The sequence below is a fragment of the Pedobacter westerhofensis genome (assembly GCF_900182595.1).
GTDB lineage: Bacteria > Bacteroidota > Bacteroidia > Sphingobacteriales > Sphingobacteriaceae > Pedobacter > Pedobacter westerhofensis.
This window is the reverse complement of record NZ_FXTN01000003.1, coordinates 1-57671: the sequence shown is the minus strand read 5'-3', so window position 1 is coordinate 57671 and position 57671 is coordinate 1. Positions and strand designations below refer to the sequence as shown.

Here is a 57671-nt window from a genome sequence, read left to right as displayed (position 1 = left end):
AAATAAGCCAGTATACGGTTTTCATCTACGATGGGGACGATGTCTGCGGCAATAGAGACCATCACCATATCAAGGTACTGCTCGTACATATTTGCGGGCAGCTGATGTTTAGAACAATACGCCTGCGCCAGCTTAAAGCCAATCCCGCATCCGGCAAGCTCTTTAAAAGGGTAGGGGCAATCTGAACGTTTCGGATCGAGTATAGCAACTGCAGCAGGTAATTCGTCACCCGGTAAGTGGTGATCGCAGATAATGAAATCTATACCGAGACTGTTTGCATAAGCTACTTTATCATTTGATTTGATCCCGCAGTCGAGTGCAATAATCAAAGTGATTCCTTTTGAATTTGCATAGTCAATGCCGGCTGTAGAGACGCCATAACCTTCTTTATGCCTGTCCGGTATATAATATTCAAGATATGGGCTGAACTGCCTGAAAAAGCTGAATGCCAGGGCAACAGAAGTTGTTCCGTCTACATCATAGTCGCCATAAATCATGATTTTTTCAGCTGTAGTAATGGCGCTGTCTATCCTGATAATGGCTTTGTCCATGTCCTTCATTAAGAAAGGATCATAGAGCTGTGACAGTTGCGGCCGGAAAAAATCCTTTGCTTCTGTAAAAGTAGTTATGCCTCTCTGCACCAGGATTTCGGCCAGCGTTTTATCTATATTTAATTGTTGTGCAAGCAAATCTGTGACGTCTTTATCGCCCTTTACCGCCTGCACCCATCTTTTCTCCATTTGGTTTTTGTGTATCTTTGCTACAGATTGTAAATATATCATTAATTATTCTTTTGACTAATACCTACGCCATTGCAAGTTTTCACATTACATGAAGGTTCCTATTCTGTAGCTGCCGATAAAAAATTCATTCCTTTTGACCCTCAAACAGATAATCCCAAAGATAGGCCAGGATCGCTGTTTATTAACGTACAGCCTTTTCTTGTGAAATTCAATGATCTGCTTCTGCTGCTTGATACCGGTTTAGGCTATAGTAATAAGAAGGGGGAAATGCTATTGCATGAGAACATCAGAAAAGCTGGATTTGATCCTGCGGACGTAGATTATGTGCTGATGTCTCATCTGCATTTTGATCATTCGGGCGGGATGGTACACAAGGAGAATAACGGGATGGAGCTGAGTTTCCCTCATGCCACCTATGTGATCCAGCGTGGGGAATGGGAAAGTGCATTTACCAATACTTCTTCTTCATACAGAACCGAGATCTTTGATTTTCTTCAGCGGAATGCCCAGATTACTTTTGTAGAAGAGTCTGATGAGTTTATTCCAGGTATATCACACGAGTTAACAGGTGCACATACCCCTAATCATCAGGTGTGGTTGCTAAACGATGGTGTGGATAAAGTATTTTTTGGCGGGGATGTTTTGCCTGAACCAGAAGAGTTACTGAGAAAATTCATAGCCAAATATGACTTCGACGGGCGTAAGGCGATGGAATTACGTGAAGAATTTGGTAAAAGAGCTGCCGCCGAGCAATGGAATTGCCTTTTCTATCATGGCAAGTCCAGAGCTACAGGATTTATCGGCTTAACTGACGAAGGCCAGTTTAAGATTGTATAGGTTCAATATTTTTGCCTTCAAAAAGTTCAATAAGGCGTTCGATAGACAGGGGTTTAGAAATAAACCCCTTTACAGTTTTATAAGTTTTTGCTTTCTCGATATCATTTTCATAAACTGAGGAAGAAAGCATATACATATCAATATCATTCTGTATGCCCAGCTTTTCATAAGCTTCCAGGAATTCCCATCCATTAAGTACAGGCATATTAATGTCGATCAGGATCAGTTGTGGAAAGGGGAGCTGTGCATCCTTTAATTCTTTCAGGTAGTCTATTGCAAGCTGTCCGTTCGTTTTAGCAACCATTTGAGCTTCATATCCTGTTTTTTCTACAATTTTTTTGATGATAAAAATATTGATGTCATCATCGTCAATTACCAGTAGATTAATTTTATCACTCATCAGATTAGAAGTTTATAAACGGTTTGGATTTTAAATAAAGATATAAAATAGAACTGTAAAGTATATCCGCAATTTAGTTATTTAACAAAAAGAGGACCATTATTTGATAATGTCCCCCTTTTTGTTTGTAATAGCAAATTATTATTTGCTTATCGCTTGATATTATGCTTCAGCCTCCATATAACTTTCTATAGGAGGGCAGGCACAAACTAAAGATCTGTCACCGAATGAGTCATTTACCCTGCCAACAGAAGGCCAGAATTTATGGTCAGCAACATAGGCCAGCGGGAAGGCTGCAACTTTTCTGCTGTAAGTATGAGACCATTCATCCCCGGTAACTGCTGCCACAGTGTGTGGAGCATTCTTCAGAGGATTATCTGTTTTGTCCATAATACCATTCTGAACACTGCTGATCTCATTTCTGATCGCAATCATCGCATCGCAGAAGCGGTCGAGTTCATGTTTGGGCTCACTTTCTGTAGGTTCTACCATCAGAGTTCCTGCTACAGGAAAAGATACTGTAGGTGCGTGGAAACCATAATCCATTAACCTTTTCGCGATATCAACTACTTCGATACCAAAGTTTTTGAACTCGCGGCAGTCCAGGATCATCTCGTGTGCACAGCGGCCCTGACTACCTGAATATAAAACAGGATAATGCTCTTCCAGACGGGCTTTCATGTAGTTTGCGTTTAAGATCGCATACTCAGTGGCCTGTTTTAAGCCTTCTCCGCCCATCATTGCAATGTAGGCATGAGAGATGATCAGGATAGAAGCAGAGCCCCATGGTGCCGAAGAAACCGCGTGGATAGATTTTTCGTTGTTGATATCTACAACTGCGTGTCCCGGTAAGTATTTAACCAGGTGGGCAGCTACTCCAATCGGGCCCATACCCGGGCCACCACCACCGTGAGGGATACAGAAAGTCTTGTGTAAATTAAGGTGACAAACGTCTGCGCCGATATTGGCAGGACTTGTTAATCCTACCTGGGCGTTCATATTTGCACCATCCATATAAACCTGTCCGCCATGTGCATGGATCACTTCGCAGATCTCTATGATACTTTCCTCAAATACACCATGTGTAGATGGGTAGGTTACCATAAAGCAGGAAAGGTTAGCGGAATGTTGTTCAGCTTTAGCTTTTAAGTCGGTTACATCTATGTTTCCATTGTCGTCGCATTTCACGATCACGATCTTCATCCCTGCCATTGCAGCAGAGGCCGGATTGGTACCGTGCGCAGATGAAGGGATTAAAGCGATGTTACGGTGATGGTCGCCACGGTCCTGGTGGTAAGCTCTGATCACCATTAGTCCTGCATATTCTCCCTGGGCACCAGCATTTGGCTGTAAGCTCATCGCTGCAAAACCAGTGATTTCACTTAACCACTTATCCAGTTCATTAAAAACGGTATAATAACCAGCAACCTGGTCTGCCGGAGCGAAGGGGTGTACTTTACCAAATTCTGCCCAGGTAACCGGAACCATCTCGGTTGTTGCATTTAACTTCATTGTACATGAACCCAGTGCGATCATCGAGTGGCAAAGAGAAAGGTCTTTCGCTTCAAGAGATTTGATATAACGCAGCATTTCATGTTCTGAGTGATGCGCGTTGAATACCGGGTGGGTCAGGTAAGCTGAAGTACGCTGCAGTTCAGCAGGGATCACAGTTTGTATGTTTTTTTCTGAAGCAAGTTCAACGCTGTCGGCTGCGATGGCTTTTACTTTAGAAAATATCTTGTTCAGTAATTTGATGTCTTCAACTGATGCAGTTTCATCCAGTGCGATGGTAGCTACTGAGCCTTTATAGTGCAGGTTGATTTCATTGTCAACGCATTCTCTGTGGATGGAATCTTTCAATGCGCCCAGTTCAACCTGGATTGTATCAAAGTAGGCATCAGCCAGAATCTGATAACCAATGGCTGAAAGAGATTGTGCAAGTGTAACAGCTAAACCATGTGTTCTTTCTGCGATCAACTTTAATCCTTTAGGGCCATGGTATACGGCATAAAAGCCAGCCATGATTGCCAGTAATGCCTGTGCAGTACAGATATTGGAAGTGGCTTTATCTCTTCTGATATGCTGCTCCCTGGTCTGCAATGCCATTCTTAAAGCATAGTTATTATGACTGTCTATGGTTACCCCGATAATTCTGCCCGGGATAGAACGTTTGTATTCATCTTTAGTTGCAAAAAATGCAGCGTGCGGACCTCCAAAGCCCATTGGAACACCAAAGCGCTGAGTAGTACCTACAACAATATCCGCACCCCATTCTCCGGGAGGCGTTAATAAAGTAAGGCTTAATAAATCTGCTACTACTGTCAGCTTCACATTCTTTGCATGAGTTTGTTCTGCAAAAGCTGTGTAGTTAAACACCTCGCCATTTCCTGCGGGATACTGAACAATCGCACCGAAAAATTCTTCGGTTACGTCAAATGTTTTGTGATCTCCGATGACCAGCTCAATGCCGAAAGGATTGGCGCGGGTTTTTAAAATATCTATAGTTTGCGGGAACAGCAATTCTGAAACAAAGAATTTGGTTGCCTGCTGATTTTTACGCAGGCTATACTGCATAAACATCGCTTCAGCGGCGGCAGTACCTTCATCCAGGAGCGATGCATTTGCAATCTCCATACCGGTGAGGTCAATCACCATTGTCTGGAAATTCAACAGTGCCTGTAAACGGCCCTGTGCAATTTCTGCCTGATAAGGGGTGTATTGTGTGTACCATCCCGGGTTTTCCATTACATTCCTCAGGATCACTCCCGGGGTAGTCGTATCATAATATCCCTGTCCGATATAAGATTTAAAAACCTTATTCAGGGAAGCCGTTTGTTTAAGGCTTTCCAGGTATTCTTTTTCAGACTTTGCTACCGGCAGATCCAGCGGACGTTTCAGCCTGATTTTTTGCGGCACCGTCTGGTCGATCAGTTCATTTACAGAATCTAAGCCAAGTGTGTTCAGCATCGCGTCTGTATCCTCCTGGTTTGGAGCGATATGACGGTCTTTAAAGTCTTCTTTGTAATGGATATTTAAACTCATGAAGTATAACAATAAAAGTTGCGCGAAGGTACTAATTTTTCCGTTTTTATTCTAATGCATAATCAGATGAATAACTTAGTCATTCAGTTGTCTCAGATACATTTGAACCGTATTTTCCAAACCAAGGTAGAGGGCATCACTGATCAGGGCATGGCCGATGGAAACCTCAAGCAGGTTTGGAATATTTTCTGCAAAATACTTAAGGTTTTGCAGGTCAAGGTCGTGACCGGCGTTGATGCCTAAACCCAGTTTGTTTGCTGTATGTGCAGCTTGAATATAAGGTGCAATTGCTGTCACCGGGTCTTTAGGATAGTTTGCAGCATACGCTTCTGTGTACAGCTCAATGCGCTCGGTTCCTGTGGTTTTTGCAGCCTCAATCATTTCTCTTACAGGGTCAATAAAGATAGAAACCCTGATACCTGCCAGCTGGAAAATACTTACCATTTCCTTCAGGTAATCCTGGTGTTTGATGGTATCCCATCCGTGATTGGAAGTGATTTGTCCTTCAGCATCCGGAACGAGGGTAACCTGGGCGGGCTTGTTTGCAAGTACGAGGTCTACAAACTTTTGTTCCCTGCAGTTTCCTTCGATATTAAATTCTGTTGAGATTGCTGCTTTCAGGTCGAACGTGTCCTGGTAGCGGATATGACGTTCGTCTGGCCTTGGGTGAACGGTGATACCTTCAGCACCAAAGCGCTCACAATCCATGGCAACCTTCACCAAATCGGGATTGTTTCCACCGCGACTGTTTCGTAAAGTGGCGATTTTATTGATGTTTACTGATAGTTTTGTCATCTACAAAGATAATTCAATAATGACAAACAGGTATAATATTATTGTAAAGTATGAAGCCTCCTGCTGGTCGGCACCTTGTCTGTAAGTGCGACATACCTGCAACGATATTGCGGTATATGAGCGCTATTTTCGTCTTTAGCTAGTGCAGTTTGATGGCAGTTTGATCGCAGGAATGTCGCACTTATATTAAGGGCAGGCTCAACTATAGCCTTTGCTGCATACTCCCAGGGCTTTAGAAACAGATTGATCAGCATATTCAACAAAAAAAGGGATACACTTTTCAGCGTATCCCTTTTCCTGATATATTTAAACAGATTAGTATCTGTATGCTTCACCTTTAAAAGGACCTTCAACCGGAACACCGATATATTCAGCCTGGTGAGTATCCAGTACGTCTAATTCAACGCCGATTTTAGCTAAGTGCAGACGGGCAACTTTTTCATCCAGGTATTTAGGAAGAACGTAAACTTTGTTCTCATATTTACCCGGGTTTGTCCATAATTCCAGTTGAGCTAAAGTCTGATTAGTGAAAGAAGCAGACATTACGAAACTTGGGTGGCCTGTAGCACAACCTAAGTTAACCAAACGTCCTTCAGCCAGTAAGATCACATCTTTACCGTCGATTGTGTATTTATCAACCTGTGGTTTGATCTCAACTTTAGTATCACCATAGTTGGTATTTAACCAGGCAACGTCGATCTCATTGTCAAAGTGGCCAATGTTACAAACGATCACTTTATCTTTCATTGATTTGAAATGCTCTGCACGAACGATGTCACAGTTACCTGTTGTAGTAACTACGATATCAGCTTCTTTAACGGCATTAGCAAATTTCTTCACTTCATAACCTTCCATTGCAGCCTGCAATGCACAGATCGGATCAATTTCTGAAACGATTACACGTACACCCTGTGAGCTCAGTGATTCTGCAGAACCTTTACCTACATCACCATAACCTGCTACAACAGCAACTTTACCAGCCATCATTACATCAGTAGCACGACGGATCGCATCTACCAATGACTCACGGCAGCCATATTTGTTGTCAAATTTAGATTTTGTTACAGAGTCGTTTACGTTGATAGCCGGTAAGTGTAAAGTTCCGTTTTTCATACGCTCATACAGACGGTGAACACCTGTAGTAGTTTCTTCAGAAAGACCTTTAATCGCAGCGATCAGCTCAGGGAACCTGTCGAACACCATGTTGGTTAAATCACCACCATCGTCTAGGATCATGTTTAAAGGCTGTTGCTCAGGACCGAAATGTAAAGTTTGCTCAATACACCAGTCAAATTCTTCTTCGTTAAGACCTTTCCATGCGTAAACCTGGATACCTGCAGCAGCGATAGCAGCAGCAGCGTGATCTTGTGTAGAGAAAATATTGCATGATGACCAGGTTACTTCTGCACCCAGTTCAACTAAAGTTTCAATTAAAACTGCAGTTTGGATGGTCATGTGCAGACAACCTGCAATGCGCGCACCTTTTAGTGGTTTCGACGGACCAAATTCTTCGCGTAATGACATTAAGCCGGGCATCTCTGCTTCTGCTAATCCAATCTCTTTACGGCCCCATTCTGCCAGTGAAATATCCTTTACTTTGTAAGGGATGTAAGTAGTCTCTACTGATGACATATTTTTTTTGTTTTGTGAGCTGCAAATTTACAGCATTTCATAGTCAATAACAAAAAGGAATTGGGATATGACGAAATAATGGTCTTGGTAATCAAAAGGTAAAAAACATGTGCAAACCCTGAATTCCTTTGATACTACTAAATCCCGGTGTACCTTTGTTGCAAGAAAAAATTAATAATAATATTTAAAGCATCTTACATATGTATCCAGAATATTTAGTAGAACCTATGCGTGCGGAATTAACCAAAGTAGGTTTTGAAGAAATGAAAACAGCAGAAGAGGTAGATAATGCCCTTACCGGCGAAGGAACTGTTTTTGTTGTTGTAAACTCAGTATGCGGTTGTGCAGCAGCAAATGCGCGCCCGGCAGCAAGATTAGCAGCTTCGAATGAAAAACATCCTGATAAAATGATCACTGTTTTTGCAGGTATGGAAAAGGATGCGGTTGACAGAGCAAGAAGTTATATGATGCCTTTCCCTCCGTCTTCACCAGCTATGGCTTTGTTTAAAGATGGTAAGCTTGTTCATATGATCGAACGTCACCAGATTGAAGGCCGTCCTGCACAGATGATCGCGGAAAACCTGATGGGTGCTTTTGATCAGTACTGCTAGTCATTAAAGATAGTATCCGGTGAACAGCCGGTATAAAGAGATCCGGCCCTGTGCCGGATTTTTTTTGCCTAAAAATCTTTGTTCAGCAACTTCTCCAGTTCCCCAAAAGATACATTCATCCTTACCCTGCCTTGTTTTGCATAGGCAATTTCACCGGTTTCTTCGGATACAATCACCGCTACGGCATCTGTAGTTTCTGAGATGCCGATACCGGCACGGTGGCGCAAACCAAATTGAGGAGGAAGTTTATCATTGTCGGTAAGGGGCAGGATACAGCTGGCACTTTTAATTTTATTTTCTGCAATCACCACAGCGCCGTCATGCAGGGGGCTGTACTTCTGAAATATGCTTTCCAGCAGGCGTTTGGATATCTTTGAGTCGATCACCTCACAACTGTTGGCAAATAGCTGGTCGTCATAGAACTTTACAAAAACAATCAAAGCACCGGTCCTGGATTTTTTCATGCTCTTGCAGGCATCAATAATCGGTTTGATCCGCACCAGGTTATCACGTTCAATATCCTTGCTGCCAAATAAGTATCCCCACCAGGCCTTGTTTTTCTGCAAAAACGTGTTTTTCCCAATCATTAGCAGAAAGCGCCTGATCTCGGGCTGGAAAATGATGATCATTGCAATCACGCCCACGCTCATGAACTTGTTGATGATCGCAGACAGGAGACGCATATTTAAGGCGTCTACCACAAACCAAAGCACCAGAATGATCACCATACCCAGCAGCAGGTTCACTGCCATGGTATTTTTAATCAGGTTATAGGTATAATAGATCAGGAAGGCAACGAACAAAATGTCCACTACATCAGTGACCGTTATGGTGAGAAAATCAAAGTCAAAACCTTTCATTATTGCCAAGTTAAGTATTTTAGAGATATATTACCGCTCCTGCAGTTTTTCAACAAGTGCGATACATTCTGCGGCTGCCTTTACATCATGTACCCTCAGTATCTTTGCGCCTTTTTCAAGTGCTATGGTATTGAGCACCGTTGTGCCATTCAAGGCCTCCTGCGGGGTATTTCCCAGAAATTTATAAATCATGGATTTCCTGGAAAAACCCACCAGTACCGGAAGACCGAAGATATCCAGGTTCTGCATATGGTTTAACAGCTCGTAATTATGGTCAGTGGTTTTTGCAAAGCCAAAACCCGGGTCAAGGATGATATCCCTTACGCCAAGGTTCTTCAGCGTGTATAGTTTTTGCTCAAAATAATCCACCACATCCAGGCTCACGTTATTGTAAGCCGGATCTTCCTGCATCGTCTGCGGGTTACCTTTCATGTGCATGAGAATGTAGGGAACCTGCAGTCTGGCTACAGTTTCAAACATCTGCTCATCCAGTTCACCGCCTGAAATGTCGTTGATTATGTGCGCCCCTGCTTCAATACTTTCGCCGGCAACTTTTGCCCTGAAGGTATCAATGGAAAGCCGTGCTTCAGGGAACCGTTTACTGATCGCTTCAACTACAGGTACGATCCTCCTCAACTCTTCATCGGTACTCACATCATCAGCCCCGGGGCGGGAAGAATAAGCACCGATATCAATGAAAACTGCACCTTCTTCCAGGCAGTTTTCTGCTCTTTCCAGGGCAAGATCTACAGAACTGATCCGGCTGTTGCTGTAGAAAGAATCAGGCGTTAAATTGAGGATGCCCATTACAACCGGGCGGCTCAAATCAAGAAGTTCACCTTTGAGGTTTAGTGTTATTTTTCGGTTTAAAAACGTATCTTTAGCCATCATTTAATACAAAAATACAGTATTAAAATAGCTTTAAACTAAATATTTTAATTGTTTTGGCCACAAATACCTCACAAGAATTCGATTCAGTAATTGCGGTCTGCAGATCGCTTTTTTTAAAGAAAACCCAGGACTACGGAACGGCATGGCGCATTCTGCGTTTGTCTTCTATTACAGACCAGATATTTATCAAAGCACAGCGCATCCGTACGCTCGAAGAAAAGAAAATATCAAAAGTAGGGGAAGGTATTGTACCTGAATATATCGGGATCATCAATTACTGTATCATTGCCATGATGCAGGCAGACATGGATGAAAATGATCCGCTTGAACTGGAACTGAACAGGGTACAACAGCTGTTTGATCAGAAGGTACAGGAAACCAAAGACCTGATGTTTGCGAAAAACCATGATTATGGCGAAGCCTGGCGGGATATGAGGATCAGCTCACTGACAGACCTGATCCTGATGAAGATCTTCAGGGTGAAACAAATTGAGGATAACCTTGGTGCCACGGTGGTTTCTGAAGGTGTAAACGCCAATTATCAGGATATGCTCAATTATGCTGTTTTTGCGCTGATCAAATTAGAACTCAAATAATGAATAAAATTGCGTTAAATTTTTCACGGATATTTGTAGGAGTGCTCTTCATTTTCTCCGGACTGATCAAGGCAAATGATACCCTTGGTTTCGGTTATAAGCTCGAAGAGTACTTTGATGTTTTTCATATTTCCTTTTTTAGTCCCTATGCTACAGGGATCGCGATGATCCTTTGTGTGCTGGAGATCGTATTAGGGGCCTTGCTATTGTTCGGTTTCTGGAACAGGAAGGTTGCCACAGGACTTCTGGGCATCATTATTTTCTTTACCTTTCTCACCTTCGTATCAGCGGCCTTTAAGGTGGTTACTTCATGTGGTTGTTTCGGAGATGCTATTCCGCTTACGCCATGGCAGTCTTTCTCAAAAGACCTTGTCCTGCTGCTGCTGATCGTTTATCTGTTTATCCACCGCAACTCCATCCTGCCTGTTACGCAGAATGCAGGTGTACAAAAAATTGCTTTGATTGCAGTTGTAGCGCTATCATTTATTTTTACCATTTATACCTACAGCTACCTTCCTGTCATTGATTTTCTTCCCTACAAGGTTGGGGCCAGCCTGCCTGATGCGATGAAAATCCCTGAGGGTGCAGAGCCAGACCAGTACCTGATTATGTACAAGCTGAAGAATAAGGCTACAGCTGAAACAAAGGAGATGAGCGACAAAGATTACCTGAAAACGGAGATCTGGAAAGATAGCAACTGGCAGATCGTGGGCAACCCGGTGCAGAAGCTGATTAAAAAAGGCTACGAGCCAAAAATAAAAGACCTGATCATCAGTGATGCTGCCGGCACCAATTATACCAAAGAACTGCTGGAGAACCCATATTATAACCTGATCATTGTTGCCTACAACCTTAACAATACAAATACAGAGGCCATCGGTAAACTGAATGCGCTTACAATGGATGCTACCGAGCAGTTCAACATCCGCACAGTATTGCTCACTTCAAATTCTGCACAGGATGCTGAGGCTTTCAGTAAACGCAGTAAGCTGCTTTCGGAGATCTTTTATGCGGATGCTGTACCGCTTAAAAGTATGGTGCGGGCCAATCCCGGTGTGCTGTTACTTAAGAATGGAGTAGTGATCAATAAATGGAGTTATCAGTCGGTGCCTTCATTCGAAAAACTGAAAACAGCTTACTTCGATAAATAAGATGTGGTCATATGCACTCAGGAAACTACTCTATGGATTTGCTGTAATGGCGGGTGTAGTAGTTGTTGTATTCATCCTGTTTAACATTCTTCCCGGCGATCCTGCAAGGATGACGATGGGGCAGCGTGCCGATGTGCAGTCGCTGGAGGCCGTACGTAAAGAGTTTGGCCTCGATAAATCCAAACCTATGCAGTTCCTGTTGTTTATTAATGACCTTTCTCCGGTAAGTTATCACGAAAACACTCCTGAAGAACAGGAGAAATATCACTATGTCCGCTTGTTGCCAGTTTCCTCCTATGTGATTGCCCTTAAGGTCCCTTACCTGAGAAGATCCTATCAGACCAAGCGTGAAGTAGCTACTATCCTGGGGGAGACGGTTCCCAATACCTTTGTTCTGGCCATTACCGCCATGATCTTTGCTACCCTGATTGGTGTGTTTTTAGGAATTGTTTCTGCAGTCTACAAAGACACCTGGATAGATAATGCTGCCAATGCTTTTGCTATCCTGGGCATTTCGGCACCTGCTTTTTTTGCGGGTATTATTATCGCATGGTTCTTTGGGTTCGTCCTCGGGCCCTATACCGGACTGAATATGTCTGGCTCCCTGTACAGTTACGATCCCTTTCTTGGTGAAGTGATTACCCTGAAGAACCTCATCCTGCCGGTAATTACCTTAGGATTACGTCCGCTGGCCATCATTGTACAACTCACAAGAACAGCCATGCTGGATATCCTCGGTCAGGATTATATCCGTACGGCCCGTGCAAAAGGCCTTGGCCGTTTTGCCGTGATTTATAAACATGCCCTGAAAAATGCATTGAATCCTGTGATTACTGCAATTTCTGGCTGGTTCGCCTCGCTGCTTGCAGGCTCTTTTTTTGTAGAATATATTTTTGGGTATAATGGCCTGGGGCGCACCACCGTTAAAGCACTGGAGATGTCGGACTTTCCGGTAGTGATGGGCTCCATCCTTTTTATCGCCCTGATATTTGTAATAATTAATATTTTAGTAGATATTTTGTATGCCTTTGCAGATCCAAGGGTAAAATTGGCTTAAGTAATGAAGATATTTCTGATTGGTTTTATGGGCTGCGGCAAGACAACGCTGGGAAAGAAGTTTGCGGTAAAGCAGGGATTTGAATTGCTGGACCTTGATCATGAGATTGAGCGTGTCACAGGAGATACTGTTGCAAATTATTTTTCCGCGAATGGAGAAGAAGCTTTCAGAAAGCTGGAGAGCGAAACGCTGAAAAATTACCGGTACGCCGAAAACTGCATCATCGCAACCGGAGGCGGAACTCCATGTTTTTTTGATAATATGGATTGGATGAACGCAAATGGTACTACTGTTTATATCGAAATGTCTGCGGTTTCCCTGGCCAAAAGACTGGAAAAAGGAATGGCCAAACGTCCGTTGCTCAGGGGGCTTACTCCCGAAGGAGTTGTTGACTTCATCGAAAACAAACTCACAGAACGCGGTCCTTATTATCATCAGGCCAGAATTACCCTGAATGGCCACAGCCTGAGCCCGGAGATCATTCTCCAGGCAGTGACAAACGAAAATCAGGTTTATCCGGAAGATTAATTGTCCTCAGCGGCAAACTGCTCTTCGATAAATTTGATCTGTGTTCTGCCATGAGGTACAGGGTTACCATATTCATCAACATTTACAAATACCATTTTATCAATGGTCAGGATGCTTTTCCTGGTGATCTTATTGCGGACCTCACAAACCATTGTTAAGGACGTATTCCCAAAGGCAATTGCCGTAATGCCCATTTCGATAATATCGCCCTGTTTTGCAGAACTCACAAAATTGATCTCCGAAATATATTTTGTAACCACCCGTGGATTGCCCAGCTGTACAATTGCGTAAATAGCAGCTTCTTCATCTATCCATCTGAGCAAACTGCCGCCGAATAAGCTTCCGTTAGGGTTTAAATCTTCTGGTTTTATCCATTTTCTGGTGTGGAAATTCATAATTGTACGTTTTCTACAAAAATAGGAGTTTTTGGACCTTATAATCTCAGCTTAGCGTAAAGAATATTACAGCTTTCTCCAGCTCGTGTCGGCAGCTTTTTGCAGTATAGCCGAAAAATCTGTTCTCAGGGGAAGATCAAGATAAGGATAAGTAACCTTTGAAAGGTATAATCCCTGCGGATGTGCAGGAGTAATGAGTGCAGGTGTTTGTTTGCTGATCAGATGACTTTCAAATTCGTCTACACTAAGTGTTCCTTTTCCGATTTTCAGCAGCTGCCCCATGATAATACGGATCATTTTTCCGAGAAAACGATTTGAAGAGATCTGGAACCTTAGCTTTTCTCCCTTGTCGTCAACCATCAGGCTCGCAGAGCGCACATAACATAAAGTATGTTCATACTTGTCCGGATGGGTACAGAAAGCGCGGTAATCTTTATATTTGGGGAGGAGCGCAACAGCAGCTTTCATCTGGTCCCAGTCCAGGCCATCAAGTAAATAATACGAACTCAGCCCATTTAAAAAGGGATCTTTGTAGGTGTGCAAGAAATAATCATAAGACCGCTGTACTGCATCAAAACGTGCATGTGGCAATCCTTCCATTGGAATGATATCATACACGGCGATATTCATCGGAAGAAGTTTGTTCAGCCTGAAAACCAGGTCGAAATCCCATGGCTCTGCAATATCCATATGAAAGAAGAACTGGCTGGCATGCACCTGTGCATCGGTTCTTCCGCAGCCATTAATAGCAACCGGGGATTTAAAGATTTCGCCGAGCGACTTCTCAATTACGCCCTGCACGTTCATCACCGTGGCCTGTTTTTGCCAGCCGTTATATTGCAGGCCGTTGTAGCCAATATGTACAAAGTATCTCAAGATTATCTTTTTCCCGCTCTTTTATTCAGCTCATCTACCGATATCGTAATCATCCTGCCAATAGGTTTATTGCCACGGTAAGTGATTACCCGCATCAGGCTGGCATCCTTTGGTACTGTTACTTTTTCTGTATATTTTGGATAAAACCTGTCCGGGAATGAATTGTCAAAACTGTAATAAATGTCAAGTCCGTCGATATCGGTGATCAGTTCCACCATTACCTGCCTGTCGGCCGACCTGCTTGCTTTAAATATCGGATCATAGATACTCGGCGCATATTTTGTCTCGGCAATATCCATCCGTTTAAAATGCTCCTCCATCTTACCGATAAAGTTGGTCCAGTTTTTCTTTTCCTTTGGCGACCAGACTGATTCTGCCACTGCATAGCCTCTTGGCCAGGTCATATATTCTGCCTGGCGAATATTATAGATCTGTTCTGTCCACAAATTGCCCTGGCCACCTATAATATATTTTGGATCGGCACCTGCCGGTACGGGATCAAATTCGTAGGTTTTAGGCAAACGAACGGTATTATATACCTTAGGTTCTGTAATCACATCGCCCTGCATCAGGTCCAGATAAACATTGGTTTGCGGCGTCATGATTACTTCATGTTTCAGATGAGAGGCTTCGATGCCAAACTGGCTGCTTCTCCAGCTCATGATCCCTGCACTTGCGGGGATGTCGCTGTTCATGATCTCATCCCAGCCCATAAATTTCTTGCCTTTGGATTCAACAATCTTCTGTACGCGTTTCTCAAAGTAGCCCTGTACCTGTCGCATATCTTTAAGACCTTCTCTCTGCATCAGTGCTTTGATGGCATCGCTTTTCTGCCAGAAGTTTTCCGGTGCTTCGTCGCCGCCCATATGGATATATTCAAAAGGGAACAGTGCAGCCACCTGCGTGATCACCGTATCAAGGAAACTGTAAACCCTTTCATTGGCGGGGCAAAGTGTATTGTCCAGCAATGCGATTGGCGGTGCACCGTGCGACCAGTCCATGATTTTCTCTCCCGAGCGCACTCTGTAATTTATTGCTGCCGGGGTACATGATAAATCAGGATAAGAGGCTACTGCTGCAAGACTATGACCCGGAACATCAATTTCGGGCATAATATCTACAAACCTGTCTTTGGCGTACTGTATCAGTTCCCGGATATCATCCTGGGTGTAAAAACCACCATATGTACGGGGTTCATCAGGCCCAGGAGTGCTGAAGCTTCCAAATTCGCCGGTTTTTTTCACATTCCATGCGCCAACTTCTGTAAGTTTTGGCAGCCCTTTGATCTCTATCCTCCATCCCTCATCATCAGTCAGGTGCAGGTGAAGGAGGTTATATTTATAGCGGACCATCGCGTCGATGTATTGCTTCACGTCCTTTTTAGTAAAAAAGTGACGCGCCACATCAAACATCAGTCCTCTCCAGGCAAGACGGGGGTAATCCGTAACCTCTACACAGGGAACGGTCCAGTTGATGTCTTTGATCAGTTCTTTTGATTCTATTTCTTTTGGGAATAATTGCAGCAAGCTTTGTACACCATAGAACAATCCCGCGGTTTTGTTCGCCTTGATGACAATTAAGGTTGGAGTGATTGAAATCTGATAGCCCTCATTTCCCAGCACAGCATTGGCTTTCGAATTTAGCATCAGGCGGATGGAGGCCGGTGCAGAAGTATTGTTATATTCCGCAACAAACTTCCCTGTAGGTACCGATAGTTTTTCTTTTAGATAATCAACAACAAGTTTCATCTCCGGCGTGGCCAGGATCACCACATTATCAGGAAGCGTGAAATGGCCGCTGGTTTTAAGCAGCGACACCGGTTCTGGAATAATAGCAAATTCCGGCGCCCTGCTGAGCGGGCCGGCACTGCTATCCGCTGCCGGTAAAGTAGTATTTTCAGATCCCATTTGTTGACTATATGCGTTGATGTAAATAAAAAAACAGCATATAAAAGTTACGAATTTGTTCATAAAAAAAAGAGGGTATTTTGCGCGGGTGCTTGCTAAAAGCCTGCAATTTAGTAAAATGTGGATAAATAAGGGGCAAATGTTTATTTTAAGGCATTCAAAACCCTGAATAGTTTGGGGTTGATACCACTGCCAGAATAATTATTGATATTGATAACGATCACATATTTATTCCCGTTATCAGCCGTGTAATAACCTGCAAAGGCCGAAACATCATTGATGGTGCCGCTCTTTAGTTTCATGCCATTATTTTCTGGCAACGATTTATAAAATTCAGGGAACCACTCTTCTTTTTGCGACTGAAACAGAATATTGGCCATAGCGGCTGTGGTTACCCTTGTTGCGGGCGAAAGGCCGCTGCCGTCAATGATGTTGAGGGCATTCCTGTCCAGGCCTTTATTTGCCCAGTACCTGATCTCTACGCCGGCCCCATTGCTGGTAGTTGCTTCTTTCCCGGCTTTCCAGGCAAGGGTTTTCAACAGATGTTCTGCGTACAGGTTCACGCTTTTTTTGTTTAACCAGAAAACGATTTCTGCTAGAGAAGGGGAGGTAATGGTGTTTAGGTTTTGAATTGAAGAGGGTAAATGCTGGTCAGCTGCAAGGAGCTGCCTGGCGGTGCTTGCAGCAGTATTTACTTTGATGCCGGCCTTCTGGAGGGTGTCCTGTAAACGGAAAGCGGCATCATAGGCCGGATCCGGAAGGGCTACTGAAATCCCGCTTTTCTGGATGTCCCTGGCCCAGCTGCCACGAAGGTACGCAATATTGCCTAATGGCGGCAGGTAGGCGTAAGCCCTGTCGCCGCTGCCTGCTTCTCCGGGGTGCAATTCATTCACAATGGTAAGATATGGCATTGCGGGCACTGCTCTTAAAACAGAAACCGTATTGTTTGCGCGCAGTTTAATATCAAACTGATTCTCTCTCCAGCTGAGTGCTGAAGGGCCGGCGCCAAAATAGTTTCCCATGTCCTGCCATGTCCATCCCTCGGGAGTTCCTTGTGTACCCCAGAGACGATCGTCACCAATGATTTTGCCCTCAATTTTTTTAATGCCTGCTGCTTTGATCGCGGCTACCCATTGACTGAGTACCACACCCTCTTTATTCTCATACCTCCACGAAGCCAGGGTAGGATCACCGCCACCGGTAATGATCACATCTCCATTAAGTGTTCCGTCTGCAGCGATGCTGCCACTATATCCGAGTGTGGTATGATAGTGAAAATCCTTTCCAAGCAATGAGAATGCAGTTGCTGCAGTAATCGTTTTTAATGTTGAGGCAGTGGCAACGCCGATATTTTCATTTTTTGCAAAGATCTCTTTTCCGGTATTGGCATCTAAAACGCAGATAGAGCAAATTGCATATTTCGCCTGGGGGTCTTCCTGCAGGGTGCTGAAGGATTGTGATAACTTCTGTGCCGGAGTTTGGGCAAAGGAGAGCGTTGACGATAGGGCAAAAAGTAATAACAGGGATCTTTTTAACATATTCTATTAAATAAAAAATGTGGTTTAAATATAGCTATTGCTATATCTAAACCACATCGGTATAGGAATGATCTGCTTAGATCAGTTCTTTTTGTACTAAAAATTCTGCAATCTGTACAGCATTTGTAGCTGCACCCTTGCGCAGGTTATCTGCAACGATCCACATGTTCAGGGTATTTGGCATAGACTCATCTCTTCTGATCCGTCCAACAAATACTTCATCTTTCTCATGCGCATCTTTAGGCATCGGATATTTAAGGTTATCGATGTCATCTTCCAGAATGATACCCGGTGTTTTTTGCATCAGGGATTTTACATCAGCAACATCAAAATCGTTTTCAAACTCGATATTAACGGATTCTGAGTGACCGCCCATTACAGGGATACGCACTGTGGTTGCCGTAACGCGAATGCTCTCGTCGCCCATAATCTTACGGGTTTCCTTGATCATTTTCATCTCTTCCTTGGTGTAACCGTTAGCTTCGAAAACATCGATCTGCGGGATTACGTTCAGGTCAATCTGGTACGGATAAGCCATAGGGCCATCAGTGATGCCTTTACGTTCATTCATCATTTGCTCTACTGCTTTTACACCAGTTCCTGTTACAGACTGATAAGTAGAAACAACAACGCGTTTAATTCTGTATTTATCGTGTAATGGTTTTAAGGCCACTACCATTTGGATAGTCGAACAATTTGGGTTGGCAATGATCTTATCATCAATTGATAATTCATAGGCATTTACTTCCGGTACAATCAGCTTCTTAGATGGATCCATACGCCATGCGGATGAATTGTCTATCACTGTAGTACCAGCTTCAGCAAAAAGAGGGGCGTATTTCAATGAAGTACTACCTCCCGCAGAAAATAAAGCAATATCCGGTTTCATGGCAATTGCAGTTTCCATGTTAACCACCTTGAACTGCTTACCCTTAAAAGTGATTTCTTTACCTACACTTTTTTCTGATGCAACCGGGATTAGCTCGGTCAGAGGGAAATTACGTTCTTCCAGTACTTTTAACATTACAGTGCCTACTAAACCAGTGGCACCTACAACTGCGATTTTCATGTTTTAAATTTGTTTTTAATGGTAATGAAGCTGTCATCAAAGATGACGGTTTCATTTTGTTATTTATTTGAATTTAATGGTAATGATATGTTATTTACCCACCTTGGGCATAGCATATCAATCCAAATATGAGAAAAACTTTGCTCATATTCAGTGGATTTCGGTGAAAAACGTTTTTAAAAAGCGTAATTAATTGTAATTCCTGTGGGAGCAACCAGAACGGTAGGGGCAGGATGATAAGGAAAAGAGCTGGCAGGAATAATCCATCCTGCCAGTTCGGTGTTTTATAAAATGCTTTTCTTAACGTAATCAGCACTTTGTTTGATGCTTTTGAAAGCATCCATAGAAAAGTTTTCCTGCTCTACGATCAGGTGTTTCAATCCCGCCAGCTTGGCGCTTTTATACAGTGTTTTAAAATCAATCGTACCAGTTCCAACTTCTGTATTGATGGTGTTGTCAACCTTGTCCATGTCTTTCACATGCCACATTGGGAAACGTCCCGGAAATTCAGTGAATAGCTTAACCGGATCATTCCCTGATCTCACTACCCAGTAAATGTCCATTTCAAAGTCTACCAGGTTTGGATCTGTGCCTTTCAGCATCATTTCATACCCTGTGGTTTCGCCATATTTAACAAACTCAAAATTATGGTTGTGATAGCCCAGTTTAAGGCCGGCCGCTTTACAAAGAACACCGGCTTCGTTTAATCTGTCGGCCACATTTTTCCAGTCGCCCTCATTTTTCCTCAGATTGTCGCCCAGGTAAGGAACAGTGATATGTGAGCTGCCCAATATGTTTGCCGCTTCAATATATGTTTTCAGTTCTTCCTGATTGCCGTCAGTGATGAATTTGTCCATTCCGTAATGCCCGCTTGGTGCAGTAAGGCCATTTTCAGACAGCAGGGCTTTAAAAGCCTTGGCATCTAAGCCCCAGTATCCGTCTTTGGCAGAATAGCCGTAAGTTTCCACTTCTTTATAACCAGCTTTAGCCACATTGGCAATTGTACCTTTTAAATCTTTTGGTAATTCAACGCGTAATGAATATAACTGCAGGCCAACGACCTTAGCCGGAGCGGCGAAGGCAAATGAGGGTGTAATAGCTGCGCCCGCCGCGGCAAGCCCTGCCAGTTTGATAAAATCTCTTCTTGAGTTCATAGTTAATAGTTTATTGGTCACATATTATAATTGCCTTTCTCAGGGAGGCCAGTTTGTCTTCCTTTAATGGAATAAACTCCTGTGCAATGTATCCCTTGAACCCTGTTGCCAGGATGGCTTTAATAATTGCAGGATAATATAATTCCTGCGTTTCGTCTATTTCATTTCTTCCGGGAACACCTCCGGTATGGTAGTGTGCAATGTAGGGGTGGTAGGTCTGGATCGTCCTGATCACGTCCCCTTCGTCCAGCTGCATATGATAGATATCATACAGCAGTTTAAAGTTTTCAGAGCCTAATCTTTTCGCCAGTTCTGCTCCCCATGCTGTATGATCACACTGGTAGTCTTTGTGGTTTACCTTGCTGTTGAGCAGTTCCATTACCAATACTACATTGTGTTTTTCTGCCAGCGGTATCAACTGTTTCAATCCTTCAACACAGTTTTTTAAACCAGTTTCATCATCCTTGCCCCTGCGGTTACCGCTAAAGCAAATCAGGTTTTTATACCCGGCTGCAGCCACCAGCGGAATCATTTTAGAATAATTTTCGATTAGTTGAGGATGGAACTTAGGATCGTTAAAACCATCTACAAGATTAATCTCCGCACCGTTGCACATGGAAGAGTACAGTCCGTACTTTTTTAGCGTAGGCCATTCTGATGGGCCAACAAGGTCAATCGCCTTCAGCCCCATTTGTTTTCCGGCGGCACAAAGTGCATCCAGCTCTATGCTGCTGTAACACCAGCGGCAGGCCGAATGGTTTACATTGCCCTTTAATTTTGGTGCAGCGGTATCAGGTGTTGTTTCTTTTTCCATAGCAAGTGCCGGCATAGCCACTGATGCACCCAGTACTGCAGTGCCAGTGATCACCGTTTTTAACATTTTTCTGCGGCTCTGTTCTGTTCCCATGATTAAGCGTGGTTAAGTTGTGATTCCGGAGTAGTTTTTTTATCCGTAAAGAAGACCGAGAACAGCAGGAATACTACCAGTGCAATACCGGCAGGAATAATCCACACCATTTTCCAGTCTACCGATCCGTCTGCCAGCTTATAGCTGTCTGTGATCATACCTGCAACTTCAAAACCGATCAGCATTCCCACACCATAGGTAGCCAGTGTGATTAAACCCTGTGCAGCACTTTTGTACCTGTCGCCGGCTCTCGAATTGGTATAGATCTGTCCCGATACAAAGAAGAAATCGTAACAAACGCCATGTAGCGCAATACCAATGATTAGCATAAAGCTCAGTTCACCTGCATTTCCGTATGCAAACAAAGCGTAACGTACTGCCCATGCAAGCATCCCCACGAGTATAGTAATCTTAAAGCCGAAGCGTTTAAAAAAGACCGGGATCATCAGCAGGAATAAGGCTTCAGAGGCCTGACCGATCGCCATTTTCCCTGTAGGGCCGGCTACGCCAATGCTCGACAGGAAGGGGTGTGCGTTCTGGTAGTAAAAGGCCAGAGGGATACAGATCAGAATTGCAGAGATAAAAAACACTGCAAAGTTTTTGTCTTTCAGCAGGCTCAGGGCATCCAGCCCGAGGATATCAGACAGTTTTACCTTTTCGTCTTTTGATACTTTAGGTGGCGTTTTCGGCAGTACAAAGCTGAATAAACCTAAGATCAGCGAAGCAATACCAGCCATAGCGAATGTGTTTTTCAGTAATCCCGAGCTTAAACCTTCTGCAGAATCCCATAGGAATAAATAGCTGATAAAAAGACCGGCAACGATCCAGCCGATAGTGCCCCAAAATCTGATGTTTGAAAATTCCTTCTCTGCATCTTTCATCTGATTGAATGCTACTGAATTTACCAATGCCAGTGTAGGCATAAAAAGGATCATGTAACCGAGTACATAGGGATAAAAAGCATCCACATTTGTTGCAGTATACATTTGGTACATCAGGACAGCCCCGATGATATGCAGTACGCCAAGGATTCTTTCAGCATTAAAAAACCTGTCGGCCACCAGGCCAATAATAAAGGGCGCAATGATTGCTCCCCATGACTGGGTGGAGAAAACTGCTGCCGTTTGTGAACCTGTTGCAGATAGATTTTTTTCTAAAAAAGTACCCAGGGTAACGAACCAGGATCCCCAGATAAAAAACTCCAGGAACATCATCAGTGATAATTTGATTCGGGTATTTACATTCATCATATTTGGTTTTATATTGTTTATAGTTCTTTGATCATGATGTTGCGGTACCATACTTCGTTTCCATGGTCCTGCAGGGAGATCTTTCCGGAGGTGAATGTACCAAAGCCTTCCCACTTTGCAAACTTACTGCCTGCAATTAGTGCTTTCCAGTTGTCATCAAACTGAGTGGTAGAAACAACTGTAACGCCATTCAATTTAATTTCCAGTTTGCCTCTGTTGCTGATGATCTCAGCGGTATTCCACTCTCCAACAGGTTTTACAGGTTCAGAGCTGCTTTTAACGAGGTCATACAGGTCTCCGGCGCGATGTTTGGTGATCTTTCCATCCGGATGCCCATCGTTGTCGATCACCTGTACTTCAGGGCCGGTACTGTAGGTCTGATGATATTTTGCGGCATCTTCCTTAATGTGGAACAAAATTCCGCTATTGGCACCGGGAGCTACTTTCCAGTCCACCTTCAGGTGAAAATTTCCATATTCCTTATTGGTTACCAGGTCACCTGAATCATCTTTATTTCCGGTAGGTACAAGGTGCAATGCACCCTCTTCAACCTTCCAGCCCTGTCCGGCTAAATTTCTGCCGTAGCTATGCCAGCCGGTAGTAGTTTTACCGTCAAACAGAGAAACAAAACCTTTTTCTTTTTTCTGTGCATTACTGTTAGTGCTGCCGATTACTGCAAGCAGCAGTACTGCCGATATTTTATATAATTTCATCTCTTTTATTTATTGTTTTTCAATTGTTAGATGGAGCCTTTGATGATTGAAATAATGATTTTATTAATTAATCATTATTTCAATCATGCCGGGGTTCATAATTTATAGTATTTACATGCCGAGTGTCCAGCCTTTGCGGTACTCTCTTTTAACATACTGGTTTACGTCATCAAAATTGGTGACCTTCATATTGTCATTATCCCACAGCAACTGGATATTTCTGCCCGGATAGCTCACTTTCCCGTCGGCCGATGTCCTTTGAACATCATTTCCGCGGATCGCCAGGTTAGCCATCAGCAACGCTTCGGTCAATGGCCCTGCAATTTCAAAAGGAGAACTTACTTCTTTCTTGCCATAACCGGCGATGCATGCTTCTACCCATTGTGCATAATGTCCGTTGGCCCCACCGGGAACACGTGCAAATTTTTCGGCTACTTTGATGTCCTTGTTGCGGCTCAGCGGAAGCAAACGCGGATTGGCACTATAGGTACTGCTCATCATTTTTCCTTTTGTACCAATAAATAAGGTACCATTACCACCATCGCCAAAAACATCATTGGCATCCAGTTCTTCAGGACGTGTAGGCTGAATACCTCCGTCCATCCAGTGCAGTGTTACCTCGCCCTGTGTTTTTGGTGTTTTAGGGAACGTCAGTGTCACATGGCTTGAAGGAGGGCAGCTTTCAGGGAAATAACCCCTTTTGAATTCATCTACATATACAGAACCTACGCTGGCCTGTACATTAGTTGCATACTTAAGTCCCAGTACACTGAAAGGAGCTTCGATCAGGTGGCATCCCATATCGCCTAAAGCGCCGGTTCCGTAATCCCACCAGCCTCTCCAGTTGAAAGGAACCAGTTTATCCACAAACTCTTTGTAAGGCGCATTGTTCAGCCAGAGGTCCCAGTCGAGCGTTGCCGGAATTTCCGCTTTATTGGCCGACCATGGAATACCCTGCGGCCATACCGGACGGTCTGTCCAGGCATATACGGTATGTACATCGCCGATCAGTCCTGCGTCGTACCATTCCTTCATCTGGCGCGGGCCATCGTTGGATGCGCCCTGGTTACCCATCTGCGTAACTACTTTATATTTTTTTGCTGCCTCGGTTAATTTCCGGGCTTCGTAAATATCATGCGTAAGGGGTTTTTGTACATAGACATGTTTTCCCAGCTGCATGGCTGCAACCGTAATCATTGCGTGGCTATGATCCGGTGTCGAGATGCTCACTGCATCAAAATTTTTGTGTTCTTTATCCAGCATTTCCCGCCAGTCCTTATAAAACTTTGCCTTAGGGAAACTTTTTACTGTACCGGCAGCTCTTTTGGTGTCTACATCACAAAGAAATCCAATATCTGCCTTGCCGCTCTTATAAAAAGCAGCAATATCGCCCGCACCTTTTCCACCTACACCAATACCCGCCACAACCAAACGGTCACTCGGGGCAGTAAAACCTTTTCCGCCTAATACATGGCGTGGGAATATCATAAATGAAGCACCTGCGATTGCAGTATTTTTTATAAATGCGCGCCTGCTGGCCGCATCTAATTCTTTTTTTGTCTTGTCCATAGATTAAAAATATTTGGTTGGATAGGGATATCTGGTATTTAAGGGTTCTATTTTTTAAGTGAAAGTATCCAGGTTACCATTAATTTAGCGTCGTCTTTGCTCAGGTTAGGATGGGGTGTCATTGGCAGATCGCCCCAGGTACCTTTGCTTCCGGCAATCACAACATCTGCCAGATGGCTGATATTTGCATCATTGGAAGGATATTTCGCAGCAATATCCACATAGGCCGGGCCGATTATCTTTTGTGTTTTATTGTGGCATCCTACACAGTCGTTCATTGAAACCAGTTTTTCTCCCGGAAGCGTTGCTGTTGGTGTCTCCGCACTTACAGTTGCGCTGGTGTCAGTTGTCGTAGTTGATTTTGTCTTGATAGTTTCTTCTGTCTGCTGTGAAGAACCTCCGCATGAAGCCAGGGTTAAGCCCAGGCAGCCTAAGATCAGTAAAGTTGTGTGTTTCATTCTTTGTTTGTGCTAATTATTATATACCTAATATTTGTCGGTTAAAAGCCTCATCTGCACCTGTAGCGGCGAAATCATCAAAGGCCCTGGCAGTAACCGGGATAATGTGCTTTTTAATAAACTCGGCACCTTCTCTTGCACCGGTTTCAGAATCCTTGATGCAGCATTCCCATTCCATTACCGCCCAGCCTTTAAAGTCATACTGGGCAAGTTTACTGAATATTGTTTTAAAATCTACCTGTCCGTCGCCCGGCGAGCGGTAGCGCCCTGCGCGGTTTGCCCAGCTCTGGTAACCGCCAAAAGTTCCCTGTCTGCCGGTAGCATTAAACTCTGCATCTTTCACATGGAAAGCTTTAATACGTTCGTGGTAAAAATCAATATACTGGATATAGTCCAGCTGCTGCAACACAAAGTGTGAGGGATCATACAATAAGCATGCCCTTGGGTGGTTATTTACTTTTTCGAGGAACATTTCGTAGGTGATACCATCAAAAAGGTCTTCCCCCGGGTGGATCTCATAACAAACATCCACACCGCATTCGTCAAACTCATTTAAGATCGGCAGCCAGCGGCGTGCCAGTTCTTTAAACCCATCATCTACCAAACCCTCCGGTCTTTGCGGCCAGGGGTGGAACATATGCCATAATAGTGATCCGCTGAAGGTAGCATGTGCATTTAAGCCCAGGTTCTGTGAAGCTTTTGCTGCATATTTTAACTGCTGTACCGCCCATTCCTGCCGTGCAGATGGATTGTTGCGTAGGTTTGCAGGAGCAAAACCATCGAAAGCCTTATCAAAAGCCGGGTTTACAGCTACCAGCTGGCCCTGGATATGGGTAGAGAGTTCAGTAATTTCCAGTCCGTATCCTGCGATCTGCCCTTTCAGGTCATCTGCATAGGTTTTACTTTCGGCTGCTTTTTGCAGATCGATAAACCTGTTATCGAGTGTAGGCATCTGGATGCCCTTAAAGCCAAGGTCTGCCGCCCATTTACAGATACCTTCCAGAGAGTTGAAAGGTTCTTCTTCTCTGATAAACTGCGCTAAAAAAACTGCTGGTCCTTTAAGTGTTGTCATTCTTTTATATTTTGAAATCGTACCATTTCTGGGCCGACTGGCTTGATGCCACTACATTTTCTATAAACGCCATTCCTCTCACGCCTTCTTCCACACCGGGGAAGTCGAGCATTTCTGCTGTAGGTGTTTCACCGGCAAGCTGCGCCTGCAGTGTTGAGGCAAAATTCCGGTATATATTGGCAAAAGCTTCCAGGTAACCTTCGGGATGCCCGGCAGGAGTACGCGCATTGTATTGCGCTGCCTGTGCCAGGTAACCCTGTCCTGTACGGTAGATCTGGCTTGGCGCGTCCAGCCATTTTACCTTCAGCGTATTGGGTTCTTCCTGATGCCATTCCAGGCTGCCTTTTTCGCCGTAAACCTTGATCTTCAGAGCGTTTTCCTCGCCTGCGGCAATTTGGGAAGCTACCAATACACCATTGGCGCCATTGTTAAACTTCAGCAGAACATTGCCGTCATCGTCGAGCGGCCGGCCATCAACCACAATATTCAGGTCTGCACAGATCTTTGCGATCTCCAGGCCTGAGATATATTCTGCGAGCTGGGCTGCGTGTGTACCAATATCGCCCATGCAGCCGCTGATCCCGCTTTTTGCAGGATCGGTTCTCCATGAAGATTGTTTGTTGCCGTCACGTTCTGAAGGAAGGCTCAGCCATCCCTGCGGATATTCTACCAGCACTTTACGGATCGCTCCGAAGGCACCTTCTTTTACCATTTGACGTGCCTGTTTTACCATCGGATAACCAGAGTAGGTATAGGTAAGACACAGGGTTAAGCCTGTGTCTTTTACTTTTTCTTCCAGCTTTTTGGCTTCAGCCAGTGTAAGGCTGATCGGTTTATCGATCACTACATGGAAACCATGTTCCAGTGCCAGCATCGCCGGGGCAAAATGCGCGAAGTTAGGTGTAACGATAGTTACAAAGTGCATCCTGGTTTCGGCCGGGAGCAGGCTTTCCTTTTCGATCATTTCCTGGTAGCTGCCATAGTTCCTGTCTGCTGCTAAAAACAACAATTCGCCAGACTCCCTTGCAGTTTCCGGATTGGAGCTCAATGCGCCGCAAACCAGTTCTATCTGTCCGTCTATATTGGCTGCAATGCGGTGAACGGCGCCGATGAAGGCATTTTTTCCGCCACCGATCATTCCCATTCTTATCTTAGCTGCTGCCATTAAAGGTTTCCTTTTTTAAGTTCAGAAACTGCAAAATCCGCAGCTCTGGCTGTTAATGCCATAAATGTAAGTGATGGGTTTTGGCATGCGATTGACGGCATACATGATCCGTCAGTTACAAAAACATTTTTCACTTCGTGCATCTGGTTCCATTTATTGAGGACAGATGTTTTGGGATCATCTCCCATACGTGCTGTTCCCTGTTCGTGGATAGCCATACCCGGTGAAGATCCGTTGTCGAAGGTGGTGATGTTTTTCATGCCCGCGGCTTCCAGCATTTCTGCTGCATCGTTCATCATGTCTAAACGCATTTTTTGTTCATTGCCTTTAAACTCACAGTCGATAGCCAGAACAGGCATGCCCCATTTATCTTTCTTGGTTTTATCGATGTACACCCTGTTTTCATGATATGGAAGCGATTCGCCGAAGCCGCCCAGTCCCATTGTCCACAAGCCTGGCTGAGTCATCTGATCTTTATACTCACCGCCAAAGGCCAGTTCTGCAACATCTTTATGCCAGCCGGTACGGCTTGCACCACCCTGGTAGCCAAAGCCACGCAGGTAATCGCGTTTTTCACCGTTCATATTACGGTATCTTGGAATATAGATCCCGTTGGCACGTCTACCGTAGGTATATTTATCTTCAAATCCTTCTGCCTCGCCGTTTGCACCACAACGGAAGTGGTGGTCCATCAGGTTATGGCCAAGCTCACCGCTGCCATTGCCCAAACCGTTCGGATGTTCTGCAGAAGTTGAGTTTAACAGCAGGAATGTACTTCCCAGTGTAGAACCGTTTACAAAAACAATTTTAGCGTAGAACTCTACATTTTCCTTGGTCTCAGAGTCGATAACACGAACACCTTTGGCTTTCTGGGTTTCTTTATCATAGATGATAGATTCTACCAGAGAGAAAGGACGCAAGGTCAGGTTTCCTGTAGCTACAGCTGCCGGAAGGGTAGAGGACTGGGTGCTGAAGTAAGCGCCAAAAGGACATCCCCTGCTGCAGAGGTTACGGTACTGGCAGCTGCCTCTTCCGCCATGGGGCACGGTCAGGTTGGCTGTACGGCCAATGGTCATGATCCTTGCTTTTTTATAATGCTCCTCGATGCGTGATTTTACAGATTTTTCCACACAGTTCATCTCCATCGGAGGTAAGAACTGTCCGTCTGGCAGTGCAGGCCAGTTTTCTGCCTGTCCGCTGATACCGGCGAAACGCTCTACATAGTCGTACCACTTTTCGAGGTCTTTGTATCTGATCGGCCAGTCATTTCCATGACCGTCTTTTTTATTGTCTTCAAAGTTCAGGTCGCTGAAACGGTAGCTCTGACGTCCCCACATCAGTGATTTACCACCTACGTGAAATCCCCGGTACCAGTCGAAGCGTTTAACCTCGGTATAAGGGCATTCCAGGTCATTTACCCAGAAACTTTCGTTAAATTCCTGATATGGATAATCCCTGATCTGTACAGGGTGTGTCTTTTTTTGTTCTTCTGTCAGCAGGCCACGGTGTTCAAATTCCCATGGTTTTTTCATTGCTGTAGTATAGTCTTTGATGTGCTCAACGTTTCTGCCGCGTTCAAGCAGTAAAACCTTAAGTCCTTTTTCGGTTAGTTCTTTTGCTGCCCATCCGCCGCTGATACCGGATCCAACAACAATAGCATCATATGTATTTTGTGCTGTTGCTTTTGTATTTAAATTCATTGCTTGTTGTGCTAATTTGGTTTATGAATAAACTCTCTGACCAGGTTTCAGATCTACACAGCCATCATAGCGGCCGGGGATCTGTACATATTCGAGAGCCTGTGTAGCGCCGATTTCAGAAGTGAAATAACCAAGCATGGTTAAATCGCGCGCAATTGCAAAGAAATAAGGTGTACTTTTCGCATACCTGTCTGGTCCGGCCATTGGTTTTTCCAGTTTAAGGTTAGGGCCGGATGACGGTTTTTTTGCAGCTTCAGCTTTCTGGGCTGCCACAGTTTCATCACGTAATTTTCCGATCAGCTGCTCACGCTCTTTCGGGGAAATTTTAAGGAATGATTTGTCGAATTGTTTTTTCGAACGGTCTTCAAGATCTTCAAGCCCTTTTACAAATGCTTTTTGTGCATCCTCAGGGTAGCATTCCATAACCATCTTGGAAATGAACGGCCCTACACCTGCAGCTTTTGCGCCCGGTGTTTTTGTGTTAGGGATAATCACATCCGCTATTTCAGTGATGATCAGGTTCTGGTCATCCGAAAACAGATTCGATCCCTTATTAGCCGATGGCGAAGTACAGCCATCGATAAATACAGCGATTGTAGTTGCAGACAGTGCGCCTCCCATTAAAAAAGCAACACTCTTAACTGCCTCTCTTCTATTCATAGTGATTTAAATTTGGTTAATTATCGTATGTTGTTGTGCTATTGGACAGTCCAAATTAAGTAAAACAGTTGACAAAGTGTAATATTAACACACTAATATAATGTTATTGTTACTCAGGCCTGCCCGGAAAAATATTTATATCCTGACACTAAATTAATCTATAATTATGATAACAGGTCTTTTTTGATATAATTAATACTTTTGGTGATACTTTGGTAAGGGTCTATCTTAATCACATCCTGTTCTACAAACAGGTATTCCATTCCCGAAAGTTTTGCCTGTTTGAAGATGCTTTTGAAATCAATGCTGCCTGTTCCTACCTCGGTAAAAACTTTTTTATCTGCTTTATCCATATCTTTCACATGCCACATTTTGAAACGTCCGGGATGTAGCTTAAACATTTCCAGTGGATTGACTCCTGCATTTACCGCCCAGAACAAATCAAGCTCAAAGCTGACCATCGAAGGATCGGTTTCTTTCAGGAGAATATCAAATGGTGTTACGCCGTTTCCAAGATCAGTGAACTCAAAATTATGGTTATGATAGCCCAGTTTGAGGCCATGATTTTTGCAGAGCCCGGCTGCATGATTGAATTTGGCTGCGATTTCTTTAAAGTAATCTGATGTGCTTGCTTTTGCAGGGTCATGCGGTATTGAGGGAATCACAAAATACTTCTGCCCTACGGTAGCTGCAACTTCGATATACTGTTTGATGGTTTCATCATTTCCGCCTTCGATAAAATAGGAATTGGCATTGTAATGCCCGCTTGGAGAACTTAAGTGGTTGGCTGTCAGAAGCGACTTAAACGCTTTAGCATCCAGCCCCCAGAAACCGGGTGCAGCATTTGGTCCGGGATAACCGTAAAAGGTTTCTACCTGGTCGTAACCGATCTTCGCTACTTTTGAAATCGTCCCTTTGACATCTTTAAGTAGTTGTTCCCTCAGCGTATACAGCTGGATCCCTACTTTATGGGAGGGTAATTTTTCTGCCGCCATTGCAGAGGATAGTACCGAAGGGCTGAGGATTGCTGCTGCAGCAGCTATTCCGGCCTGTTGTAAAAAGTTTCTTCTGTTGCTCATATGATTTATATTTATGGTTCATTTTAAATTTACAGGGCATAAAGGGCCTGTAAAATGAGAGCATGAGCTATCAATATATGAAGATAAATATAATTAACAACATTTTTATTGGGGTTTGTTTCGTTTTTCTACCTTTGCCAAAATCTATATTTTAATGAACGAAAAAATAGTAGTTTTGGGCTCTAACGGCCAGATCGGCACAGAGTTAGTTACAGCCCTCCGTAAGACCTACGGGGAAGACAATGTGATCGCCTGCGATATCCGCCGTCCCGATTATGATATCAAGAATTCAGGCCCTTTTGAATTCGTTAATGTCCTGGAAAAGGATACTTTAAATAAAATATTTAACAAGTATAAACCCGCTCAGGTATACCTGCTGGCGGCTTTATTGTCCGCAACAGGGGAGCAGAACCCGCAGCTGGCCTGGGACCTGAATATGAACGGCTTGCTGAATATCCTTGACCTGGCTATCGTTTACAAAACGGCGAAGGTATACTGGCCAAGTTCAATCGCTGTTTTTGGACCAAATTCACCAAAAGACCAGACAGAACAATTTTGTGTAATGGACCCCAATACTGTTTATGGAATTAGTAAATTAGCAGGTGAAAGATGGTGCGAATATTATCACCAGAAATATGGGCTGGATGTACGCAGTATCCGGTATCCGGGCCTGATCAGCTGGAAGGCTGCTCCGGGCGGAGGTACAACGGATTATGCGATACATATTTTCCATGATGCCTTGAAAAAGGGGAGCTATGCTTCTTTTCTTTCTGCAGAAACGGAACTGCCCATGATGTATATGGATGATGCCATCCGCGGTACAATTGAATTAATGGATGCCCCTTCAGCACAGATCAGCATACGCTCAAGCTATAATTTTGCTGGGGTTAGCTTTACGCCGGAAGTGCTTGCGGCTGAAATCAGGAGCCATATCCCGGATTTTAAGCTAACTTACACGGCTGCTGATCCGCGCCAGCAGATTGCTGCCAGCTGGCCGCGTTCTATTGACGACCAGTTTGCCACGCGCGACTGGGGCTGGAAACCTGAGTTTGACCTGGCGAAGCTGACTGCAGATATGTTTAATAATTTAAAAAAATAAAATAGGGTAAGCCCTCAATAAGAATACAATGGGAAGAGCATTTGAGTTTAGAAAAGAAAGAAAATTTAAACGTTGGGCTAAGATGGCCGTACAATTTACCCGCATAGGGAAGGAAATTGTAATGGCAGTGAAAGATGCCGGCCCAAATCCGGATACCAACTCCCGCCTGCGTACTGCTATCCAAAACTCTAAGGCAGTAAATATGCCTAAACATACTGTTGATGCCGCGATCAAAAGGGCGTCCAATAAGGATGAGAATGGATACGAGGAGCATGTATATGAAGGATATGCACAGCATGGTGTAGCTATCCTGATCGAAACAGCAACAGACAATACAAACAGGACTGTGGCAAACGTGCGCAGTTACTTTAGTAAAACAGGCGGTTCCCTGGGCAAAACAGGTTCCCTGGATTTTATCTTTAACCGTAAATCGGTCTTCAGGTTTTTACCGGGAGAGAAGGATATGGAAGAGCTGGAGTTTGAACTGATTGACGCCGGACTGGAAGAACTTTACCTGGAAGCAGACGAAGAAGGTACTGAAGTTGCTGTTGTTCAGACTGCTTTTGAAGATTTCGGTAAAATGCAGAAAGCGCTTGAAGACATGGGATTTGAGATGAAAAGCGCTAAACTGGAGCGTATTTCACTGTCAACTACTGATGTTTCTGAAGAACAGGCGGCAGATGTGCTGAAGCTCATTGATAAACTGGAAGATGATGATGATGTGCAGGCAGTATATCACAATATGACAGAATAAAATAAAAGGTGGGGTTAATCTCCACCTTTTATTTTTTTAAGGTATGGCTAAACAACCAGGGCAGCAGCTCAGGTTCTGCCAGTGCAGCGTCCCAGCTGTTATGGTTGGCATCGGGATAATAACTAAATTTTACTTCTTTACCTACGATCTTTAGCTGATTGCTGATGGCGATGGAGTAAGCAGGGTTCACCTGATCATCTTTTCCGCCGTGGAAGATCCATAAGGGCACATTTTTATACTTATTCACATTTGCAAGAGTATCTCCACCGCAGATCGCAAAGGCAGCGGCAAAGGTTTTGGGCTTGCGGCGCAACAGCTCATAGGTTCCCATCCCTCCCATAGAAAGGCCTCCGATGTAAATCTGATTATGGTCTGCATAGGGTTTTTCCAGGAAGTTGTCAATCATGCCCATCAGGCTGCTCATGGCTTTGGTGGGTTTACCACCAGTTTGGAAACTGAACTTCCTTTTTCCGGCAGTATCGGTGGTGATGTTTACGTTGCTCCAGTAGCTGTTCTCAGGGCATTGCGGAAAAATCACTATCGCCGGAAATTGCGTACGCAGTTCTGGTTTAAGGAATAATTTACCACCATTTGCCAGTTGCATTTCATTATCGCTGCCACGTTCACCGCGGCCATGAAGAAAAATTACTACAGGATATTTCTTTTGGGGATCAAATGCTTCGGGAAACAAGATCCTGTATTGAATGGTATCTTTGGTAGTGATGTAACTGCCTTTACTGAATTTTGTGAGATCCTGTGCTTTTAGATTTGAGCTGCATATAATAAGTAGTGAAAAGAGGAGCAGTTTGTAATACTTCATGGCACTAAATTATAAAACCCGCCTGTATTACAAGCGGGTTTTAAACAATTTAAATTATTGTGCCTTCCATAAAATAACTGAAGGCCAAAATGCCTTACCTGCCAAAGCTGAAGCTGGCGGCTTTTACATCGCGTGAATTGGATCCGATGAACAGGTTAAAATCTCCCGGTTCAGCTGCGAACTTTAAGTCGGCATTAAAAAATTTGAGCATCTGCTCGTCAATCGTAAAGGTCACATGTTTACTTTCTCCTTTTTTCAGAAAGATCTTCTGAAATCCTTTCAGTTCTTTTACGGGTCTGGTGATAGATCCGTAAATATCCTGAATATACAGCTGCACTACTTCCTGGCCGTCATACTTACCTGTATTCTGAACATCTACAGATACCTGGATGGGTTGTCCGGCTTTAACAGCGGTCTTGTTCAGCTGTGGTGCCGAATACTGGAAACTGGTATAACTCAAACCATAACCAAAAGGATACAGGGGATCATTTGAACTATCGATATAACGGGATTTGTATTTTTCATTGGATATACCGTCGTAGGGGCGGCCGGTATTTTTATGGTTGTAGTAGATCGGTATCTGGCCCACGCTTCTTGGAAATGTTGAGGTCAGCTTACCAGCAGGGTTATAATTCCCTACCAGGATATCCGCAATGGCGTTACCTGCTTCAGTACCGCCAAACCAGGTTTCAAGAATTGCCGTTACGTTGGCATCTTCCCATTCCAGCGTAAGGGGACGGCTGTTCATCAGTACCAGCACTACGGGTTTTCCTGTAGCGTTAACTGCTTTTAACAGTGCTTTTTGATTTGGTAAAAGATCAAGATTGGTGCGGCTTGTGGCTTCGCCGCCCATCAGTGCACTTTCACCGAGTACCACAACGGCGATATCTGATTTGTTTGCTGCAGATACGGCCTCGCTGATCAGTTTATCCGCTGATTTTTCATCTGCAGCGATGTCTGCGCCATTGGCATTCAGTTGTTTTAAAATGGCAGCATCATCCACCAGATTTGCCCCTTTAGCATAAGTAATATCCAGATCCGGTGCTGCGTTTTTAAGGCCTTCCATTACACCGATTGCCTTTTTCCAATCGCCCGCCGCACTCCAGTTGCCAATCATATTGCGTTTGTCATCAGCCAGCGGGCCAATCAACGCAATCTTAGCTTTCTTTTGCAAAGGCAATACCTGGTTATCATTTTTCAATAATACCATTGATGCTTCAGCGATATTTTTTGCATCGAACCTGTTTTGCTGTGAAAGGATTTCTGTTTTTGCACGTTCTTCGTTCACATATTTATAAGGATCGGCAAATAAACCCAGTTTATATTTTGCTTCTAGCATTCTGCGGCAGGCAAGATCGATCATCTGCATGGTGATTTTTTTGTCCTGCAGGGATTGTTTGAGGGTGGTCAGAAATCCTTCGCCAACCATGTCCATGTCCGTTCCTGCAGCAAGAGCTTTTGCGCTCACTGTTTTCAGATCGCCCAGTCCGTGCGGTACCAGCTCATTAATTCCTGTATAATCACTCACTACAAATCCTTTAAATCCCCAGTTACTGCGCAGCAGATCGGTTAGCAACCACCTGTTTGCTGTGGCCGGTGTTCCGTTGATATCATTAAAAGAAGCCATTACAGAAGCAGCACCTGCATCAACTGCTGCTTTATAAGGCGGCAGGTATTCATTATACATTTTGATCAGGCTCATATCTGTAGTATTGTAATCCCTTCCTGCTTCGGCGGCGCCGTAGAGCGCAAAATGCTTGATGCAGGCGAGAATAGCATCTTTGTTGGACAGGCTGCTGGTCTGATATCCTTTGACCATGGCTACACCAATAAGCGAGCCCAGGTAGGGGTCTTCGCCTGATCCTTCAGCAATTCTTCCCCAGCGCGGGTCCCTTGCAATGTCTACCATAGGGGAGAAGGTCCAGTTTAAACCATCAGCACTTGCTTCCCTTGCGGCAATACGTGCACTTTTCTCAATCAGGTCAAGGTCCCAGCTGGTACTTAGTCCCAGAGGGATAGGGAATATGGTCTTGTGTCCGTGTATCACGTCATATCCAAATAACAAGGGAATCTTCAACCGCGACTTAGTCATCACCAGTTTCTGCAGTTTTTCTACTGCCTGAGGGGTAAAAGTGTTAAAAACACCGCCAACTAATCCCTTTTCAATCTTTTCGTCTACGCCCTCGCTTAAAACGGGTCCTGTAACGTCAAATCCTACAGCGGGCAAATTAAGCTGTCCGATTTTTTCATCCACAGTCATTTTAGACATCAGGCTGTTGATGAAAGTATTGATTTTCTGATCGGCTGCTGGTACGGTCTTTTTCTGTTGCGCGGATACTGTATTCGCCAGAAAAACAACCGCCAGGAAAAATAGGGGATTAGGTCTTCTCATATATTTAATGTATTTGTAATCATGGTTTAAATTATGTTATCCGATATCGTTTGGATCTACTAGTTCTTCAGGGCTTGCTTTCAATACCTAATTTGTCCAGCCCTTTTTTCACATCGGGACTGCTCATAAACAGCTTCCATAATAATCCGCTGCGGTAATTTTCAATCATGCAGATAATCGGTCCCTGGTCGATAGCAAGGTGCGATTTGGCATACCAGTTATGTTCTTCGCTAAAGCCATCGACAAATCCGTATTCGCTCCATATTTTATCCCCAAGGTCAAAATAGAAATGTTTTAGTGCCTTCATTGAATATTCAGGTGTATAAGGAAAAGCAGAAAGTGCCGCTGTAGGACTGATTACGCCCAGATCTTCGGTTGGTGAATGCGCCGCATATCCCTGCCAGCTGTCGCTTGCCGTTAAGCCCCAGCTATTCTCGCCATAACCTTTATAATGTTTTGGATTTTCCACGCAGTAGGCATGGTTGATCAGTGTATGATTTTTGTTCTGCTCAAAATAATCAGCATAACGATCTTTTAACCCACGCGGGTCCAGGCCTAAAAAGGAGTAGTGGGTAAAAAATAAAGGACCGCCAAAGTCAAAGCCCAGCGGGAGGGTTATCCCGAGGAATTTCTTACCATTAAAAAAGGTATTGCTATTGGCCCAGCCGTCTTCGTAGACCCTTTTGTCGATTGCAAATTTTGGTGAAGAAGCTGCCAGCACGTACGTGATAAAACATTCGTTCCATCCTTTCAGCTGATGGTTCATGCTCCAGTCATTGTTGGGGCTCCAGTGCCAGTACAATACATTTTGTTGCTGCGTGAACCAGTTCCATTCGATACCTTCCCACATCCAGAGGATCCTGTTGCGGATATCGTTTTCTACTGCATTGTCTGCGGTATAATACTGACGTGCCGTAAGCAGTCCCTGGAAAAGGAAAGATGTTTCCACCAGGTCGGCGCCGTCATCTTTTGGGCTAAACCTGATCACCTTACCTGTCTCTCCGTTGAGCCAGTGTGGAAAAGCTCCATGAAACATATCCGCTTTCCAAAGGAAGTCTACAATTTTTTTTGTTCTTGCTGCAGCCTGCTCCCTGGTAATAAACTTACGTTCTGAAGCTACAATCGTAGCCATCACGCCAAAGCCGGTGCCCCCGGTAGTGACCACTTCATCGCCATAATCAAAAGACCTGTTGCTGCGTTCGCGTGCCATTCCGCTTACCGGGTGTCCAAAGTCCCAGAAATAGCGAAAGGTTTGTTTCTGAACAAGATCGAGCAGCTGCTCATCGGTCAGTTTTTTTTGAATTTTAAGCTGCGGTGTAATATGATCTGTACCTTTTGTCTGTGCTTGTGCCGGCTGTGCGTTAAAGCAAAAGCCAGATATCAGCACTGCAGCGGTAAGGCATAAATATAGTTTGCGTTTCAGCATATCAGTTATGTATAAAGAGCAGCCCATTTAATAAGTACAACCAGTAATCAAAGCTGCCTGGGGTCTGAAAAAAAAGGCTGCCGGCCAAAACCGGCAACCTCGATATGATCTGGTTAGATAGGAATTAATAACCCGGGTTCTGAGTGAGCAGTCCGCCGCTCAGGTCAATTTCTGTTTGAGGAATTGGCCAGATTTCATTTCTTCCGGCTTTCCACCCTTTAGGGCCAAACACTGCTGTTCCGCGCCCCTGACGGATGACATCGAAATAACGGTCAAATTCCATTGCAAATTCTGATCTCCTCTCGCGGTAGATCGCAGCACGGATTGTTGCCTGATCGGTAGCTGTTACTGCAGGAAGAATGGCAGGGTTACCCTGACGGGCCCTTGCACGAACTCTTTCCAGCGAAGCAAGTGCCTGTGTTGAATTGCCCAGTTCATTGGCAGCTTCAGCATTCATCAGCAAAACATCTGAAAAGCGCAATACACGTACATTTTGCTGTGCACCTTCATTAAAGCCGTTTACAAAAAGGCTAAAAGGGACATATGATTTCTGGTTATACATCGGGTTATCTCCTGAAGCATCAATTACATCGCCCTGCGGTGTAGTTTCACCCCTGAAAATGATGGTCGCATCCCTTCTTGGATCGCCTGTTTCAAACGAGGCCGCTAAATCTGCGGTAGGCACATTGAATCCCCATCCACCACCTCTGGCTGCACGTACACCCTGTACCTGTGAATACTGTGAGTTTGAAGCTGCGGTATTTCCGGGAACCAGTGCACACTGAATCTCAAAGATGGATTCGCTGCTGTTCTCGTTAGGAATGCGGAAAACAGATTCGAAATTTGGGAGCAGACTGTAGTTCATGCCCATAACGGTATTGGTATAAGCCAGTACATCCGACCATTTTTTCAGGTACATTGCCACCTTTGCATGCATCGTCAGCGCGGCACCTTTTGTTGCTCTTCCGAGGTTAGCGGCAGCATAACTTGCCGGTAAGCCTTCAGCTGCTTCAGTCAGGTCTTTTTCAACCTGGGCATATACCTGTACAGCGTCAGTTCTTGGAATGTTATATTCCGAAGCGTCTTTAGGTACAGTTAACCGTAAGGGCACAGCACCAAAGGCGCGTACCAGCCTGAAGTATGACATTGCACGTATAAATTTAGCTTCTGCAAGGTACTGGGCTTTCAGTGTGGCATCCATTGTAATTGCCGGCACATTATCGAGCACCTGGTTACAGTAATTGATGTTCCGGTACTGACCATTCCAGAAGCCTGAAATATTACCTTGGTTAGGATCAATAGTAAAGGTATCAAAGTCATTAAAATAACTGGCATCGCTTGGGCTGCTGCCTTTTTCGGCATCATCCGAGCCCATACTTTCTATCGCAATTGCAGGGAAGGCAGTGTTTTCCCATGATCGCATATTGCCATAGATTGCATTTACGCCTTTACCAGCATCATCGGCAGTTTTCCAGAATACTTCACTTTGTTGTTGTCCCTGCTGAGGGACGTTAAGAAATTCCTTTTTACAGGAAGGGAAGAGAGATGCAGCAATGAAGATACCTGCTCCCAAAACCGATTTTGAATATAATTTATTGTTGAGTTTCATGTGATTGCAGATTAGAAGGTCAGATTAACACCAAAGTTGTAAGTTGCGTATAACGGATACACATTCGCATCGATACCACCATTGAGGGTAGTGTTGGACAGCGTATTGGAGATTTTCTCTGCAGCGTTGACTGGCACAGGGCCCACCTCCGGGCTAAATCCTTTGTATCCGAACAGATTGATGGCATTCTGAGCATTTGCATAGAACCTGATTTTCTGTATTTTCCATTTCGCCAGGATTTCTTTTGGCAATGTATAGCCTAACTGTGCATTTCTTACTCTGAAGTATGATCCGCTCGATACATAAAACGAGTTGGGAGCAGAGTTGGCAGATGAACCTATACTTGTAGAAGGATAAGTATTTGAGGTTCCTGCGCCATGCCAGCGGTTATCCACAAAATCTTTGGTGAAGTTTTCATTACCGTAGCGGTAGGCCAGGTTAGCGTTGTAGATATCTACTCCGGCAACACCCTGGAAGTCCAGTGCAAGGTCAAAGTTTTTATAGGCAAAGTTGGTATTTACGCCATAGGTATATTTGGGGTTGGGATTTCCAATCACCGTTCTGTCAAGCGAAGTGATTTTACCATCGCCGTTGAGATCCTGATATTTGAAACCACCTGGCAATGCTCCTGACTGCACCGGGGATGCTGCAATGTCTGTTGCATCCTGGAATATACCTGCGGTTTTATAACCGTAAAACTGACCAATCGGGTCGCCTGCTACAGTTCTTGTAGCCAGGTAACCATTGGTAATACCTGTGCTGCCGCTGTAAATCGGGTTGCTGCCCGTACTTACGTTTAATACTTTGTTGGCATTGTAACCGATGTTACCTCCGATGGAATAGGTAAGGCCGCTGGCCGTTTTATCACTCCATGAGGCTGAAAGTTCCACCCCTCTGTTCTGCAGGTCGGCCTGGTTGCCTAGGATCTGGTTGTCTACAGTTCCCAGTGAACCCAGGATCGGCAGGGCAAAGATGGCCCTTGATGTTTTACGTGTGTAAAAATCACCTTCAACAGTTAACCTGTTACCAAGGAAGCCGGCTTCAAATCCTGCATTGGCACCGATACCTTTCTCCCAAACGATGGAAGGAGGAACGAGTGTATTTCTGCTGGCACCAGTATATAATACATTGTTGTAAATTGCAGCAAGGTCAGCAGTTTGTGCGATCAGCGCCTGTGTAGGATTTACCGGTACACTGGCATTACCTACAATACCGTAGCTACCGCGGATTTTCAGGTTGCTGAACAGCTTCTGGTTTTTCATAAAATCTTCATTGGTCACTACCCATCCAGCACCTACCGAAGGAAAATATCCCCAGGTTTCGTTGCCATAGAATTGCGATGCACCGTCTGCGCGGATTGAAGCATTCAGCAGATATTTGTTTTTAAAGGCATAGTTTACCCTTGCAAAGTATGATGCGAACTTGATCAGACTGGCCTGGTCGTCCACATAACGGTCATCCACATTGCCCAGTCTCAGGTAAAGGTCGGCATCGCTGTTATAAGGTACGTCACGTGCAGTGGCATTGATGGAGTATGACCTGTTACTCTGTGCCGACTGGCCAAGGAGCACGGTCAGGTTATGATCTTCCTTGAATGTATTCTGATAGGTCAGCGTATTCTCGATGATCCAGTTGCGGGTTTCCACACGTTTCAGGTCGAGCGTGCTGCTTTCTGCCTGTTGTGCAAAAGTGGCATAATAAACCGGGGCATATGTTCTTGCTTCGAGCTGGCCAAATTCACCGCCAACGCTGGTCCTGAATGTAAAATGTTTTAAAAACTTCAGTTCTGCATAGATATTTCCCGTAGCCCTGTATTCCTTGGAGGTCTGATTAAAGAAATCAAGGGTAGCCTGTGGATTGAAATTCGCCCCGTCACCAAGTTTCTGACTGTTGGGATCGCCATAAGAACCGTCCGGATTGAATACAGGTACTGTTGGCGAAGCCGAATATAACTGGTGGAAAATTGTAAGCGGAATGTCCTTTGATTTTGTTGCAACGCCTGTAACGTTGTAACCAACTTTCAGATTTTTGAAAATCTGGATATCATTTGATACTCTTGCTGTATATCTTTTGTAGTTATTGGTTTTTACAATACCATCCTGATCCAGATAACCGAGTGAGATATTATAAGTGGATTTATCCGATCCGCCGGTAACCGACAAACTATGATTCATTACAAAAGCATTCTGAAGGATCTGATCGTACCAGTCTGTGCCTTTGCCCAGCGAAGCAGGATTTGCAAAAACGTTTGCGCCCCCGTTCTGGGTAGATAGTTCATTGGTAAGCGTGGCATACTCTGAAGCATCGGCCATTTTCACTTTATTGGTAACCTTTTGAAATCCTGCATAGGCATCGTAATTGATTACTGTAGGAGCACCAATCTTTCCTTTTTTGGTAGTAACCAGTACCACACCATTGGCGGCACGGATACCATAGATAGATTGTGCAGATGCATCTTTCAATACACTCAGTGTTTCAATGTCAGCAGGGTTCAGGAAGTTGATGTCGCTGTACCACACCCCGTCTACGACATATAAAGGTGCCTGGTTACCAAAAATAGTACCTAAACCACGTATACGGATCTGAGGGGCTGAGCCGGGCGAACCCGAATTGGTGATAGATACACCGGCAATCTTGCCCTGCAAAGCACTTACAGGATTTTGTGATGCCTGTTTAGAGAGTTCCTCACCTTTTACACTGGCTACGGATCCTGTAACATCGATCTTGCGCTGCGTACCATAACCTACTACTACAACCTGCTCAAGCTGCTGTGAAGATGATACCAGTGAAACATTTAATGTTGTTTGATTATTGACAGGAACTTCCTGTGTGGTATAGCCGATATAAGTAAAGACTAAGGTCGCGTTAGCGGGCGCGCTAATTGTAAACACCCCGTTACCGTCTGTTTGAATTCCTGTTGTTGTGCCTTTAATGGTAACGCTTACAGAAGGCAGGGTTGTTTTATCCTGACTGTCTGAAACCAGTCCCTTAACAGTGATGTTTTGGGCTGATGCAACATTAAAAAGCAATAGACAAAGAAAACTTAAAACAGAAAATTTGGTAAAGATTCTTTTCATGCTCGTATTTGGTTTTATGTTTAATTGTGGGTTAAATCTCCGCTTGTTAAACAGTTTAAACAAACAAATGGCCTCAACAATATTACATCAGTGGACCTTTGTGTACAAAATACAATAAGCGTTCTTTAATGAAAATAACTTGTGCGGCCGCCTTTTTGTGGTTGCAGAGAGGGTTTGCAGGATAATATAGCGGAAAGTAATTTTTAGATAATATTGATTCTTTTTTAGCGGATGTGTAGTAATGATGTAGTCCTAAAGCTCCATAAAGAACTCTGCAAGGTTCTTATCATGTGGGATGTTGAGCTTCTTGCGCAGCCGGTAACGCCGGATTTCTACTCCTCTCAACGAAATATTTAACAGCGAAGCCATTTCCTTACTGCTCATATTCATGTGCAGATAGGCGCATAATTTAAGGTCATTGGGTACCAGATCAGGATGGTTTGCTTTCAGTTTTTTAAAGAAACTTCCGTGTGCTTCATTGAAACTGGTCTCAAATAAATTCCAGTCACGCTCATCATTCATCCCCTCATCAATAATCTTCTGAACTTTGCGGATCTGATCATCGCTTACCTTTTTTCCGTCCTTATCTTTGAGCTTGATCATCTCTTCGCTCAGCTTCTGCAGCAGTTCATTTTTGTAAACCAGGCTCATGGCAGAACTGGCAAGCTCGCGGTTCTTGCTCTGCAATTCTGCATGCAGTTTCTCCGTCTGTATTTTGATGATCTGTTTCTCGGTGGCTTCGGCTTCTTTTTTCAGGAAGGCATCCTTTTCCAGTTGTACTTTAGCGAGAATCTTATCCCTGTCCTTCTGCAGTTTCTGCTGATAGTACTTTTTGCCTAGTACAAAAGCGCAGGCCAGCAGCAGGATATACAGGGCGATAGCCCAGTTACTGGCGTAAAATGGCGGAAGCACGGTAAATTCGAATACGCTGGTCTTACTTACCAGATCGTCATTGATTTTTGCACGTACCAGAAACCGGTATTTGCCTCTGCCGAGGTTAGTAAAATCTTTTTGTGAAGCGGTGCTCCATTCAGACCACTGACCGGAATATCCTTCAAGATAGTACTGAAACTTGATCTTGGCCTGCCTGTAATAAGGCAGGGCATAGGAGATCCTGATATTATTTCTGCTATGTGGAATTTCGATTTCGGAGCCACTGTTGCCGTTTTCACTAAGGATGCTGTAGGTGTCGGTAACATCTTCCACACGTCTGATCAGTACTGCAGGCAGTGCTTTCATTCTGTTTGCTTCTTTACGGCCTGCAGCATCGTAGATTACAAATCCATCGTCTACGCTCACCAGGTACATCTGCGCGCTGATTTTGCTGATGTTTTCATAATACTGTACCATTCGTCCATCCAGCAGGCTAAACTGGTTGGAATCTACCGACAGTTTGCCCGGCTCCAGAAAATCTGCCAGCGCGGTTTTGCCATGATTGATAAACCAGTACTTTTTTAACCCCGCACTGATAATCTTGTTGGAAACAGCAAAACTTCCCAGTCCTTTGTTGAGTACGCTGTACCTGCTGAAGCGGTCGCTTAGCTCATCATACAGCATAAAACCTGCATCCGATGAAAATATGAGCTTGTTTTCAAGCTGAAAAATATTGATGTTATAATCGCCGGGCAGCCCGTTCTTTGCGTTGTAATGCCTGGTCTTGATTACCTTCTTAAAGTCGGCACTGAGCGTTAAGCGGTAAAGGCCCTTGTAAGCATGGCTTACCCAGATATCACCATGTGCATCCTGCTCAACATACCTCGAAGGTTCCCAGAAGTTATCAATCTTGCTAAAGTATTTCCATTGTCCGGAAGCATCTTTTTTAAAGAGCACCAGCCCGGTATAAGTTCCCTGGATCAGATAATCCGGGTTACTGTTTAATTTCTTGATGGTCCAGCCACCGTTTACCGGAGAGATTTTCTCCATTCGTGAACCTGTGATTTTGAAAGTCCCTTCATTATGCCCGCAGATCAGCTGCCCGTCTATCAGGCTGAGGTCCCAAACCTGCCCCTGTGAATTTGGAATCAGCTTGAAATCAAAGCTGTTGAATTTATTTCCGTTACTGGCAGACCAGGGACTGTAAAACAATCCCTGATTGGTACCCAGGTAAATGTTTCCCTGGTCAATGAGGCTGGAATAAACCGTGCCGAACTGACCGGCTTTGTCCAGATAAAAATACAGGGATGAGTTGAGTTCAATCCTGTCTATACCGTTATCAAGCCCCGTCCAGAGGTTCGAGTCGTCATCGGCATAAAGGCCCAGGACTGTATTGTTCTGGAGGCCGCCCGACTTATTGATCCGCTGGATCACATTCCCGTTTCTGTCAATCAGTATCAGTCCATTGAGGATTGTTCCAAAAGCATAGTACTCTTTGCCAATGGGGGTTCCCCTGTTGAGCTGGTAAGTTTTCAGAAAATCATTTGCCGGACTGATGAAAGGAGCAAAAGACATTCCATCGTATATAAATAATCCGTCTTTGCTGGTACCGATCAGCAGCTGGTTATTTTTATAGGGCAGAATCGTCATGATGTTCATCGGACTGATGGTCCCTAAGTTGGGCAGTGCAACAAGTTTTGTCCCCTGCAATTCGTAGAGCCCCTTTCCGGTTACTTCGATCAGGAACCGCTTACCTGCATGTTGTAGAAAAAGTAATGATCCCGGGCCTTTTACTATACTGATCTTCTGATCCTGGTAAATGTAAATGGTGCTGAAGGACTGAAAGATTACTCTTTTGCCATCTGTATATATTTTCCAAATCTCGTCTTTGACCGGGTTGCCGGCGGGTATGAGGCTGGTGAGGGATGTGTAACTGAGTTTTTTGTTTTTGGGCGACCAGTACCCGAACTCTCCGAAGCTGCCGGTGTAGACCATGCCGTCATCGCCTGTGGCAACGGCACGAACGATCTGATGGTTAGGCATAGTATATTGCTGCCAGTATTTGCCGTCATAAGTGAGCAAGCCCTGCGCATTGCCAAAATACATAATGCCATTTCTATCCTTCGCAATTGCCCAGTTTTGGTTGCCGGACAGGTAAATGGATTTAGGAAAATTCTGAACATAAGGGACCCCGATGCCTTTGATATAATCTGCCCGGGCAATATTGCTCAGGAAAATAAAGCATAACAACAGAACGCAGTAAGGAAGAAAGCGAGCTTTCATGTAAAATAAAAAGGTACTTGAATGTATAATTATGCCGCAAATTAGCTATTAATTATAATATTCAAGTACCCTGTTTACAGAAGAGCCTCTAGATTTTTAACCAGCGTTGGAAAATGATTCCAGTGGGGGGATTGAATTTTTTTGTGTTCCCCACTTATAATTGGGTTTTTTACCCATGATAAATTCTAGTTTGCCACCTTTTGTCAAATCACTTTGTGTAAGGAAAGTTTTGTCATATGTTTTGCCATTCAGTTTTACCGACTGGATATATACGTTCTCTTTCGAAGCATTCTGCGTGGTTACCTCAAATACTTTCCCATTCCCCAGTTTGAGCTTTGCTTGTTTCAGTACCGGCGAGCCTAACATGTATATGCCACTGGCAGGATTAACAGGGTAGAAGCCCATTGCGCTAAAAATATACCATGCAGACATCTGGCCGCAATCTTCATTGCCGGAATATCCGGAAGAGGAGTTGTTGTAGAGTTCATTCAAGATTTTGGCTACATAGTATTGGGTTTTCCAGGGCTGACCAGCGAAGTCATAAAGATAGGCCACGTGGTGGCTGGGCTCATTGCCGTGGGCATACTGACCGATAAAACCTGAGGCATTTCCGTTTACTTCGCCCGGAAGGTCTTTTAGGGTGAAGAACTGATCCAGCTTTTCGGTAAAGGCTTTTGTGCCTCCAACAATGCTGATCAGGTCAGGGACATTCTGCGGAACATACCAGAAATACTGCCATGCGTTTCCTTCTGTATAAGGGTTGCCACCGTTGCCACCATATTTAAGCGGATTGAAAGGCGACAGCCATTCGCCATTCTTGTTCTTCGCCCTGAAAAATCCGCTTTTTGAATCATACAGGTTTTTGTAAAATGCGGATCGGGTCATGAAATGCTGGTAATCGGATGTTTTACCAAGCTTCTTTGCCAGTTGTGCCACGCACCAGTCGTCATATGCCATTTCCAGCGTAATCGAAACCGACTGCGACTGAATGTCTTCAGGAATATACTTGTATTTCTCCCAGTCAGAAAATGGTGAACCAGGATGGTTAAGTGTAGACGATGCCCTTACGGCCTCGTAAGCTTTCTCCGGATCAATTCCCTTGATACCTTTTAATGCCGCATCAACAATTACCGGAATGGCATGATTCCCGATCATACAATAATTTTCATCGCCCCATAGTTGCCAGATCGGGAGATAGCCATAGGTATCATACTGGCGCATCATGCTGTTTACAAAATCAGCCGTCCGTTCCGGCTGTGTTAAGGTATACAATGGATGTGCAGCCCTGAAGGTATCCCATAGTGAAAATGTAGAATAATGCTTTTTGTCTGGCGCGTTTTTGATGGTCAGGTCGGATGCCTGGTAATCACCATTGGCATCGGCCATATTATTCGGTTGCGTAAACGCATGGTACAGGCCTGTGTAAAAAATCTCTTTTTGCACGGACGTGCCCTCAATGGACATCTTGTCCAGCTCTTTTTCCCATTTGTCTGAAGTTTGTTTTACCACTCCGTCAAAATCCCATCCCGACAGCTCAGCTTTCATATTTCCACGTGCATTCTCAATACTCACGGGTGAAAGCGCCACCTTTACGAGTAACTCTGATTTTGATTTTGTGTCAAAGTTCAGGGCAGCTTTGATATTCGTGCCATTGATGATAGTGGTGTTTTCATTGCCGCGTTTTCCGCTAAACAGCACTGTGCTCAGGATCGGTTGTGAGAATTCCGCATGGAAATAGACTTTGCGGAGCTTGGCCCAGCCTGTCAGGATACGGTATCCTTCTATGGTTTTGTTGTCTACGACCCTGATTTCTGCACCAATGATCTTGCAGGACCAGTAGGTACGGTTTTTATCCAGTGAATGGTCGAGATCGATCACCACATGGCCGCTGGTATTTGCAGGGAAAGTATACCGCTGCAGGCCTACATGTTCAGTAGCGGTGAGTTCTGCATTGATATTATAATCTTTAAGTTTTACCTGATAATATCCTGGTCTGGCCGATTCATCCTGGTGTGAATAGGCCGAGCGATAACCACTGCCGGGCTTTTTTGCGTCTCCGGCGACTGATCGTATTTCTCCTGTTGCGGGCATCAGCAGTACGTCGAACAGATCGGCTACGCCTGTACCGCTTAAGTGTGTATGGCTAAATCCAACGATGGTGTGACTGTTGTAATCGTAACCTGAAGCCGGATTATCCGGTTTATCCTCCGTATCAGGACTGAGCTGTACAAACCCAAAGGGAGTAGTGGGGCCGGGGAAATTGCTTCCGGCCAGACTGTTGTTGTCAACTGCCCCGGTACCGATAAAGGGGTTGACATAGCTTGTAAGAGGAACTTTTTTTTGCTGTGCCTGCACTGCAACTGTAAACAGCAGGAGTGCTGAGGCAATGTATTTTTTCATTTTAATGGAATATGGTAATTTAAAGAAGGCTGAAGAAATATTTCTCCAGCCATACTTAACAACACACCTAATTATCTTTTCAGCCTATTTGCTGGTCAGGGTAATAATTGAAATCAAAGTGCCGAAATTGCCACTAACTGTAAAACCGCCGCCATCGGTAATGCTGAGCGGCAGGGCATATTTTACTGCAGGATTCAGGCCAGTGGTATTGATTTTCATATTGTACTGAACCTTGCGCTGTCCTGCCGGGATTACTACTTTGTTAGACGAGAGTGTGTACGCTGAAACGGGCAGCAGGGGATAAGTTGTACCATTTACCTGGTTAAATTTTGCCAGAGCAGTTTCGCTGACTGCCAGTGTAACTGTTACATCCGCAGGATTTGCTTCCGGGGCTGCGTAATTAACATAGATAAAATAATCAGCAGCGGCCGTATTTACCGGAATGGAAGTACTGATAGAATTTCCGCCGCCATTTCCTGCAGATGAGCCTACAGGGAGTTCAATAACGGGCTGGTTTTTTGTGAAATCCGGCTGTGAGTCGTCTTTCAGGCAGGAAGATAAACTGCTGATCAAAGCCAGGCCGATAATCGTGGTATAAAATGATATTCTTTTCATTACGAATGTGTTTCTGTTTAAATTAATTAACATCCCAGAAGATTCTGGTGGTAAACTGACTGATGGTTCCCTGTGCAAGTACATTGTCGGGATTATAGTTGTATTCGCTTTGCGGATACAGCAGGCGTACCGGAACTTTTCTGATCGAAGCAGCAGGGTTATTTGAAATCGGTAAGTCGGCCGGAATATTCAGCCTGCGGTAATCTGCCCAGGTTTCCATATCATTGATGCCATTCATCGCCGCCCATTTCTGGGTCATGATCAGCGTGAGTTTATCCGGTGCCAGCGACCAGTTGCTTACACTGTTTGCGGCCAGGTACGTGGCAGCATTGCCAGCTCCCAGATAAGTAAAGCACTGCTGTACCGCAGACTCATATAAAGCGCGGGGATCAGCACTGATATAAGCACGCTGTGCGGCTTCGGCTTGCAGGAACAGGCTTTCGAAATCTGTTAAAAGCGGCTGAGCCATATCCGCGCCTTTAAGCAGGCCCGTGCCAATCGCAGATTTAAACTGAGGGTTATCCGCATTACCGGCAGTTGGCCCAAATGCACTGCCTGAATAAGTGGTGCCATTCCCGTCATCTATCGTAGTATAGAGTTTTGATAAACGCGGGTCATTGTTGCCCTGATAGAAGTTGATTGCATATTCACTGGCAATATAATAGCGGTGACCATCCGTTGGTGCAGTTTTTCCGACAGGTGAGTAGCCAAACTGGGTCCAGAAGGGATTTTGTTTTCCTGAGGAGTTTGTATAACCAGGATTTACCAGTCCGCCCTCGCCGCTTCCTATATATCCTAATCCGTTTGCAGTTATTTTAGCGATCTCAGCAAGGATATAGGTACTTCTGCCTGGCATTTCAGATTGTCTCAGCAGGATGCGCAGTTTCAGGGTATTGGCAAATTTGCCCCATTTAGCTGCATCGCCTTTGTACATGATATCGAATGCAGCATCAGAAGAAGCCACTTTCCCGACATTGTCTTTGAAATAATTTGCCGCTGTATCAAGCTTTTTAGCCAGATCTTCATAAATATCCTGAGCCTTATCATATTTAGGCCTGATAGAGGCGGTAGATTTTAAAGCGTCACTGTAAGGAATGTTACCAAAGATATCTACCAGATTATGAAAGTCGTACGCTTTCATGGTTTTGGCCATAGCATTATAAAAGGTGTTGCCCGATAATGCAGATTGTTTTTCTACATAATCGTAATCTTCGAGGTTATGATAAAGGTTGTCCCATGTACTTACTGCCGGGCCGTAATTGGTAGTAAACTGATAGCTGCGCTCTTCGGCAAATGCCGAAACAGCGCCGCTATAATTCCAGTATCCGGTCCAGGTAGAGGCAAAGCGGTAAAAGTTAATCGAGCCTGTTGTATTTACAGCTGTTGAATTCAGCGCATTGGTGAGCACAAGCCCCGGAGTAACATCAGCAGGTTTGTTGGGATTGGTATTGATATCGAGAAAATCTTTCTTACAGGCGGCCAGCATAATTATGGCTGCCATACAAAATATTGTTAATTTGTTCTTCATCTTCTGTGTGTTGGTCTATAGTGTAATAGATGCAGTAAAACCATAAATACGTGTTGGAGGCGTCTGATTCAGATTGCTTGAACCCTGCGAGTTGTCAACTGTAGAACCCAGTGGGTTGCTTGCATTGGCGTTGAATTCCGGATCTGTATAAACATTGCTCTTTGGTCTGAACATAAACAGGTTGCGTCCTACAAGGGCTAAGTTGGCCCTCTTGATAAATTTAGTGCGCTGCAATAATTTTGCAGGAACTTCGTATCCGATAGAGAGCTCACGGATTTTCCAGAAGGCACCACTGGTGACATAGTTCTGCATTACGCCATATCTTGTAGTAGATCCTGCCCAGTAGTCGATACCGCCGGTTCTGGTTGTAATATTGGTATTTGGTACAAAGACACCAGGTGTTGTTTCAACTACTGAATTCGGATACACGAAACGCTCACGGCCATTGGTCGCAGATCCATAGCTGATACCCGAGAAGTCCATTGTACTTCCTGCTCCACTGTATATAACGCTGCCGCTGCGATACTCGGCAGTCCCTGCAAGCGTGAAGTTATGATAGTTAACACTGCTGCTGATACCAAGGATGTTCTTAGGCGAGGTTTGCCCGAAGAGAATATTGGTCGGGCTTAGTTTTGGAAAACCTGTTGAGGCATCTACAATGGTTCTGCCCTGCGGATCAGTTTGGAACCCATTTCCCATCAGGGCCGGATAAGCCTGTCCCTGCACAATGTAGTTGTTATTCCCAATGCTCAGGTTAGGCAGCCCCTGGTATAATGTTACGGCTTCGTTATTATTATATGAGTAGTTGATACCTACGTTCCAGCTCACACCACGTCCGTTGGTGCTCAGAATAGGGGAACCTTTCAGGCCAACTTCAACCCCATGGTTTTTACCTTCACCAGTGTTAATAATTGCATTTGTAAAACCCGTAGCGCTGGAGATGTTGATCCCTTTGATTACTTCCTGATCTTTTGTGGTTTCCCAATAGGCCGAAGATTCCAGCATGATACGGTTTTTGAAGAAGCCTAATTCCAGACCTATTTCGGTAGATACCGTTTGTTCCGGTTTCAGATTAGGGTCGTATACCACTTTGCCGGTACTGTACCCTGCTGTGCTGCCATATGGGAAGCCAGTGCCTACATCAAATGTAGATTGCAAAGAATACGGATCAAATTGTACGGCATATACTTTAGCTATACCACCGCGGACCTTACCATATGACAGGATATTATTGTTTTTAAGCGATTTGAACGCGTCGGTAAAAATAAATGAAAGGTCGGCCGATGGATAGAAGAAAGAACGGTTGTCTTTGTCGAGACGTGAGTCCCAGTCGTTCCTTCCCGAGGCGTGAAAGAAAAGGTAATCCTTGTAGCCTATGGTTAAGTCGCCAAATGCCCCTGTTCTTCTGTTCTTAAAATTTTGTTCTGTTACATCAGCATCGCCTGAACGATAGCCAATGTTATAAAAATCAGGTACTACCAGGAAATTTGTTCCGGCAGAAAGCAGACGCGAAGACTGCTGGATCACCTGGGTACCAAGGATCAGCGTGCCGCTGAAATCATTGATTTTCTTTTTCAGGGTTGCCAGGAAGTTCCCTTCAGTACGGCTGTTGAAGTAGGAATAATCAGATTCCGTACCCGGATAACTCTGCGGATTGGCAATCGCCTTACCGCTGTCATGGGCAAAATCCGAGTAGGTTCTGGCAGCCTGGGTATTTTTACCGTTTCGGGTATAGGTAGTGATTCCTCCCCTGGCAGTCAGGTTTAGCCATGGTGTTGCGTCATACGATACTGCAAGATTTCCCAGGAAATCATCCCTGCGTTCCGTATTTCTTTGTTGCTGTAAGGAATAATAAGGGTTTAATCCATAATCGTTATAATAGTTATCCAAACTGCCATACTGAGAATTAATGTCTCTGTACGAAGTAAGAGGAATGTTTGCCGGAGTATTGATGATCACATCATACACCTGTGAATTGGATTTATCGATGTTTTTCTGGGTATAGTTCAGATTGTAATCTATTTTCAGGTTATTGAAGGTCCTTGATCCGTTAAACCTTGCGGCAGTACGGTTAGAACGATCGCCCGGAACATATCCTTTACTATTTAGACGCTGAATATTGATATAGGTAGAGCTTTTGTCGTTGCCTGTGCTTAGGCTCAGGTCGTTCTGTTCATCAATACCTGTATCGAAAAACTTTTTCTTCTCGTCTGACAGATTGGAATACGGGGACATTTGAATTGATCCATCGGGCAGTGTTCTGCCAAGCGGACGGAGGGAGCCGTCAAACCTGTCGCCAAAATTTTGATTTTCATAGGGTGTATATTCAGGATTCCCATATATATCCTGGCCGGAACCACCGCCAAACTGCGTCTGCATCTTTGGAAAGTAAGAGAGCTGGTTCAGTTGCGTCGTATTGGTATAGGTAATTTCCATCGCATCTTTGGCACCATGTTTTGTGGTTACAATCATTACTCCGTTGGAAGCTTCAGAACCATACAGGGCAGCAGCATTTGCACCTTTCAGTACGTTTACACTTTCAACATCGTTAGGGTTGATGGAATTGAGGTAACTTAACGGAACAACGATCCCGTCAAGTACCAGTAAGGCCTGGTTGTTTCCCTGGAAAGACCTGTTTCCCCTGAGAATTACTCTTACCTGATCACCGGCATCAATCTGATTGTTTGTCTGTATGATCTGAAGACCTGCTACCTTACCGGATAAACCTGCAGCAAGATTGGTGGGCCTGCTCTGTGTAAGGTCTTTTGCATTTACCTGCTGTGTAGAGTAACCCAGTTCTTTGGATGAGCGTTTAATACCGAGGGCAGTAACCACCACTTCGCCCAGCTGCTGTGAATCTTCCGTCAGGATTACATTGAGGGTAGATTTTCCGGCAACAGGCATATCTTTTGATGTGTAACCTATAAAAGCGAAGGACAAAATGCTGTTCGCATCGGGAACTTTGATGGTATACTTTCCTGAAGCGTCTGTAGTAGTACCCTGTTTTGTGCCCTTAATATATACACTAACACCTGGTAAGGGATCTCCGGTGTTACTGGTGACCGAACCTGTTACCGTTATCTGTTGCTCAATCCCTGCTTTTCCGGGATGTACCGACAGTGCATCCAGTACAATATCGCCGTTTACCACTTCAAAATGGATATTGTGACGGGTTAATATTGTATTAAGGACTTTACCGAGGCTTTGTTTTTCTGCATCAACGCTGATCAGCTGATCGGCATTAATGAAGTCTTTGCTGTACACGAATTTTACCGATGTAAGTGCCGAAACCTTTTTTAGTACAGACTCCAGGCTACTGTTTTTAACAGAAATCCTGATGGGCTTGTCAAGTACAGCGTTCTGTGCAGAAGTGTCGCCTGCATAGGATACACCGGAAATTGCAAGTGCAATCGCTAACTGACTTAATGTGACTTTCATAATTTTAAATAAGCCAATACGGTCTTGTAAAATTAAATTCATAAATTAGATTGTTTCTTTTGAAATAATGAGACAAATAAATTCCCTTTAGTACGGTTAATCCGTCTATCCAACAGGGGGTTAATTCTTTAAGGACAGGAGTGGTGCGAACACTTCTGTCTCTTTTTTCCGAATGATTGGGGCTGTTATCCAGGCATGTGATCCATAGTTTTAAATTAGGTTTAGTTATTAGTGGTTCTTAGTATGATAGTATCATTCTCCTTGCTGTAGGTGGTATGTACAGATTTACATATCAGTACAAGAATATCTTCAAGGTTTTTATCTGTAAAATCTGCAGTAAGCGTGTTGTCCTGCAGCGCCTTTCCTTCAACATCCAGTTTAACGTGGTAGAATTTGCTCAGCTCGGATGCAATTGTTTTTAATGAGGCGTTGTCAAATGAAAGGGCAGACTTACGCCAGATGATCACATCCGAACTTTCAGGTATCGGCGCTTTAACCAGGCTATGCTCTGTTGCTTTGTAAGTTGCTTCCTGCTGTGGTAAAAGGAAAAGCCGGTCTGCGGTTTTCTCAGAATCTGTATTTGCTGTTTCTTCTGAGGGAACAGTTACAGATACTTTTCCGGTAAGTACAGATATTTTGGTACTGCTTTCTCCGGGAATAGAACGGATACGAAAACTGGTACCCCATACTCTGGTGAGCACTTTTCCGCTTGTGATTACAAAAGGATGGGCATGATCTTTTGTCACTTCAAAAAAGGCCTCTCCGCGCATAGTCACTTCCCGCAGTTGACCAAATTTTTTGGGATACGTTAGAACGGAATGTGGGTTTAGCCAAATCGCAGTGCCATCCGGCAGAATTTTTTTAAGGATGCTGCTTTTATTGTTAGTGATTTTTACAAAGAGCGTAGCTGTGCCGCGCTGCTGAAACAATGAGTACCCCCAAAAGAGGATCACCATTGCAATTACTGCGGCCACCGGCCAGCGAAGAAAACTATATTTCTTAGTGCGGAATGTTCCTTCTACCTCTTCATCAGGGTCTGTTTCATCCTCTTGGACTTCCATGTTATCTTTTTCCAATGCGTTCTGAATATCATGATCCATTGCATTGTGCAGATAATCTTCCAGTTTACCTTGCTGCATCAGGTGCATAAAAACCTCCAGTTCTTCATCTGTAGATTTTTTTTCAAGATATCTCGTCACCAAATTTTTGAGGTAGTCGTGCTCCATATTTGTTTGTCTATCATTAAAGACAATAAAACGAAGGGGTAGGGTAGCGGTAAATGAAAAAAAACTTGGCTATTTGTTTAGATAAATTGATTTAGCTTCTAATCATGGATAAAATTGCAATGATAAAGATCAAAGAGATCCCAAATTCTTTCTTAATGGACGATCCCAGTACTTTCATTGATCGAACCATATGATTTTTGACGGCATTTCTTGAAATGTTAAGAGATTTGGCTACTTCATCATAGGTTTTCTCTTCCTCGCGGCATAATTTAAAGATTTCCCTTGTGCGGGGCGGCAGCTCATCCAGGGTTTTTCTCAAAAATAGGGCGTAATCTTTATAAAGTATTTGATCTTCAGTTGCGTTGCGGAGCTTCACAAAGCCGGCGATGACTTCGCCTATGGCGGCTTCAGAACGAAAGGCTACTTTTAAGTTATTCAGGGTATGGTTACGTGCTGTAGTAAACAGGTATGCTTTGAATGATTTAACCTCTGCCAGGTTTGCCCGGTTTTCCCATATCTTCATAAAGACTTCCTGTGTGAGGTCTTCGGCCATAGGTACAGAATTCACATATCTGATAATGAAATTATAGATCGTGCGGTTATAGATCTCGTAGATTCCTACAAAGCCGCCCTCATCTCCTGTTATGATTTGTTGCAGAAGAGCCTTTTCACTATTATCCCTGTTGACTGACAAATTGCTCTGTTAAGAAAAGAAAAATGGTTAGTTGTTTCAAATCAAAACTAATGAAAAATAAGGCAAGGTTAAAATCTAATGATCAAATAGAACATTTCTTTGAATCAGTAATGCGTAGACCCTGATTTAAAGAAACGTTTTTTATTGGTGTACCGGCTGCGGAACCTTGACATAATATCCCGTTCCGTCATATGGCCTTTTGCGGGGATGATCCAGGCAGGCAGCTGAACAGCAACCTTCCATTTTGGTACCGCATTCGTCGCATTGGGTGATATGCTCATTACATTCCGGATTGGCACAGTTGATCATCTTGGCTGTTGTGGTACCACAGTTGTAACAGGTAGAGACAACACTTGGGTTTACAGTATTCACATCTACCGCTATACGGTTATCGAATACATAACACTTGCCTTCGAAATCTTCGCCTCCTGCTTCCTTACCATATTTGATAATTCCTCCATGAAGCTGGTAAACGTCATTAAATCCGTGGTGCAATAAAAGGGCAGATGCTTTTTCACATTTGATGCCGCCCGTGCAGTAGGTAAGTACTTTTTTATCTTTGTATTGTTCCAGTTCGGCAATTTTTTCTGGGAAGTCCCTGAAGTTTTCAATGTCGAGCGTGATGGCATTTTTGAACCTTCCGAGGCTGTGTTCGTAATTTGAACGCACGTCAAGGATGATTACATCTTCCTGGCCGATCATTTCTTTAAAATCTGCCGGCTCCAGGTGTTTGCCGGTTTTTTCGTTAGGATTGATGATACTTGTGTCTCTTAATCCTGAATGCACGATTTCTGATTTGTAGCGGCAGTGCATTTTGATAAATGTAGGCTCTTCTACATCATCTATCTTAAATTCTGTTTTTGCAAATCGTTCGTCTGAGTGAATGGCTTCCATATAGGCTGCGCAGGCTTCCCTGGTACCGGAAACGGTTCCGTTTAATCCTTCGTCGGCTACGATGATCCGCCCTACAAGGCCTAAGGATTTACAAAATTTTAGATGGTCGGCAGCAAATTGTTCTGCCTCAGCTATAGGACTATAGCAATAGTAAAGAAGTGTCTGGAATTTTTTCATAAGATTAATACCGCTGCAAACGGCGTTTAATGCTGCAAATTTAAGAATTATATTTTAGACTGTATAATCAAGTGATTTCTTTGGGTTGGCTGTGCTTTGTGCTTGATTAAACCGAACGGTAACTAATGCTTTTTTTATGGCTGAGATAAAATATCAGGAGGACGCTCAAGCTCAGGAGGATGCCTGTTCCCTGGTGAAAAATGGCAAAGATACGGTAGGATATAGTGATGCTCTTTAAAAGGGTAACGATGCCCAGGAATATTTGAAGGCAGAGCAACATGAGCATGGCAGTACGCAATGCTGCGGTTGAGCGATGCGTTTCTAAGTACGATGAACTCTTGTAAAGAAAAAGTATCATGATGCCGATAGTATATGCAAGCATCCTGTGGATAAATTGTATGCTGAGCATGTGGCCGGTGCTGGATTTTTCCGTCAATAATCCCGGAGGAATGACAAAGCCATTGATATCCGGCCAGGTAGGGGCGGCAAGTGCTGCTTGGGAACCGGCCATTAATGCACCGTAGAATAACTGAACAAGCAGCAGCAGGAAGGTAGTGCCTGCAAGGGTTTTTACTTTAGCGCTGTAATGGATGTCAAGCGGGTGTATGCTCAATTGAAAAGCCATCCAAAGGATATATGTCAGCAGTAAAACTGCCATTAAAAGGTGTACAGCCAATTTGATCTCATCTACCGCTATGGCTGTATCATTCAATCCGCTTTTTACCATAATCCATCCTATCACTGCTTGCGATGCACCGAAGAGCGATAGTATGATCAGCCTGAGGCCCATCTTTGGCTTTATTTTCTTTTGAATCACAAAGGTGATGAAGGGTACAATGAATATGAGTCCGATCATTCTGGCCCAGTTTCTATGCAGCCATTCCCAGAAAAAGAGCAGCTGGTAGTCTGACAAGCCAAATGTTGAGTTTACTTTTTTAAACTGTGCGATTTCTTTGTACTGCGTAAAGCTATGTTCCCATTCTGCCCTGCTTAGAGGCGGCAGTGCACCCAGAAGCGGTTGCCATTCAGTAATGGAGAGGCCGGAACCGGTGAGGCGTGTCACTCCCCCTAAAAGTATTTGTATAAAAACGCAGAATGCACCGCAGTATAGCCAGATTGCGATGTGTTTGTTTGACTTATCCTTCATATATGATAGTGATTGGGGCCAAAGTTGATGCTACAGACTTGTATTATATATGATGGTGGTCATTTATTGAGATACACAACAAGAAATATTCAACCTTATACTGATCTTTCATCGTTCTTTGTTCGGTGTTTGCTTTGGACAACTGCACCACAACTGCACCACAACAGCACCCGCACAGCACGCCGACCCCTGGTTTTGGTGCTCTGCTGGTGCAGTTGGAATACTTACGGAGTGGTCCTGGGCAAAACAAAGTCCGGACAAAAGCAAACGAAGCTCTGGTTAAGAAATGTTTCTGTCTGAAAATTAGGGTGTTATCACACGCATACAAATGAATTGCTGATAATGTTTGGCCGCATTGATATTTTTCCTACTTTTGCATCCCGCTTCGGAGGAAGGGAAACAGTGAGAAGGATAAAGAAGTTAGTTTTTTGAAAGGCTTGTAAAGAGGAATCGTTGTTAAGGTTTCAAATATTTGAAAGGTTTTAAAGCCTTGAAAAATAAAAAATAAAAAGCTTGACAAATTAAAAAAGATTTCTACCTTTGCAGTCCCAACAAAAAAGGGAA

Annotated in this window: 45 protein-coding genes (1 of these 45 running past the window's edge); 8 read left to right on the top strand and 37 right to left on the bottom strand. The window is 44.1% G+C overall.

Annotated features, from left to right (window positions below):
• Positions 1-740 carry the 5' portion of a single-stranded-DNA-specific exonuclease RecJ gene (gene recJ / locus FN831_RS05735; protein ID WP_142527699.1) on the bottom strand. 967 nt of this gene lie to the left of the window's left edge, so 740 of the gene's 1707 nt are visible here — the first part of the coding sequence; it begins with the start codon at positions 738-740; its stop codon lies beyond the left edge, outside the window.
• Between the two features lie 72 nt (positions 741-812).
• On the opposite strand from recJ, the gene FN831_RS05730 reads away from it, so the two are divergent.
• Entirely contained in the window at positions 813-1580 is a 768-nt protein-coding gene (locus tag FN831_RS05730) for an MBL fold metallo-hydrolase (protein ID WP_142527266.1), read from the top strand.
• Here FN831_RS05730 and FN831_RS05725 read toward each other — a convergent pair.
• From FN831_RS05725 to ahcY, 4 genes are all read right to left on the bottom strand, one after another.
• Positions 1567-1980 carry a response regulator gene (locus FN831_RS05725; RefSeq protein WP_246101370.1) on the bottom strand — a complete coding sequence of 138 codons (414 nt, stop codon included), beginning with the start codon at positions 1978-1980 and terminating at the stop codon, positions 1567-1569. The genes FN831_RS05730 and FN831_RS05725 overlap by 14 nt on opposite strands.
• A 162-nt stretch (positions 1981-2142) precedes the next feature.
• Positions 2143-5022, bottom strand: a complete 2880-nt coding sequence (gene gcvP / locus FN831_RS05720; RefSeq protein ID WP_142527264.1) for an aminomethyl-transferring glycine dehydrogenase — start codon at positions 5020-5022, stop codon at positions 2143-2145.
• A gap of 75 nt (positions 5023-5097) precedes the next feature.
• Positions 5098-5817 (bottom strand): pyridoxine 5'-phosphate synthase, encoded by a 720-nt coding sequence (locus FN831_RS05715; protein ID WP_142527263.1) that lies wholly within the window; start codon positions 5815-5817, stop codon positions 5098-5100.
• A 315-nt stretch (positions 5818-6132) separates the two neighbouring features.
• Positions 6133-7449: an adenosylhomocysteinase gene (gene ahcY, locus FN831_RS05710; RefSeq protein WP_142527262.1), complete on the bottom strand. Its 1317-nt coding sequence runs from the start codon at positions 7447-7449 to the stop codon at positions 6133-6135.
• Positions 7450-7649: 200 nt separating this feature from the next.
• On the opposite strand from ahcY, the gene FN831_RS05705 reads away from it, so the two are divergent.
• The gene (locus FN831_RS05705) at positions 7650-8060 is read left to right on the top strand and encodes a BrxA/BrxB family bacilliredoxin (RefSeq protein ID WP_142527261.1); all 411 of its coding nucleotides are present in this window, start codon (positions 7650-7652) and stop codon (positions 8058-8060) included.
• A 68-nt stretch (positions 8061-8128) separates the two neighbouring features.
• On the opposite strand, the gene cdaA is transcribed toward FN831_RS05705, so the two are convergent.
• Complete coding sequence (gene cdaA, locus FN831_RS05700) at positions 8129-8920, bottom strand: diadenylate cyclase CdaA (RefSeq protein ID WP_142527260.1); 792 nt, start codon at positions 8918-8920, stop codon at positions 8129-8131.
• Between the two features lie 30 nt (positions 8921-8950).
• Entirely contained in the window at positions 8951-9808 is an 858-nt protein-coding gene (folP, locus tag FN831_RS05695; RefSeq protein WP_142527698.1) for a dihydropteroate synthase, read from the bottom strand.
• 56 nt (positions 9809-9864) lie between these two features.
• On the opposite strand from folP, the gene FN831_RS05690 reads away from it, so the two are divergent.
• From FN831_RS05690 to FN831_RS05675, 4 genes are read left to right on the top strand one after another with little or no spacing between them, the layout of a single operon-like run.
• Positions 9865-10407 (top strand): DUF1599 domain-containing protein, encoded by a 543-nt coding sequence (locus tag FN831_RS05690; RefSeq protein ID WP_142527259.1) that lies wholly within the window; start codon positions 9865-9867, stop codon positions 10405-10407.
• Positions 10407-11558, top strand: coding sequence for a BT_3928 family protein (locus tag FN831_RS05685; RefSeq protein WP_142527258.1), 1152 nt, complete (start codon positions 10407-10409; stop codon positions 11556-11558). The genes FN831_RS05690 and FN831_RS05685 overlap by 1 nt, the downstream gene beginning before the upstream one ends.
• Position 11559: 1 nt before the next feature.
• A complete protein-coding gene (locus FN831_RS05680) occupies positions 11560-12615 on the top strand; it encodes an ABC transporter permease (protein WP_142527257.1) in 1056 nt (351 codons plus the stop codon).
• Positions 12616-12618: 3 nt separating this feature from the next.
• Complete coding sequence (locus tag FN831_RS05675; protein WP_142527256.1) at positions 12619-13143, top strand: shikimate kinase; 525 nt, start codon at positions 12619-12621, stop codon at positions 13141-13143.
• On the opposite strand, the gene FN831_RS05670 is transcribed toward FN831_RS05675, so the two are convergent.
• The 16 genes from FN831_RS05670 to FN831_RS05595 form a co-directional block, all read right to left on the bottom strand.
• On the bottom strand, positions 13140-13538 hold the full coding sequence (locus FN831_RS05670; protein ID WP_142527255.1) for an acyl-CoA thioesterase: 399 nt from the start codon (positions 13536-13538) through the stop codon (positions 13140-13142). The genes FN831_RS05675 and FN831_RS05670 overlap by 4 nt on opposite strands.
• 66 nt (positions 13539-13604) lie before the next feature.
• A complete protein-coding gene (locus FN831_RS05665) occupies positions 13605-14414 on the bottom strand; it encodes a tRNA pseudouridine synthase A (RefSeq protein WP_142527254.1) in 810 nt (269 codons plus the stop codon).
• 2 nt (positions 14415-14416) lie between these two features.
• The gene (locus FN831_RS05660; RefSeq protein WP_142527253.1) at positions 14417-16321 is read right to left on the bottom strand and encodes a beta-N-acetylhexosaminidase; all 1905 of its coding nucleotides are present in this window, start codon (positions 16319-16321) and stop codon (positions 14417-14419) included.
• A 143-nt stretch (positions 16322-16464) separates the two neighbouring features.
• Positions 16465-17859, bottom strand: a complete 1395-nt coding sequence (dacB, locus tag FN831_RS05655; RefSeq protein ID WP_142527252.1) for a D-alanyl-D-alanine carboxypeptidase/D-alanyl-D-alanine endopeptidase — start codon at positions 17857-17859, stop codon at positions 16465-16467.
• 76 nt (positions 17860-17935) lie between these two features.
• Positions 17936-18928: an aspartate-semialdehyde dehydrogenase gene (locus FN831_RS05650; protein WP_142527251.1), complete on the bottom strand. Its 993-nt coding sequence runs from the start codon at positions 18926-18928 to the stop codon at positions 17936-17938.
• 284 nt (positions 18929-19212) lie between these two features.
• Positions 19213-20082, bottom strand: coding sequence for a sugar phosphate isomerase/epimerase family protein (locus tag FN831_RS05645; protein ID WP_142527250.1), 870 nt, complete (start codon positions 20080-20082; stop codon positions 19213-19215).
• 10 nt (positions 20083-20092) lie between these two features.
• Positions 20093-20989 carry a hydroxypyruvate isomerase family protein gene (locus FN831_RS05640; RefSeq protein ID WP_142527249.1) on the bottom strand — a complete coding sequence of 299 codons (897 nt, stop codon included), beginning with the start codon at positions 20987-20989 and terminating at the stop codon, positions 20093-20095.
• Positions 20990-20991: 2 nt separating this feature from the next.
• Positions 20992-22236 (bottom strand): nucleoside permease, encoded by a 1245-nt coding sequence (locus tag FN831_RS05635; protein WP_142527696.1) that lies wholly within the window; start codon positions 22234-22236, stop codon positions 20992-20994.
• Between the two features lie 20 nt (positions 22237-22256).
• Positions 22257-22952: a 3-keto-disaccharide hydrolase gene (locus tag FN831_RS05630; protein ID WP_142527248.1), complete on the bottom strand. Its 696-nt coding sequence runs from the start codon at positions 22950-22952 to the stop codon at positions 22257-22259.
• A 111-nt stretch (positions 22953-23063) separates the two neighbouring features.
• Positions 23064-24521, bottom strand: a complete 1458-nt coding sequence (locus FN831_RS05625) for a Gfo/Idh/MocA family protein (protein ID WP_142527247.1) — start codon at positions 24519-24521, stop codon at positions 23064-23066.
• Between the two features lie 47 nt (positions 24522-24568).
• Positions 24569-24979: a c-type cytochrome gene (locus FN831_RS05620; protein ID WP_142527246.1), complete on the bottom strand. Its 411-nt coding sequence runs from the start codon at positions 24977-24979 to the stop codon at positions 24569-24571.
• 19 nt (positions 24980-24998) lie between these two features.
• On the bottom strand, positions 24999-26051 hold the full coding sequence (locus FN831_RS05615; RefSeq protein ID WP_142527245.1) for a sugar phosphate isomerase/epimerase family protein: 1053 nt from the start codon (positions 26049-26051) through the stop codon (positions 24999-25001).
• 4 nt (positions 26052-26055) lie between these two features.
• Positions 26056-27216: a Gfo/Idh/MocA family protein gene (locus FN831_RS05610; protein ID WP_142527244.1), complete on the bottom strand. Its 1161-nt coding sequence runs from the start codon at positions 27214-27216 to the stop codon at positions 26056-26058.
• Complete coding sequence (locus FN831_RS05605) at positions 27216-28916, bottom strand: GMC oxidoreductase (protein WP_142527243.1); 1701 nt, start codon at positions 28914-28916, stop codon at positions 27216-27218. The genes FN831_RS05610 and FN831_RS05605 overlap by 1 nt, the downstream gene beginning before the upstream one ends.
• Before the next feature lie 21 nt (positions 28917-28937).
• The gene (locus FN831_RS05600) at positions 28938-29576 is read right to left on the bottom strand and encodes a gluconate 2-dehydrogenase subunit 3 family protein (RefSeq protein ID WP_142527242.1); all 639 of its coding nucleotides are present in this window, start codon (positions 29574-29576) and stop codon (positions 28938-28940) included.
• Between the two features lie 164 nt (positions 29577-29740).
• A complete protein-coding gene (locus FN831_RS05595) occupies positions 29741-30655 on the bottom strand; it encodes a sugar phosphate isomerase/epimerase family protein (protein WP_142527241.1) in 915 nt (304 codons plus the stop codon).
• A gap of 154 nt (positions 30656-30809) precedes the next feature.
• Between FN831_RS05595 and FN831_RS05590 the strand changes: the two genes are divergently transcribed.
• Entirely contained in the window at positions 30810-31754 is a 945-nt protein-coding gene (locus tag FN831_RS05590) for an NAD-dependent epimerase/dehydratase family protein (protein ID WP_142527240.1), read from the top strand.
• Between the two features lie 28 nt (positions 31755-31782).
• A complete protein-coding gene (locus FN831_RS05585) occupies positions 31783-32508 on the top strand; it encodes a YebC/PmpR family DNA-binding transcriptional regulator (protein ID WP_142527239.1) in 726 nt (241 codons plus the stop codon).
• Between the two features lie 28 nt (positions 32509-32536).
• Here the strand turns inward: FN831_RS05585 and FN831_RS05580 are convergent, their stop codons facing one another.
• From FN831_RS05580 to FN831_RS05515, 14 genes are all read right to left on the bottom strand, one after another.
• Positions 32537-33328, bottom strand: a complete 792-nt coding sequence (locus FN831_RS05580) for a carboxylesterase family protein (protein ID WP_142527238.1) — start codon at positions 33326-33328, stop codon at positions 32537-32539.
• A 94-nt stretch (positions 33329-33422) separates the two neighbouring features.
• Positions 33423-35720: a beta-glucosidase BglX gene (gene bglX / locus FN831_RS05575; protein ID WP_142527237.1), complete on the bottom strand. Its 2298-nt coding sequence runs from the start codon at positions 35718-35720 to the stop codon at positions 33423-33425.
• 67 nt (positions 35721-35787) lie between these two features.
• A complete protein-coding gene (locus FN831_RS05570; protein WP_142527236.1) occupies positions 35788-37146 on the bottom strand; it encodes a glucoamylase family protein in 1359 nt (452 codons plus the stop codon).
• A 124-nt stretch (positions 37147-37270) separates the two neighbouring features.
• Complete coding sequence (locus tag FN831_RS05565) at positions 37271-38755, bottom strand: RagB/SusD family nutrient uptake outer membrane protein (protein WP_142527235.1); 1485 nt, start codon at positions 38753-38755, stop codon at positions 37271-37273.
• 11 nt (positions 38756-38766) lie between these two features.
• Positions 38767-41832: a SusC/RagA family TonB-linked outer membrane protein gene (locus tag FN831_RS05560; protein WP_142527234.1), complete on the bottom strand. Its 3066-nt coding sequence runs from the start codon at positions 41830-41832 to the stop codon at positions 38767-38769.
• 252 nt (positions 41833-42084) lie between these two features.
• Positions 42085-44988, bottom strand: a complete 2904-nt coding sequence (locus tag FN831_RS05555) for a ligand-binding sensor domain-containing protein (protein ID WP_142527233.1) — start codon at positions 44986-44988, stop codon at positions 42085-42087.
• A 96-nt stretch (positions 44989-45084) separates the two neighbouring features.
• Positions 45085-47388, bottom strand: coding sequence for a GH92 family glycosyl hydrolase (locus FN831_RS05550; protein ID WP_142527232.1), 2304 nt, complete (start codon positions 47386-47388; stop codon positions 45085-45087).
• A gap of 84 nt (positions 47389-47472) precedes the next feature.
• Positions 47473-48003: a DUF1735 domain-containing protein gene (locus tag FN831_RS05545; RefSeq protein ID WP_185960396.1), complete on the bottom strand. Its 531-nt coding sequence runs from the start codon at positions 48001-48003 to the stop codon at positions 47473-47475.
• 22 nt (positions 48004-48025) lie between these two features.
• Positions 48026-49504: a SusD/RagB family nutrient-binding outer membrane lipoprotein gene (locus FN831_RS05540; protein ID WP_185960395.1), complete on the bottom strand. Its 1479-nt coding sequence runs from the start codon at positions 49502-49504 to the stop codon at positions 48026-48028.
• A gap of 42 nt (positions 49505-49546) precedes the next feature.
• Positions 49547-52969 carry a SusC/RagA family TonB-linked outer membrane protein gene (locus FN831_RS05535; RefSeq protein WP_185960394.1) on the bottom strand — a complete coding sequence of 1141 codons (3423 nt, stop codon included), beginning with the start codon at positions 52967-52969 and terminating at the stop codon, positions 49547-49549.
• A gap of 221 nt (positions 52970-53190) precedes the next feature.
• Positions 53191-54195, bottom strand: coding sequence for a FecR family protein (locus FN831_RS05530; protein ID WP_142527228.1), 1005 nt, complete (start codon positions 54193-54195; stop codon positions 53191-53193).
• Between the two features lie 91 nt (positions 54196-54286).
• Positions 54287-54889 (bottom strand): RNA polymerase sigma factor, encoded by a 603-nt coding sequence (locus FN831_RS05525; RefSeq protein ID WP_142527227.1) that lies wholly within the window; start codon positions 54887-54889, stop codon positions 54287-54289.
• A 141-nt stretch (positions 54890-55030) separates the two neighbouring features.
• Positions 55031-55960, bottom strand: coding sequence for an oxygen-dependent tRNA uridine(34) hydroxylase TrhO (trhO, locus tag FN831_RS05520; RefSeq protein WP_142527226.1), 930 nt, complete (start codon positions 55958-55960; stop codon positions 55031-55033).
• A gap of 106 nt (positions 55961-56066) precedes the next feature.
• Positions 56067-57107, bottom strand: coding sequence for a COX15/CtaA family protein (locus FN831_RS05515; RefSeq protein ID WP_142527225.1), 1041 nt, complete (start codon positions 57105-57107; stop codon positions 56067-56069).
• Positions 57108-57671: the final 564 nt, after the last annotated feature.

Bases quoted from the DNA above. Each gene is read 5' to 3' on its own strand.
- FN831_RS05725 (WP_246101370.1), bottom strand. From the start codon at position 1,980: ATGAGTGATAAAATTAATCTACTGGTAATTGACGATGATGACATCAAT.
- gcvP (WP_142527264.1), bottom strand. From the start codon at position 5,022: ATGAGTTTAAATATCCATTACAAAGAAGACTTTAAAGACCGTCATATC.
- FN831_RS05715 (WP_142527263.1), bottom strand. From the start codon at position 5,817: ATGACAAAACTATCAGTAAACATCAATAAAATCGCCACTTTACGAAAC.
- ahcY (WP_142527262.1), bottom strand. From the start codon at position 7,449: ATGTCATCAGTAGAGACTACTTACATCCCTTACAAAGTAAAGGATATT.
- FN831_RS05705 (WP_142527261.1), top strand. From the start codon at position 7,650: ATGTATCCAGAATATTTAGTAGAACCTATGCGTGCGGAATTAACCAAA.
- cdaA (WP_142527260.1), bottom strand. From the start codon at position 8,920: ATGAAAGGTTTTGACTTTGATTTTCTCACCATAACGGTCACTGATGTA.
- folP (WP_142527698.1), bottom strand. From the start codon at position 9,808: ATGGCTAAAGATACGTTTTTAAACCGAAAAATAACACTAAACCTCAAA.
- FN831_RS05685 (WP_142527258.1), top strand. From the start codon at position 10,407: ATGAATAAAATTGCGTTAAATTTTTCACGGATATTTGTAGGAGTGCTC.
- FN831_RS05680 (WP_142527257.1), top strand. From the start codon at position 11,560: ATGTGGTCATATGCACTCAGGAAACTACTCTATGGATTTGCTGTAATG.
- FN831_RS05675 (WP_142527256.1), top strand. From the start codon at position 12,619: ATGAAGATATTTCTGATTGGTTTTATGGGCTGCGGCAAGACAACGCTG.
- FN831_RS05670 (WP_142527255.1), bottom strand. From the start codon at position 13,538: ATGAATTTCCACACCAGAAAATGGATAAAACCAGAAGATTTAAACCCT.
- FN831_RS05660 (WP_142527253.1), bottom strand. From the start codon at position 16,321: ATGGGATCTGAAAATACTACTTTACCGGCAGCGGATAGCAGTGCCGGC.
- dacB (WP_142527252.1), bottom strand. From the start codon at position 17,859: ATGTTAAAAAGATCCCTGTTATTACTTTTTGCCCTATCGTCAACGCTC.
- FN831_RS05650 (WP_142527251.1), bottom strand. From the start codon at position 18,928: ATGAAAATCGCAGTTGTAGGTGCCACTGGTTTAGTAGGCACTGTAATG.
- FN831_RS05645 (WP_142527250.1), bottom strand. From the start codon at position 20,082: ATGAACTCAAGAAGAGATTTTATCAAACTGGCAGGGCTTGCCGCGGCG.
- FN831_RS05640 (WP_142527249.1), bottom strand. From the start codon at position 20,989: ATGGGAACAGAACAGAGCCGCAGAAAAATGTTAAAAACGGTGATCACT.
- FN831_RS05635 (WP_142527696.1), bottom strand. From the start codon at position 22,236: ATGAATGTAAATACCCGAATCAAATTATCACTGATGATGTTCCTGGAG.
- FN831_RS05630 (WP_142527248.1), bottom strand. From the start codon at position 22,952: ATGAAATTATATAAAATATCGGCAGTACTGCTGCTTGCAGTAATCGGC.
- FN831_RS05625 (WP_142527247.1), bottom strand. From the start codon at position 24,521: ATGGACAAGACAAAAAAAGAATTAGATGCGGCCAGCAGGCGCGCATTT.
- FN831_RS05620 (WP_142527246.1), bottom strand. From the start codon at position 24,979: ATGAAACACACAACTTTACTGATCTTAGGCTGCCTGGGCTTAACCCTG.
- FN831_RS05615 (WP_142527245.1), bottom strand. From the start codon at position 26,051: ATGACAACACTTAAAGGACCAGCAGTTTTTTTAGCGCAGTTTATCAGA.
- FN831_RS05610 (WP_142527244.1), bottom strand. From the start codon at position 27,216: ATGGCAGCAGCTAAGATAAGAATGGGAATGATCGGTGGCGGAAAAAAT.
- FN831_RS05605 (WP_142527243.1), bottom strand. From the start codon at position 28,916: ATGAATTTAAATACAAAAGCAACAGCACAAAATACATATGATGCTATT.
- FN831_RS05600 (WP_142527242.1), bottom strand. From the start codon at position 29,576: ATGAATAGAAGAGAGGCAGTTAAGAGTGTTGCTTTTTTAATGGGAGGC.
- FN831_RS05595 (WP_142527241.1), bottom strand. From the start codon at position 30,655: ATGAGCAACAGAAGAAACTTTTTACAACAGGCCGGAATAGCTGCTGCA.
- FN831_RS05590 (WP_142527240.1), top strand. From the start codon at position 30,810: ATGAACGAAAAAATAGTAGTTTTGGGCTCTAACGGCCAGATCGGCACA.
- FN831_RS05585 (WP_142527239.1), top strand. From the start codon at position 31,783: ATGGGAAGAGCATTTGAGTTTAGAAAAGAAAGAAAATTTAAACGTTGG.
- FN831_RS05580 (WP_142527238.1), bottom strand. From the start codon at position 33,328: ATGAAGTATTACAAACTGCTCCTCTTTTCACTACTTATTATATGCAGC.
- bglX (WP_142527237.1), bottom strand. From the start codon at position 35,720: ATGAGAAGACCTAATCCCCTATTTTTCCTGGCGGTTGTTTTTCTGGCG.
- FN831_RS05570 (WP_142527236.1), bottom strand. From the start codon at position 37,146: ATGCTGAAACGCAAACTATATTTATGCCTTACCGCTGCAGTGCTGATA.
- FN831_RS05565 (WP_142527235.1), bottom strand. From the start codon at position 38,755: ATGAAACTCAACAATAAATTATATTCAAAATCGGTTTTGGGAGCAGGT.
- FN831_RS05560 (WP_142527234.1), bottom strand. From the start codon at position 41,832: ATGAAAAGAATCTTTACCAAATTTTCTGTTTTAAGTTTTCTTTGTCTA.
- FN831_RS05555 (WP_142527233.1), bottom strand. From the start codon at position 44,988: ATGAAAGCTCGCTTTCTTCCTTACTGCGTTCTGTTGTTATGCTTTATT.
- FN831_RS05550 (WP_142527232.1), bottom strand. From the start codon at position 47,388: ATGAAAAAATACATTGCCTCAGCACTCCTGCTGTTTACAGTTGCAGTG.
- FN831_RS05545 (WP_185960396.1), bottom strand. From the start codon at position 48,003: ATGAAAAGAATATCATTTTATACCACGATTATCGGCCTGGCTTTGATC.
- FN831_RS05540 (WP_185960395.1), bottom strand. From the start codon at position 49,504: ATGGCAGCCATAATTATGCTGGCCGCCTGTAAGAAAGATTTTCTCGAT.
- FN831_RS05535 (WP_185960394.1), bottom strand. From the start codon at position 52,969: ATGAAAGTCACATTAAGTCAGTTAGCGATTGCACTTGCAATTTCCGGT.
- FN831_RS05530 (WP_142527228.1), bottom strand. From the start codon at position 54,195: ATGGAGCACGACTACCTCAAAAATTTGGTGACGAGATATCTTGAAAAA.
- trhO (WP_142527226.1), bottom strand. From the start codon at position 55,960: ATGAAAAAATTCCAGACACTTCTTTACTATTGCTATAGTCCTATAGCT.
- FN831_RS05515 (WP_142527225.1), bottom strand. From the start codon at position 57,107: ATGAAGGATAAGTCAAACAAACACATCGCAATCTGGCTATACTGCGGT.